A 56,123-nucleotide genomic window follows, 5' to 3' on the forward strand; every position below is an offset into this window, starting at 1 on the left:
GAAGAGCGACACGTTCTGCGCGATGGCGCCGGCCGCGATCGCCGAGAACACGTCGCGTTGTTGCGGCGGCATGTCGAGGATCGCCGAGGTCCGGACGACGTAGACGAGATCCAGCGGCGCACGGCCGACGAAATCCTGGTAACCGGTCAGGTTGCGGGCATCCACCGCGTGTTTCAGCACGAGCCGATGCGCGGGCGCGTCGTAGCGATAGACGCCGCACGGCAGCGCGACATATACGTCGATTTCGTGGAACGCATGCGCGGACGGCGCGGTGCGGCCGCCGCCGGCCGGCCGGTTGACGCCGTCCGCGGCCCATAGCATCGCGCCGAGCGTCGCGGGCGGCAGCGGTGTAGCGGCGAATTCGCGGGAACTCATTCTTGTCGCGAGTGCCATCATCAATGTCGGGCCGCCGTCGAGGTCCGGACGCGGCAGGTCGATGAGGGCCGGGGATTCGCCCTGTGGCGAGACCGGCTGTGCCGGCGGCGCCGGCGAATAGGCCAGCAGTTGCTGTTCCGTCATGTGAGTCTCCTTGGAGCGTCGCCGTGCTTGCCTGGGACATCGCGCATCGGCGATCTCACGATAAGGCGGCCGGGCCGCGCCGGCTTGACCTCCGTCAAGCGGTGCGCCGGCCGGCTGTGACGTCCATCGTGCGGCGTCCGTTGACCTGCATCAGCGATCCCTGGCCGCGCGTGTGCAAATCTGGAGATGTGCGGCGGACTGGCGCGCCGCAACTCATAGGAGTGCAGGCGATGAAGACCGACAAGCAGTTGAAGCAGGACGTTCAGGACGAACTGGAGTCCGACCCGGCGATCGACGCGACTCGTATCGGTGTCGAGGTCGTCAACCGGATCGTGACGCTCTCGGGCCACCCGCCGAGCTACGCGGAGAAACTGGCGATCGAGCGGGCGGCGAACCGCGTGGCCGGCGTCAAGGCGCTCGTCGTCGACATGACCGTGCATCTGCCGGACGACGACGTCCGCACCGACGAGGACATTGCGAACGCGGTGCGTTCGGTGCTGCACTGGACGGTCGGGCTGCACGACGACACGGTGAAGGTACAGGTCGAACACGGCTGGATCACGCTGTCCGGCAGGGTCGATTGGGCGTACCAGAGCCATATGGCCGTCCGGGCGATCTCGCAGATGCGCAGCGTGACCGGCGTGACCGATCATATCGCGGTGCAGGGGGCGGTCGGGTCGGCCGACATCGGCGGCAACATCAAGCGCGCGATCATGCGCCATGCCGAGCGCGAGGCGAAGCACATCGCGATCGAGGTGCGTGACGGCACCGTGCGGCTGACGGGCAAGGTCGGCTCGTTCTCCGAGCGCAAGGCCGTGCGCGGTGCGGCATGGTCGGCGCGCGGCGTGCGCGCCGTCGTCGACGACCTGGTCGTAGAGTAACGCCGGCAAGCGGTAACCGGATGTGCGGTCCGCGCGGAAGAGGAGGAGTCAGATGACACTGTCAGGCGAGGTACACGATGCGGACTGGTCGGTGACGATCGAGACGATCGCCACCGGAACGGGCGGTTACCGTTGCAGGATCCATGTGACATTGATGTCGCCGGAGGGCGCGTGCGAGCGCACGTTCGCGCACAGCCGGACCCACGACACCGAGCGCGAAGCCGCGATCGACGGGCTGCGCACCGGGATGACGTGGGTAGAAATGAGAAAGTCGAACACGTTCACGGTTTGAGGTCGCGGCACCCGTGCGCGTGTCGCACGGGTGCCGGCGTTTCGTTCGCCACGCGATGCAATCGATGCCGCATCGCGTGTGCATCGACATGCCTAGCCGTCGGACCGATCACGGGTGGAAAGCCGTTGCGCGGTGCGCGTGACCGGTTCGTCGTCGCGCGCATGTCTGCGTTGTCGCCCGACATGATGCGCGACGGCATCGGTCACGGTCGGAAAGAAACAGGCGGAACCGAATACGTCGAACAGCCCGTAGGCGCGCAGGCGATCCTTCACCGGGCCCTTCATTTCCGCGAAGTCGAGCCCGATTTTCTGCTCCCGGAGTTCCTCACAAAGCATCACGAGCCGGTCCGCGGCGCTGACGTCGATATCCGTGACGGGCTCGGCCGCGATGACGACGCGCGTGACCGGCGATGCCGATTTCGCGATGGCCGCGTGCAGATGCTCGCAGAAAATCTCGACATTCGCATAGAAGAGCGGTGCATCCCAGCGGAACAGCAGGAGCCCCGGTGTCAGCACGGCGTCTGGATGGCGCGCGACGTCGTGATAGCCGCGCACACCGGCCAGCCGGCCCAGCACCGCATCGTACGGATGCCACGCGCGCCACACGAACGACAGCAGCGACAGCGCGCTGGCGAGCAGGATGCCGGGCACGACACCCAGGCCGATCACGCCGGCAAAGCACAGCACCGCGATCAGGCATTCGCCGCGACGCATCCGGTACAGTCGGACGACGCTGCGGACGTCCGCGATGCCGAACGCCGCGTACATCACGACGGCGGCCAGCGCCGCGCGTGGGACGAGGGTCAGCAGCGCGGGCGCGGCAACGAGCAGGAGCGCGATGCACGCGGCCGCGACGAGATTCGTGACCTGGCTTTGCGCGCCCGCGGCAATCGCGACGGGCGTACGCGATGCGCTACTGCTGACCGCGCAGCCCTGCATCACGCCGGCCAGCAGATTGGCGGCGCCCAGTGCGACCAGTTCCTGGTTGCGGTCCGGCGTGTCGCGCGCGCGCGTGGACAGGGCGCGCGACAGCATGCTGATGTCGGCGAAGGACACCAGTGCGACGGCGATCGAGCCGGACGCAAGCGCGCTCAGGTCGGCGAAGGAGACGAGCGGTAGGTGCGGCACGGGCGCGCCTGCAGGCAGCACGCCGACCGTCGCGATGCCGTGCAGCGGCGCCACCTGGGCGACGACGGTCGCCGCCAGCACCGCGATCAATACGCCGGGCGCACACGGCACCAAGCGTTTCATCAGGAAGATCGTTGCGAGCGCACCGATGCCCAGCGCGCTTGCAGAGAGCGAGAACCGGCGTTCGGCGAGGGCTTGCACGATGCGAGGCACGCTGGAGAACACGTCGCCGCCCGCTGGCGGCATGCCCAGCAGTTCAGGCAACCGGCCGATCGCGAGCGCAATGGCGATGCCGTTCAGGTAGCCATACTGGATCGGGCGCGACAGCAAATCGGTGACGAAGCCGAGGCGGAGTGTGCCTAGCAGGACGCAGATCGTGCCGGCCGACAGCGCCAGCGCGCCGGCGAGTGCGATGGCGCGCTGCGGATCGTGGCCGGCGAGCGGGGCGATGGCGCCGGCAATCAGCGCGGCCAGCGCCGAATCGGGGCCGAGGACGAGGATCTGGCTCGGGCCGAGCAGGGCATACGCGAGCAACGCGGCGATCGACGCATAGAGCCCCGTGATGGCGGGCAGGCCGGCCGCCTGGGCATAGCTCATGCCGACGGGCACCAGCACGGCCGACAGCGCGATGCCCGCATAGAGATCGCGCGAGAGCCATGTGCGCCGGTAGTTCACGAGCAGCGCGATACCCGGGAAAAGATGGGCGACGCGCGCGGAAAGGGGCCGGTTCATCGCGGCGTCATCCCGGCGATGTCCGGGAGAAAGGGATGGCTGGCGCCGGCCAGCGCAGGGTCACCGGGACGCGGCCAACCCGGGCAGACGGACGAAACGGCTGGGCGATAGGGGCCATCGCGTCGGGCGACGTGGCCGCTGCCGCCGCACCGGATGCGGGCGGCGCGGCACGGCCATGCGCGGCTTGAAGCGGTCTCAGGCGGCCTTGAGCGCCGACAGCTGCAGCGCCTGGGCGAAGCGGGCCAGCGTGGCGACCGATCCCGTCACGCTTTCGTACCGCTCGCGCCCGATCTGGGCGTCGAGGATCACGAGCATGCCGGCGTCGCGTGCGAGCGCGACGAGCGCCTGCGTGTCGAGCGCGGGTGCGTCGGATCGGCCGGCCTGATCGCCCGGATCGGGAAGATGGGTAGCGTGTGACATGACGATTCTCCTGATGGCCTCGAATCCGGATACCGTGCAGCCGTGATCCGTGAATCCAGTATCGTCGCCGTGCCTGCGCGATTCAATCGGCGTACCCCGAAGCTGCGGTAGGAATCGTGCGGCGGGCGTCGGCGGATTCCTACATGGCACGCGGCTTCGGCGGTGCGCGACGGCGCACCGGCCGTGCCGCGCGCTGCCGCGCATACCAGCCGCCGATCGCGCGCCAGATGTCGGGGGCGGATTCGCAGTACGTGAACAGGTCGAGATCGCGGCGGTCGATCATCCCTTCGTCGGCGAGGAAGGCCAGGTCGACCGCGCGCCGCCAGTACGCTTCGCCGACGAGGATGACCGGCAGCGGCGGGATCTTGCGCGTTTGCAGCAGCGTCAGGACTTCGAACAGCTCGTCGAACGTGCCGTAGCCGCCGGGGAAAAATACCGCCGCCTTCGCGCGTTCGAGCAGGTGCAGCTTGCGGATCGCGAAATAGTGAAACCGGAAGTGGAGATCGGGGGTGATGTACGGATTCGGCGCCTGTTCGCGCGGCAGCTCGATGTTCAAGCCGATGCTCGGCGCGCCGCGCTCGTACGCGCCGCGGTTCGCGGCCTCCATGATGCCGGGGCCGCCGCCGGTGACGACGGCGAGCCGCGCGGCTCGCGTGCACCGGTCGGCGTGGCCGACGATACGCCCGAATTCGCGCGCGACGCGGTAATACACGCTGTGCTCGACGAGCCGGCTCGCCGCCGCGACGGCACGGCGTCGGCCCGCGTCGTGCGGGCGCGCCGCGAGCAGGCGATTGGCCTCGTTCAGCCGCGCGTTCGCGACGGCAGGGGCAACGATGCGCGTGCTGCCGTAGATCACGACGGCATGACCGATGTGCTCTTGCTGCAGGCGTTCCTCGGCCTTCCAGTAGTCGAGCTGCAGCCGGATGCCGCGCATGCCCGCGCGTTGCAGGATGGCGGCATCGTCGTCGTCGGGCGTGCGCCTCGCGCGTTGGACGAGACGCGACGCGCGACGCGGGATGCGCTGGACGTCGTCGCCGCGGACGATCGCATCGGGCCGCGTGCGGGCGCGTTTGCCGCGCGCATTCGCGGGCGTCGCGCCGGTCGCGGTACGACGGCGCGCGTCGCCTCGTGCGAGACCGGCGGGAATGCGTTTGACGGCGGTCGTCATGCGCTCTGGGGCGGCGGGCCGGTTACTGGCTCAGCACCCATTGCACGAGCTGATGTGCGTCGTCGGCGGACAGCGGGCCGCCGCGATCCTCGGCGGGCGGCATCGGCGTGTCGCCCCAGTGCACGCGGCCGCCGACGCGCAGCTTGCGTTCCAGTTCCGGCGCCGCCGCCGGATCGCCGCGGTAGCGCTGCGCGATCTCGTGGAACGACGGCCCGAGGAACGTCATGTCGACCGTATGGCAAAACATGCAGTGCTGCGCATTGACGAGATCGGTCGGCTCGGGCACGGCCGTCTGCGCGGCGGCCAGGTTGGCCGCCGTGACGATCGCGCAGAAGGCAGCGTAGCGCGGGAGGTTCATATTGTTTTTCCTCGTCCGGATCGGAAGGGCCGTGACGCGCCGCAGGGCGCGCTCACGAGACGACTTCGTCGAGCGGGCGGCGCGGCGAGTGCGGCGCATGCGGGCCGCGCCCGACGCGCAGCAGCAACTGCGGCTCGCCGTGCAGCCCGAGCATGTGGCGCAGGTGGGCGCGCAGCCCGGCCGTCTCGATCGGCTGGTTCAGGTACGACGCCGTATAGCCTGCGCGCGTCGCGACGAGCAGGACGCGCTCCAGCGCCTGGCCGGCGGCGAGCCACGCGTCGCGGTCGTCGCGCAGGGTCGACAGACAGACGATCAGCGGCGAGGCGCCGACGAGCTGGTGATGCAGCGCGGCCAGCCCATCGCCGAGATCGAAGGTTCGCACCGCCATCGTCACGACGGGCGCCGCGAAGTCCAGCAGCGTCGGCACGCCGGCCGCGAACGCCGGCATGCCGTCGACGTGCCGGCGCGGATCGATCCAGCTCGCCAGTTCGCGGCGAAAGCGCGGGTCCGCGAACTGCTGCTGATCGGCCTCCGCGACCAGTTCGGCCACCCGTGCGCGATGCGCGATCGAGTCGACACAGGTGACCTCCGCGCCTTCGGCGACGCCGGCCGCGATCAGCTCGTGCTGCAGCGCGTCCGGCACGGCCGTCGATTCGAACGGCGCGCGCGTCGTGACGCGCTCCGGAATCGCATCGAACAGCGCGCCGAGCGACGCGTCGGAGTAGCCGTCGTCGCAAACGCGGATCATCGCCAGCAGGTCGGGATCGATATCGGACGGAAAGGTGCTGATCGTGTGGGCGAGCCCGGCGTGATCGAGCGCGACGCGCAGGTTGAGCAGGGCCGCGCCGCAGCTGATGATCAGCTCGCGATCGAACGGATCGATGACGGGCAACGCGCGCACGCGATCCGCGCAGACCGCGATCGTGGGGCCGTCGACGATGAACCGCCACGGCTGCGAGTTGTGGCTGGACGGGGCCAGCACCGCGTAGGCCAGCAGCGACCTCAGAGCGTCCTCGGGACGGGTGCTTGCAGCCAATGGGGGAGCGGATATCATTCGAACATCTCCTGGGCGCCACACGCGGGCGTTATGCCACTTCATCGTGTCAGCAACCGTCCGAGCGTCGTTGACCCACATCAAGCGCCCGTCACCGGGCCACGCACACGCGGCGCGTGGCGACTAGCCTTGGAACGTACAGCGCGCGAACACGATCGCGCGGGGAGGCGAGCATGCTTGCGATGATGTTTGACGGCGCGACACCGCATTTGCGCGAGACGCGCGTGCCGGACCCGTTGCCGGCGGCGGGCCAGTTGCTGATCGACATACATGCGTGCGGCGTATGCCGGACGGATCTCCATGTCGTCGACGGCGAGCTCGCGCATCCGAAGCGGCCGCTGATCCCGGGGCACGAAATCGTCGGCACGGTGCGCGCGCTCGGCGCGGGCGTGACGGGCTTCGCGGTGGGCGAGCGCGTCGGTGTTCCGTGGCTCGGGTCGACGTGCGGCCATTGCGCGTATTGCGCGGCCGGCCGAGAAAATCTGTGTAACAGCCCTGGATTAACGGGCTATACGATCGACGGCGGCTACGCGGAGCGCACCGTCGCCGACCATCGGTATTGCGTGCATCTGCCGCGGCGCTATTCCGATCTCGAGGCCGCGCCGCTGCTGTGCGCCGGCCTGATCGGCTATCGCACCCTGCGCATGGCGGGCGACGCGCGGCGCATCGGCATCTACGGCTTCGGCGCGGCCGCGCATCTCGTCGCGCAGGTCGCGCATGGCGAGGGACGGAAGGTGTTCGCGCTGACGAAGCCCGGCGATTCCGTGGCGCAGCAGCTTGCACTGTCACTCGGCGCCGCATGGGCCGGCGGCAGTGACGAAACGCCGCCGGAGCCGCTTGATGCCGCGCTCATCTTCGCGCCGGTGGGGGCGCTGGTGCCGGCCGCGCTGCGTGCGCTCGACAAGGGCGGGATCGTCGTGTGCGGCGGCATCCACATGAGCGACATTCCCGGCTTTCCGTACGCGTGGCTGTGGGGCGAGCGCCGCATCGCGTCGGTAGCCAACCTGACGCGTGCGGACGCCGTCGAATTCATGCGGATCGCCGATGCGATGCCGTTGCGGGTCGAGGCCGTGCGCTACGCGCTGACCGACGCGAACCGCGCGCTCGACGACTTGCGCACGGGGCGTCTGTCCGGGGCGGCGGTGCTCGCCATGCGCGGCTGATGCGCCCGCCGCGCGTGCGGCGAGGTCAGATCCGCCCGAGGCCTTCCGAATCGACGATGCGGATCTGCTTGCCTTGCGCGGCGACGAGCCCGTTGCGCTGGAACTTCGACAGCATGCGGCTGACCGTCTCGAGCTTCATCCCGAGATATTCGCCGATCTCGTCGCGCGTCATCCGCAGCACGAATTCGGCGGACGAGTAGCCGCGCGCCTTGAAGCGTGTGGAAAGGTTCAGCAGGAACGCGGCGACGCGCTGCTCGGCGGTCATCGTGCCGAGCAGCAGCATCAGTGAGGATTCGCGGACGATTTCGCCGCTCATCATCTGGTACACGTGATGCTGCATCGGCCGCACCTCGCGGCAGATCTGCTCGAGCTGGCCGAACGGAATGATGCAGACGGTGCTGTCCTCGAGCGCGATCGCATCGCCGTTGTGGTGGCCGGTGTGCACGCCGTCGAGCCCGAGCGATTCGCCGACGATCTGGAAGCCGGTGATCTGCTCGTCGCCGTCGCGGTGCATCACGATGGTCTTGAACGACCCGGTTCTCACCGCATAGATGCTGTTGAACGCGTCGCCCGCGCGAAACAGCGTTTCGCCGCGCCTGACGTGCCGCGTCGTGCAGATCATCGCGTCGACCCGCGCGAAATCGTCAGGCGAAAGGTCAGGCGGCAGGCAGACCGTGCGCAACGAACACGTCGAACAGCGGGACGTGGCGCGTTTCGGTTGTTCCGCCCGTTCGACGGGATGCAACGGGATGAACGGGCGTAACGGCATGGCCGGCGAAACATCGGCATGGCTTTGCATGATCGGCTCCAGTACTCCAGTACATTGGGGACAGCGGCGGGCCGCCGTGGGACGCGGTCGCGCTGGTGATAACGCCGGCGGCCCTGGTGCAAGCCGCCCTCATCGGAAAAGCCGCGCCGGACGAAAAGTGAGACCTTTCCCGGCGGCGATTGCCGCCGTTGCTTCGCCAGGCGCGTGCTTGTTTTTCTTGATCTGGAGTATGGATGTTGCGCGGCGTCAAGGAAATCAGCAGGCATTGAAGATGCAGTAGGTCACGTGGAAGCGCTGTAGGCGGTTTCCTACACGGGGGCGGGATTCTGTCCGGGGCGACGCGAAGGCGCAGCGGTCGTGCGCCGGAGCCGCGTCAGAGTTCGTCCGGGTCGTCGAACAGCTTGTGGCGCATCGCATAGCGCACGAGCGCCGTGTCGTTCGGCATCTGCATCTTCTCGAGAATCCGCGTCTTGTAGGTGCTGACCGTCTTGACGCTCACGCAGAGCGCTTCCGCGATCTCGGAAATCGACTCGCCGGCGGTGACCCGCCGGAACACGTCGAATTCACGGTCGGACAGCCGCTGGTGCGGCAGGAGATCGGTCGGTTCGTTCAGGCTCTGCGCAAACTGTTCGGCCATCGTCAGGCTGACGTAAACGCCGCCGGCCGCGATCTTGGCCAGCGCCGCGACCAGCTCGGCGCTGGCGCTTTCCTTGGTCATGTAGCCGGATGCGCCGGCGCGGAACGCGCGCACCGCGTATTGCTGCTCGGCGTGCATCGTGAGCACGAGAATATGCAATGCCGGTTTCTCGTCCTTGATCTGCTTGATGAGTTCGACGCCGTTTCGGCCGGGCATCGACAGGTCGAGTACCAGCACATTCGCGGCCGTGTCGCGTACGAGCGCGATCGTGGACGCGCTGTCGCGCGCTTCGCCCGCGACTTCGAACCCGCTCGCGCTTTGCAGGATGTGCCGCAGGCCGTCTCTGACGAGGGCGTGGTCGTCGGCGATGAGTACTCGGATCATGACAGCCCATCTCCTTGCTGGATGGCGTGAAGCGGCAACGCGAGGATTTCGTCGTGGGCGGGCGTCGGGCCGGACGCGAGGCACGAAATGCGGGGCGGACCGAAGTTGCGATGTCGCCCGAAATTGTGCGCGTTTTGTCCGTATTCGCCAATCGGGACCGATGCGTACGCCCGCGGCCGTGCGGGCTTGACCGGCGTCAACCGGATCGCGCCCGCCAGGCCCAGACTGGTGTGGCATTCCAGTCAAAAACCGGACGCCACCAGGGAGGCACCATGTATGCAAGGATCTTTGCGGCGCTCGACGGCAGCCGCAGTTCGCGGCTCGCGCTCGACGAGGCGATCGCGCTCGCCCGCGATTCGGGGGGCCTGATCGTCGCCGTGTGCGTGGTATCGGACGCGCCAAGAGTGGCTGACTTCGACCGCGGCTATATCGACCAGCGCGACCCGAGGGGGCTGGATGCGGACAAGGCCGCGATCGCGGTGGCGGATGCGCAGACCGCGTTTCGCCTGTGCGGCGTCCGCGGCACCGCGCACACGATCGACGCGTGCGGCGAGGATGTGTCGGCCGTGCTGGCGCGAGCCGCCGCCGAATGCGACGCGGACCTGATCGTGATGGGGACGCACGGACGCCGCGGCGTGCGCCGTGCGGTGCTCGGCAGCGTCGCCGAATCGCTGGTGCGCAGCGCCGACCGGCCGGTGCTGGTCGTGCGGGAGGGGCAGGGCGCGTGTGCGGCCGTGTTGTGACCGGAGAGGGCAGCCGCGGGCGGCTGCCCCGTCGTCATACGTGCGGCGTCAGTGCGACAGCAGCACCGGCACCGTCATCGTCTCGAGGATGGTGCGCGTCGCCCCGCCCAGCACGCGTTCGTGCATGCGTGCATGGCTGTACAGGCCCATCACGAGCAGGTCCGCATGCAGGTCGGTCACCCGGTTCAGCAGCGTCGCGCCCACGCCGACCGACCGGTCGCGCGGCGTCGTCGAGAACGACGCGCGAACGCCGTGCCGCTCGAGATACGCGGCGACGTCGACGCCCGCCGGCGTCTGGTCGGGGTCGGGTTGACCGCGCACGACCGTCTCGACGTTGACGAAGCGCGCGCGGGCGAGCAGCGGCAGCGCATCGGCCATCGCACGGGCGGCTTCGCGCCCGCCGTCCCAGCCGATCAGCACGTTCTCGCCGATCGTTCGCACGTCGCCCGCGTAGGGCACGACGAGCGCCGGACGGCCGCTGCCCATCACGAGATCCTCGATGAAATGGCGTGCCACGTAGGTCATGCGATCGTCCGGGTCTTCCTGGCCGAGTATCAGCAGATCGGCGTGGCGCGCGTGCAGGATGGCGGTAGTCGTCGCGTCGCCGGTCGGCGCCTGCCATTCGACGCTGCGTCCCGCGCGCTCGGCCGCCGTCAGGAATCTCTCTTCGGCCTCCTTGCGCCGCTGGTCGCACAGCCGCTCGTACACGGCCAGCTTCAGTGGTTCGTCGGGCCGCCGCAACGGCTCGAAGAGATCCTGGCAGACCACGTAGAGGCCGATCAGATGCGCGTTCCAGCGTCCCGCCAGTTCGAGCGCGAGGTCGACGCGCGTCGCGCAGCGTTCGCTGTCGTCGAGGTGGACAAGCAGGGTCTTGTAGCTCATGACGGCTCCTTTTCGGTTGATGTCGCGACGGTCTCGGCGGGTTGTCCGGACGGGCAACTCGCGGGAATCATCAGCACCGGGCACGTGGCCAGGCGCAGCACGCGCTCGGCCACGCTGCCGAGGAACAGGCGCTGGGCGCCGCGCCGTCCGTGCGTGCCCATCACGATCAGGTCGGCCGCGATTTCATTGGCAAGACTGACGATCCGGTGCGGGATGTCTTCGCCCGCCGGATCGACGTTGGCGATCTGCGGCGTGCCGGCCACGTCGCGCGCCTTCATGCGGCGCGCTGCGTCGTCGGTGACGCGCAGCCCTTCTTCCCGGAACGCATCGATCAGGATCGACGGATCGTATCCGGCCATGTCGTAGGCGGGCACCAGGAAATCGACGACGTAGACGGGGGTCAGCCGCGCACCTGTTTCCGACGCGAGGCCCAGCGCGGCGTCGAGTGCACGGGACGACGTGTCGCTGCCGTCGAGCGCAACCAGAATGTTCGAGTACATGGCGTTTCCCTTGAACGGAGGCGGATGAAATCATCATCGGCGCGTGCGCGCCGATCGCGCTGATCTGGATCAAGTGTCGCGGTTGCCGCGCAGCACGCCTATCGCGGCGCGCGCGGCGATCCACGCTTCGTGGGTCGGCTCGACGACCCCCGTGACCGCGCTGGACGCGGACGACACGACCTGCGCATGGTCCGCGTTGGCGCGCGCATCGATATCGATGTCGAGCCAGCCGAACAATGCGCAGATCCGTTCACGCAACGCGGCCGGGTGCTCGCCGATGCCGGCATTGACCGCGGGCAGCCCGAGCATGCGCATCGGCCGGCTCAGTGCGACATCAGCACCGGGAGCGTCATCGACGCGAGCACCGTGCGGGTGGCGCCGCCCATCACCAGCTCGCGCCAGCGCGGATGGCCGTACGCGCCCATCACGAGCAGGTCCGAACCCGTTTCGTATGCGCGCGACAGCAGCGTGTCGCCGATCGACGCGCCGGTGCCGGTATCGATGTCGAGCACGTTCACGTCGCGCGCATGGCGCGCCAGCATCAACGCGGCATCGGCGGCCGGAATGCGCGTGGTCGCCGCTTCGGAATTGCCGTCGACCACCGCGACGACGGTCGTGCGCTTCGCATGCTCGAGGAAGGGAATCGCGTCGTGTGCGGCACGGGCGGCTTCGCGGCTGCCGTCCCACGCGACGAACACCCGTTCGCCGATCGACGGGAATTCTCCGGTGTACGGCCAGAACAGCACCGGGCGGCCGGCGGACAGGACGAGGTTCTCCGCGAACTGGTCGTCGATGTAGGTTTCAGGATCGTTCGGGTCGCTCTGGCCTGCAATCACGAGGTCGGCAAGACGGGCGGCGCGCGGCACGGCGACATTCGCGCGTTCGTCCGCACGAACCCAGGCCGCCGGCACTTTCGCGCGGGCAGCCTCCGCATGGAACAGGCGCTCCAGCGCGGCGAGCCGTTCGTCGCGCTGTTCGCGGTGTTCGCGGAAATAGTCGGCGGAGCCGGCCATCACGTAGAACGAATGCGGCTCCGGCGTGTAGACCGCGAACAGCCCGGTGAGATGCGCACCGAAGCGCCGGGCGAGACGCAACGCGAACTCGAGACGCGAATGCGCGCGGTCGCTCGTGTCGAGATGTACGACTAGGCTTTTGTAGCTCATCGGAATCGCTCCATCGACGGGTGATCCGCCAATGCAATCCAGTCTACGAAGCAGGGTTTCCGCGTGCTTGACTCAGATCAACGGGCGCCATGCGCACCGGTCGCACAGTGAAGCAGTCGCGATGCCGATGCCGGGCAGGCGGCATGACACGGATGCCAACCCATTGACCGGATCGAAGGAGGGAAGACGATGATCTCCCACGCTTTGACGACACCGAACGACGCTTGCCGCGCGGGCTGCGATCTCGCGTTGCGCATGGCCGCGCTGACCCGCGACTGGCAGCATGAATGGCTCGCGCTGGCCGGGCGGCGTATCGAGCGCGACCGCGACGCGGTGCGCGACCTGCAGCAGGCGCTCACGGCCACGAACGAATGGACGGCTTTCGGCGAAGCGGCGCGGCAGGTGACGCGCGACTACACGATCGCCACCGTCGCGATCTGGCAGGACGCCACCGAGCTGTGCATGCGCGGGCAGTTCGAGAGCGCGAGTGCCTGGCGCACGTGGCTGCGCGATTACGGCGCCGGTACGCTGGCGCGCTGCCAGACCGACTGGTGGCCCGATCTCGGGCGGCTGGCCGTGGTCAACGAGGCGAGCATGCCTTGGCGCGACTGGATGGCCGCGTTCGAGCTCGGCGTCACGGAAGCCGTCGATGTGGGCGGCGGGGCCGCGGCCGTCCGGCGTCTCGACGGCAGCCACGCCGCGCAGGAGCACGATCATGCGCGCTGAACGGGTTGCATTCGTCACCGGCGGGATGGGCGGCCTCGGCGCCGCGATCAGCCGCCGCCTGCACGAGGCCGGCATGACCGTGGCGGTGTCGCACACCGAACGCAACGACCACGTCGCGACGTGGCTCACGCAAGAACGCGAGGCGGGCCGCACGTTTCGTGCGTACGAGGTCGACGTGGCCGACTACGACTCGTGCCAGCACTGCGCCGCACGCGTGCTGGCCGAATTCGGGCGCGTCGACGTGCTCGTCAACAACGCCGGCATCACGCACGACGCCACCTTCGTGAAGATGACCAAGGGCATGTGGGATGCGGTGCTGCGCACCAATCTCGACGGCCTGTTCAACATGACGAAGCCGTTCGTACCCGGCATGATCGACGCCGGCTTCGGGCGGATCGTGAACATCGGGTCGGTGAACGGCGAGCGCGGGGCGTACGGGCAGGCGAACTACGCGGCCGCGAAAGCCGGCATCCACGGCTTCACGAAGTCGCTGGCGCTCGAACTCGCGCGGCACGGCATCACGGTCAACACGGTGGCGCCCGGCTACCTGGCCACCGCGATGCTCGAGTCGGTGCCGAAGGAAGTGCTCGACACGAAGATCCTGCCGCAGATTCCGGCCGGCCGCCTCGGCGATCCCGACGAAATCGCCGCGTTCGTCGCGTTCCTGTGTTCCGATGCGGGCGCCTTCGCAACCGGTGCGGAATTCGACGTCAACGGCGGCATGTACATGCGATGAAAGCGTCCGTCATCCGTGCGCCGCTTCCGCGCGATTCGACGCCGCCGCCGGATCGGGACGGGTTGAAGGCCGCCTCCCGCGAAGGCGCGGCAACCGACGCGACGCCCGCCGAACGATGGAACCGCGCCGCGCATGCGAACGTTGCCGCGATGACCTTCGGGCTGTCGCCGGTGTCGCTGGCGCTGGCCATGCTCGACTGGGGCGCGCATCTGGCGGTGTCGCCGGGCAAGTGCTTCGAACTCGCGACGCAGGCGTGGCTGGCGCCCGCGCCCGCGGCGGCGGACGACGCCGGCGCGGACGGCCTGGCCGTGCATGCGGGGGGCGCCGATCCGCGTTTCGCCGCGCCGGCGTGGTCGGACTGGCCGTTTCGCGGGTATCGCGACGCGTTCCTGTCGGTCCAGCGCTGGTGGTGCGACGCGACGCGCGGCGTGCCGGGTGTCGAACGGCACCATGAGGAACTGGTCGGTTTCGTCGCGCGTCAATGGCTTGACGCGTGCTCGCCCGGCAACTTCCTGGCGACCAACCCGGTCGCGCTCGACGCGACGATGCGCAGCGGCGGCGCGAACCTCGCGGCGGGCGCACGGCACTGGCTCGACGATGCGAACGCGTGGCTCGATCGCGCGGGCGGCAAGCGTGGCCGCGACGTGCGTGCGTACCTGCCGGGGCGCGACGTGGCGATTACGCCGGGCCGGGTCGTGTGGCGCAACGCATTGTGCGAGCTGCTGCAATACGACCCGACGACACCGCGCGTCGCGCGCGAGCCGATCCTGGTCGTACCGTCGTGGATCATGAAGTACTACATCCTCGACCTGCAGCCGCACGATTCGCTGATCCGTTTCCTGGTCGATGCAGGCTACACCGTGTTTGCGGTGTCGTGGCGCAACCCGGGCGCGGAAGCGCGCGATCTCGGGCTCGACGATTACCTGCGCGACGGGTGCCTCGCGGCGCTCGACGCGGTCGGCTCGATCTGCGGCGAGGCGGTCCACGCGGCCGGCTATTGCCTCGGCGGCACGCTGCTGGCGATCGGCGCGGCGGCGCTCGCGCGCGACGGGCGGCAACACGAGGCGCTGCGATCCGTCACGTTGCTCGCGGCCGAGACCGATTTCAGCGAACCCGGCGAACTCGGCCTGTTCATCGACGCGAGCGAACTGTCCGCACTCGATGCGCTGATGTGGCGGCAGGGCTACCTGGACGGCGCGCAGATGTCCGCCGCGTTCGAACTGCTGAACGCGCGCGACCTGATCTGGTCGCGGATGATGAGCGAATACCTGCTCGGCCGGCGTACGAAGCCGAACGACCTGATGTCGTGGAATGCGGACACCACGCGCATGCCGTACCGGATGCATTCGGAATACCTGACCCGGCTGTTCCTCGACAACGATCTCGCGGCAGGCCGCTATTGCGTCGACGGGCGGCCGATTGCGCTGTCGGATCTCGACGTGCCGACGTTCGTGGTCGGCACCGAGCGCGATCACGTGTCGCCGTGGCGCTCCGTCTACAAGCTCCACCTGCTGACGCACCATGCGTTGACCTTCGTGTTGACGGCGGGCGGCCACAACGCGGGCATCGTGTCGGAACCCGGTCATCCGGGCCGCCACTACCGCTGCGCGACCCGCGAACCCGGCGCGCCGTACCGCAGCCCGCGCGCGTTCGTGCGCGACACGCCCGCGGTCGACGGATCGTGGTGGACCTGCTGGCGCGACTGGCTGCGCGCGCGCTCGTCGGGCGACGTGCCGGCCCGCACGCCGGCCGCCGGGCTCGCCGCGGCGCCCGGCACCTACGTGCTCGAGACATGAACGGGCACCGGCATCCGGGTGCGTGCGGCGGCGCGTGCCTGCCCGGCCTGCTGCCGCGCACGGATGGCGCATTGCCCGGGCTGATCGCGCGCGCATGCCACGCGCCGCCGCTGGTCGTGGCCGTCGTGCATCCGTGCGACGCAACCAGCCTCGTCGCGCTGGCCGAACTCGGCGCGTCGCCGCTGGGGGCCGCGATCGAGCCGTTGATCGTCGCGCCGCGCGCCAGGGTGCTGCGGGTCGCGCACGACGCGGGCGTCGACCTTTCGCGCTGGACGATCGAGGACGTGCCGCACAGCCATGCGGCGGCGGCCCGCGCGGTCGAACTCGCGGCGGCCGGCCGCGCCGGCGCGCTGATGAAGGGCAGCCTGCATACGGACGAGCTGATGGGCGCCGTCGTCGCCGCCGAATCGGGGCTGCGCACGGACAAGCGCATGTCCCACTGTTTCCTGATCGAGACGCCGGCGTATCCGCGGCCGTTCATCCTGACCGACGCGGCGGTGAACATCGCGCCGGACCTCGCGCAGAAGGCGGCCATCACGCAGAACGCGATCGACGTCGCGCATGCGCTGGGCGTGGCGTGCCCGCGCGTGGCCGTGCTGTGCGCGGTCGAGACCGTCAATCCGGCGATGCGCTCGACGCTCGATGCGGCGGCGCTCGCGAAGATGGCCGAACGCGGCCAGCTCACGGGCGCGATCGTCGACGGCCCGCTCGCGTTCGACAACGCGATCTCGCTGCGGGCGGCGCGCGACAAGGGGATCGATTCGCCCGTCGCCGGCTGCGCCGACATCCTGGTCGTACCCGATATCGAAGCGGGCAACCTGCTCGCGAAGCAGCTCGAATACCTGGGCGGCGCCGTCAGCGCCGGCATCGTCGCCGGCGCGCGCGTGCCGATCGTGCTGACGAGCCGCGCCGACGGCGCGGCCGTCCGGGTCGCATCCTGCGCACTCGCGATGGTGCTGGCGCAGGTGCGCGATGCGCCGCAGTCCTGATGAACGAACCTGCCACCCTTTCTTTCGATGGAGGAACCGCAATGAAAGCACTTGTCTACCACGGACCCGGGCGCAAGGCGCTCGAGGAACGGCCCAGGCCGGAACTGCAGTCGCCGACCGACGCGCTCGTGCGCGTGACGCGCACGACGATCTGCGGCACCGACCTGCACATCCTCAAGGGCGACGTGCCGACCTGCGAACCCGGCCGCATTCTCGGCCACGAAGGGGTCGGGATCGTCGAACAGGTCGGCGCCGCCGTCGACGCGCTGAAGCCGGGCGACCACGTGTTGATTTCCTGCATCTCGTCGTGCGGCCGCTGCGAATATTGCCGGCGCGGCCTGTATTCGCACTGCGAGACCGGCGGCTGGATCCTCGGAAACCGGATCGACGGCACGCAGGCCGAGTACGTGCGCATTCCGCACGCGCAGACGAGCCTGTACCGGATTCCGCCGGGCGCGGACGAGGAGGCGCTCGTGATGCTGTCCGACATCCTGCCGACCGGGTTCGAATGCGGCGTGCTGAACGGCAAGGTGCAGCCCGGTTGCTCGGTCGCGATCGTCGGCGCGGGCCCGATCGGGCTGGCGGCACTGCTGACCGCGCAGTTCTACTCGCCCGCGCAGATCATCATGATCGATCCGGACAGCAACCGGCTGGAGGTCGCGCGGCGCTTCGGCGCGACCGATTGCCTGGACGGCCGCAGCGGCGACCCGGTGGCGGAAGTCATGAAGCTGACCGACGGCGTCGGCGTGGATTGCGCGATCGAGGCGGTCGGGATTCCGGCGACGTTCGAGATGTGCACGTCACTGGTGGCGCCGGGCGGCGTGGTCGCGAACGTCGGCGTGCACGGCGTCAAGGCCGATCTGCACCTGGAGAAGCTGTGGGATCGCAACATCTCGATCACGACCCGGCTCGTCGACACGGTCAGCACGCCGATGCTGCTGAAGACCGTGCGCGCCGGGCGCCTCGATCCGAAACGCCTGATCACGCACCGGTTCTCGCTCGACGACGTCGAGCGCGCGTACGACACGTTCGGCCGCGCGGCGCAGACGCAGGCGCTGAAGGTCATTATCGAAGTCGGCTGATGGCCGGGGCGCGTGGCGGGAACCGGCATGCGCTTTCGCCGGATCGTGTCGGTCCCCGGGCTCCGCGCGCGATCGGGCGACGGCGCCCCCGTGACGATCGCGGGAAGAGCGTTTGACGTTCACACGCACGCCATTGCGATCCGGCGTGTCGAAGAGGGCAACGCAGGCTCGCCGGCAAGCGGCGTCGCTAGCACACGGGTATGTCCAGACGATAGCCCCATGTGTCGGTCACGATGTGCCTGGGATGAGCCGGATCGCGCTCGAGCTTTTGTCGAAGATGTCCGACATACACGCGGAGATAATGGTGATTCGTCGTGCGTGAGGATCCCCATATCTCCGCCAGCAACTGCTCGTGTGTCAGCACCCGTCCCGGATACTGGGCCAGTAACGCAAGGAGGCGATACTCCGTTCGGCTCAGGTGAACCGGCTGGCCTTCACGCAAGACCGTGCGCTTGCCAAGGTCGACTTCCACGCCACTGAAACAAACGATGCCATGCGACGGGAGCGAACCCGTTGCCTGCCGCCGAAGGTGGGCGTGAATTCGAGCAACGAGTTCAGGGGCGCCAAACGGTTTGGTCAAATAGTCGTCCGCACCGGCATCGAGCGCGGCAACTTTGTCCGTCTCTCGATTCCTCGACGACAAGATGATCAGCAAGGCAGACGACGATCGGCGAATTTCCCGAATCAGTTCCAGACCGTCCATATCGGGCACGTCGATATCGGCGATCACGAAATCCGGGTGTCGCCGCTCGATCTCCGCGAGCCCGCTTGCACCGGCATCCGCCGGAAAAACAGATCCTCCGTCCGCTTCGAGCGCCACACGGACGAAGTGCCGGATACCGGCGTCGTTGTCGATCACGATGCCGGTTACGCGGGGTTCGTTCATGTCCGGGCATATCGACGGTTCAACGCATCGGCTTCAACTCGTCAAGCGCGAGATTCAACTGCAGCACATTGACCCGCGGCTCTCCCAGCACCGCAAGCTGGCGTCCTGACGTGTGTTCGGCGATCAACCGGTAGATCTGATCGACCGGCAGGCCGCGCGCCTTCGCGACCCGTTCCGCCTGATAAGCGGCGGCGGCCGGCGTGATGTCCGGATCGAGGCCGCTACCCGAAGACGTCACCAGATCGACCGGGAGCGGCTTCGTCGTGTCGGTTCCTGCGGCCTTGAGGGCGTCGATTCGACCTTTGACCTCGTCGGCCAGTGCGGGGTTGGTCGGCCCGAGATTCGAACCGCTCGAACCGGACGCATTATAGGGATTCGGCGTGGTCGCGGAGAGGCGCCCCCAAAAGTAGTGCGCCGCATCGAATTGCTGGCCGATGTGCGCAGAGCCGACGGTCTTGCCGTTCTTCGTCAACAGACTGCCGTTCGCCTGCCACGGAAACACGGCCTGGCCGATGGCGGTCACCACGAGTGGATAAATGCCGCCCGTCACCACGGTCAGCAGCGCGAACAACACGATTACCGGTCGAATGACTGTTTGCATGATGTATGCCTCTTCAATCCTTCAAGCCCATCCGCACGCGGTCAGGATCATGTCGATCAGCTTGATGAACGGGAACGGCAGCGCAATGCCGCCCAGCCCATAGATCAACAGGTTTCGACGCAGCAGCGATGCCGCCCCGAGTGGCCGGTATTTGACGCCCTTGAGCGCGAGCGGGATCAGCGCCACGATGATCAACGCGTTGAAAATCACCGCCGACAGAATGGCGGACGACGGCGACGTCAGCCGCATCACGTCCAGCACGCGCAGTTGCGGATAGGTGGTTGCAAATGCCGCCGGAATGATTGCGAAGTACTTGGCGACGTCGTTCGCGATCGAGAACGTCGTCAGCGAGCCACGCGTCATCAGCATCTGCTTGCCGATCTCGACCACCTCGATCAGCTTGGTCGGATTCGAATCGAGATCGACCATGTTGCCGGCTTCCTTCGCGGCCTGCGTGCCGGTGTTCATCGCGACCGCCACGTCGGCCTGCGCGAGCGCCGGCGCGTCGTTGGTGCCGTCGCCTGTCATCGCGACGAGGCGGCCAGCGGCCTGGTGTTCGCGGATCGTCGCGAGCTTGGTTTCCGGCGTCGCTTCCGCGAGGAAATCGTCGACCCCCGCTTCCGCCGCGATCGCCGCGGCCGTCAGCCGGTTGTCGCCCGTCACCATCACGGTCTTGATGCCCATCTTGCGCAGCTCCGCGAAGCGCTCCTTGATGCCGCCTTTCACGATGTCCTTCAGTTCGATCGCCCCGAGCGCACGCGCGAAGCCGTCGTGCAACTCCGCCACCACGAGCGGCGTGCTGCCGCGCCGCGCAATATCCGCGACGATCTGGTCGACGTCGGCAGGAAAACGCCCCCCGCGCCCCTCGACGTAGTGTTTGATCGCATCGGCCGCACCCTTGCGAATTTCCCGATCCGGCAGATCGACCCCGCTCATGCGGGTCTGTGCACTGAACGATAAAAAGACCGGGTGCAGAGCGGTCATGTCGCGCTGGCGAATGTTGAATCTCTGTTTCGCCAGAATGACGATGCTGCGGCCTTCCGGCGTCTCGTCGGAGAGCGACGCCAGTTGTGCTGCATCGGCCAGCGTCTCCTCGGTCACGTTCATCACCGGAAAGAAGGCAGCCGCCTGGCGATTGCCCAGCGTGATCGTGCCGGTCTTGTCGAGCAGCAGCACGTCGACGTCGCCGGCGGCTTCCACCGCACGGCCCGACGTCGCGATCACGTTCGCCTGCATCATCCGGCTCATCCCGGCCACGCCGATCGCGGACAGGAGGCCGCCGATCGTCGTCGGGATCAGGCACACGAGCAGCGCGACGAGCGCGGTAATGGTGACTGCGTGCCCGGCCTTTACCGCTGCAACAGAGAAGATCGAGAATGGCAGCAGCGTGGCAGTCGCCAGCAACAGCACGATCGTCAGCGCGACGAGCAGGATCGTCAGCGCGATCTCGTTCGGCGTCTTCTGGCGTTTCGCGCCTTCGACCATTGCGATCATCCGATCGAGGAACGCCTCGCCCGGGTTCGCCGTCACCCGGACAACGATCCAGTCGGACAGCACACGCGTGCCGCCCGTCACCGACGAGAAGTCGCCGCCGGACTCACGGATCACCGGTGCGGACTCGCCGGTGATTGCCGACTCGTCGACCGACGCGACGCCTTCGATCACCTCGCCGTCGGCAGGGATCGTGTCCCCGGTCTCGACAAGCACGACGTCGTCCCTGCGAAGATCGCTCGCCGCCATGATGCGGACCGGCGATTTGGGATGAGGTCCCTCCAGTTTCTTCGCCATCACATCATGACGTGCCGCGCGCAGCGATGCCGCCTGCGCCTTCGAGCGTCCTTCCGCGAGCGCCTCGGCAAAGTTCGCGAACAGCACCGTGAACCACAGCCAGAGTGCGACCGCGAGGATGAAGCCCGCTGGTGCCTCAGCTTCGCCTCGCAACGCGGCGATCCACAAGACGGTTGTCAGGATGCTGCCGACATACACGGAGAACATCACCGGATTGCGCAGCTGCGTGCGTGGCGCCAGCTTGCGAAATGAATCCACCAGCGCAGGCCGAACAATCGCCAGATCGAACATCGACCGCGCGGCGAGCCGCGCGTGGCCGAGGTTGTCTTTCTGATGCGTTGGCTGTTGGGTATCGATAGTCATACGGACCTCGTCATTCGAACGTCAGTGCCCCGCGATCATCATCAGATGCTCGACGACGGGCCCGAGCGCCAATGCAGGCACATACGTGAGCGCACCAACGAGTATCACCGTGCCGAGCAGCAGGATCACGAACAAGGGTCCATGAGTCGGGAGCGTGCCTGCCGTGACCGCGATGCGCTTCTTCTCCGCAAGCGAGCCCGCGATCGCCAGGACCGGAACGATCGTGCCAAGGCGGCCGAACCACATCACGACGGCGAGCGTCACGTTATAGAAAGGCGTATTGACGGACAGGCCCGCGAACGCGCTGCCGTTGTTGTTGGCCGCCGAACTGTACGCATAAAGAATCTCGGAAAAGCCATGCGGCCCGGGATTGGCGATCCCCGCCACACCCGCTGCGGACAATACGGCGATCGACGCACCGACCAGCACAAGCAACGGCGTCAGCAGCACCGCGATCGACACCATCTTCATCTCGTAGGATTCGATCTTCTTGCCGATGTATTCGGGCGTCCGCCCGATCATCAGACCGGCAACGAACACCGCGAGCAGCGCAAAGATCAGCATGCCGTACAGTCCGGAACCGACACCGCCATAGATGACTTCGCCGAGCTGGATCAACAGCAGCGGCACGAACCCGCCGAGCGGCGTCAGTGAATCGTGCATGTTGTTGACTGCGCCGCACGAAGCTGACGTCGTTGCGACAGTGAAGATCCCCGACTGTGCGATACCGAACCGCGTCTCCTTGCCTTCCATGTTGCCGCCGTCCTGAAGCGCGGAAGCCTGCTGATCGACATGCAACGTACTCAGGACGGGATTGCCCGCCTGCTCGGCGGAGATCTCGCCCCAGCACGCAATCGCGAACGCGATGGTCATCGCGGCGAGTATCGCGTAGCCTTGACGCCGATCCCCGACGGTTCGTCCGAACACGACGCAAAGTGAGGCCGGGATGACCAGCATCGCAATCATTTGCACGAAGTTGGCGAACGGAGTCGGGTTTTCGTAGGGATGCGCCGAGTTCGCGTTGAAGAACCCGCCGCCGTTCGTACCCAGCATCTTGATCGCTTCCTGCGACGCAACCGGCCCCATCGCAAGCGTCTGCTTGTCGGCCGTGAAGTCGGCCATTACCGGGTTGCCCTTCGCGTCCTTGATCGGGTTGCCTTGCGCATCCGTCTTCGGAGCCTGGTAGTGCGTGACCTGAAGCGTCGGAACGTCGGTATAGGCCGAGAAATTCTGGATCGCCCCCTGACTCACGAGCAACAACGCGACGATGAACGCACATGGCGTCAGAACATACAGCGTGATGCGCGTGAGGTCGACCCAGAAATTGCCGACAGTCTTCGAGGTGTGCCGGGCAAACCCGCGAATCAAGGCGAACACGACCGCAATGCCCGTCGCCGCGGAGAAAAAGTTCTGCACAGTCAGCGCGGCCATCTGAGTCAGATAGCTGACCGTCTGCTCAGGCGTGTAGTCCTGCCAGTTCGTATTTGTGACGAAGCTGACCGCCGTATTGAATGCGCCGTCGGGCGTCATCGGGCCGAACGATTGCGGATTGCCCGGCAGCCACTGCTGGATGCGAAGCACGCCATAGACGACCGCCACGCCAAGCGCGTTGAAGGCAAGCACCGCGATCGCGTAATGCTTCCACGACATCTCCGCACTGGGGTCGACGCCGGCCAACCGATACAGCGAGGTTTCGATCGGATGCCCGATACGCCGCACGACAACGGACGAACCGTCCAGAACGTTCGCGATATGCCGGCCAAGTGGAATCGCGAGTGCGATCAATACGACGATATACAGGCCGGTCTGGAGCAAGTTGTTCACGTTCATTCGAGTTGCTCCGCGCGCAGCAGCGCATAGAGGAGGTAAGCGAACAGAATGACCGTCGCCGCTCCCGCGAGCCACATCATCCAGGCAATCATGGGCGGCCTCCCGATGTGCGGCGCAGCTTGTCGCATCCCACGGCGAGCGCCGCGATCAAGCCGGCAAACACGACAATGGCGATCAGGTAGACGAGATCCATAACGACTCCTCCAAGCGCAATCCTGCTCGTTTCAGCGTATTCAACGCGTCGTAAATTTCCCGATAAACCGGTGTGAGGCTGTGTAAACGCCGCGTAAAAGCGGGGGGCTTTCTCGCGCCCCCGTATTATTTGAAATAATACTTTTGCGTCGGATGGCTAACTATTTCTGCACCCAGTCCGGTCTATCCCGGTTAGGTTCGGCGAAGTCAAGGAAGCCCCGTCAGGACGAAAGCGCGGCCGGCTCGCGCGTGTCGCCGGATTCGACCGCATCGAGATCGACGCGCTGCGCGTACACCGGCACCTCGCACGGCCAGTGGAGCCGCTCCGTGATGCGCCGCCGCATCGCATCGGCCGCGGCCGGCTCGCCGTGCGTGACGAAGGTGCGCACGGGCGCACGCTGCATCGTGCCGAGCCAGCGGAGAATCTCCTCGTAGTCGGCATGCGCGGAGAGCGCCGTGATCGACTCGACCTGCGCGCGCACGCGCACGTACTCGCCGTGAATCTTCAGGGTCGGCTCGTGCGCGGCCAGCGCCGCGCCGCGCGTGCCGGCCGCCTGGTAGCCGACCAGCGCGATCGTGTTGCGCGCATCGGGCGCGTAGCGGCTCAGGTGGTGCAGCACGCGGCCGCCTGTCGCCATCCCGCTGCCGGCGATGATGACCATCGGGCCCTGATGGTCGGCGATCGCCTTCGACTGCTCGACCGAGCGGATCATCGTGGCCGCGTGGCCGAGCGCATTCGCCTCGGATGGCGTCAGCCGGTGTTCGAGAATATGGTGGCGATAGATCTCGGTCACGTCGGTGGCCATCGGGCTGTCGACGAACACCGGGACGCGCGCCATCCGGCCCGACGCCTTCAGGCGCGCGATGTAGTGCAGGATCTCCTGCGCGCGGCCGACGGTGAAGCAGGGCATCACCACGACGCCGCCACGCGCGAAGGTCTTGTCGAACAGCGCGGCGAGTTCGTTCTCGGGGTCCGATTCCGGATGCAGCCGGTCGCCGTACGTCGATTCGACGACCAGGTAGTCCGCATGCGCGGGCGCCAGCGGCGGCTGCATGATCGGGTCGTGATAGCGGCCGAGATCGCCCGAGAAGGCCAGCACCTTGTGATCCCAGTGCATCACGACGCTCGCCGCGCCGAGAATGTGCCCGGCCGGCAGCAGGCGGAACGCCAGCCCGCCGCCGAGCGGCGTGCATTCGTCGAACGCGACGGGCTTCAGCAGGTGCAGCGCGCGCTGCGCATCGTCCAGCGTGTAGAGCGGCTGCGCCGGATGATGCTTCGAGTAGCCGTGGCGGTTCGCGAACTCGGCTTCTTCCTCCTGCAGCCGCGCGCTGTCGCGCAGCATGATGTCGCAGAGTTCGGCCGTGGCCGCCGTGCAGTACACCGGCCCGCGAAACCCTTCGCGCGCCAGCACCGGAAGATAGCCGGTATGGTCGATATGCGCGTGCGTGAGCACGACCGCGTCGAGCGTGTCGGGCGCGACCGGCAACGGGTTCCAGTTGCGCAGCCGCAGGTTCTTGGTGCCCTGGAACAGGCCGCAATCGACCAGCACGCGCCGGTTGCCGTGCTCGATCAGGTACTTCGATCCGGTCACGGTTTCGGTCGCGCCGAGAAAAGTCAGTTTCATGGATCGCCTCACGGGAGTGGACGGAGCAGTGAGTCGATTACAGCGCGGATGCGCGTGACGCGATTGATGGAAATCAGGGATTGTCGTATCGGTGCCGCGGTCGGGCGAGGTTTGCGCTCCGGCCGTTGCCGTGCCGGCTTGACGTCGGTCAACGCCCGGGCCGGCCGGTGGCATGATAGTGAACGTGTACGCGAATGCGATGTCGTGCCCCCGCTTTTCCGCGCACGTCGCGTACGCAATGCGCAGCGGGATCACGACGCTTTCGGGACGAATTCATCATGACGCTGATCGCCAATCTGGACGGCGCGCGGACCGGCTACCGGCTGTGCTTCGTCCGCGCACCCTGGGCGTGGTTCACCTGCCTGCCGCTCGACCTGCAATGCGGCCAAAGCTGGGCCGACGTGCCCTACCAGGACGTCGCGCAACCGCCTTACAGCGATTCGCGCGCGCAGCTGCTGCGCGTGGCGTTCGACGCGCCGCGGCTGCTGCCGCCCGAATCCGGCCGGCATGGGCGCGATTGGAGCGTCGAGCAGATCAATGACGGCGCGGTGCCGTGGCTGCGCAGCGAGGAATTCGTCGACGCGATGAAGCTGGCCGTGCCGGCGGGGGCGACCCTCGCCGAATTCGTCGAGACGATCGAGGCTGCCGGCGGCACCGTCTACGGTCCGCTCGGCTGGGCCGAGCTGCCGCCGTGGCAGCGGCCCGATGTCGTGACGCACACGCAAACGGGCTGACTTCGGACGCCCGTACCCGCACCGCCGCGTATCAGCCCGCGTCACCCCAGCCGCCGCCGAGCGCGACGTAGAACGCGACCGTGTCCTGCAGCCGCTGCGCGACCGCCTGCAGCCACGCCAGGCGTGCCTGATGGTATTGCACGTCGGCGACCAGCAACTGCACATAGCCGGTAATCCCTGCGTCGTAGCCGGCCTGCGTAAGCGTCAGCGCATCGCGGGCCGCGGCCATCGCGCGGGCCTGTGCATCGAGCGCCGCGGCGTCGTTCGCGAGCGCGCGCAACGTATCGGCGACCTGCGAGAACGCTGACAGCACCACTTGCCGGTAGGTCGCGTCGGCTTCGTCATACGCATCCTGCGCCGCGCGCCGCTCGTTCACCAGCGTGCCGCCGTGAAAGAGCGGCGCGGTGAGCCCGGCGCCGACGCTCCATGCGCGACCGGCCGGCGCGAACAACCGGCCGGCGACGATGCTGTCGAAACTGCCCGACGCGGACAGCGTGAGATTCGGATAAAGCGCGGCCGTCGCGACGCCGACCTGCGCGCTGGCCACGTGCAGCTGCGCTTCCGCCTGCAGGATGTCCGGCCGGCGGCGCACCAGCGACGACGGCGCCGTATCCGGCAGGCTTGCCGGCAGCGCGATGCGCTCGAGCGACAGGTCGGGCGTCTGCCAGTCGACGGGGTAGCGGCCCGCGAGCAGCGCGAGCAGGTCGTCGGCCTGTGCGCGCTTCTGATCGAGCGCGGGCAGCGTCGCCTCGAGCGACGCCCGCTGCGATTCCAGCGTGAGCACGGCGACGTAGGGCGCCGCGCCTGCCGTCACCTGCGCGCGCGTCAGGCGGATCTGCTCGTCGAGCAGGCCGATCATTTCGCGCGTGGCCGCGGCTTCGTCCCGATACGCGGCGCGCGCGATCATCGTGTTGACGACGTTGGCGGTCAGCATCAGGTACGCGCCCGCGAGCGCCTGGCGCTGCGCGTCGACACCGGCCGCCAGCGCCTCGACCTGGCGCCGCTCGCCGCCCCACAGGTCGAGCGTGTAGCTGACCGTCGCCGACAGCGTGTACAGGTTGAAGATCGATGCCGGCAGGGCCTGCCCGGTGCGCAGCGGCACGTCACGCTGGCGCGACGCGCCGGCCTGCGCATCGGCCTGCGGAAAGAAGATGCCCTCGCCTGCCCGCAGCGCGTGTTCGCTGCGCCGCAGCGTCGCCTCGGCGAGATCGAGCGTCGGGCTGTCGGTCAGCGCCTCGCCGACGGTCGAATCGATCGCACGGCTGCCGAAGCGCGTCCACCAGTCGCGCGTGAGCGGCTCGCTCGCCGACAGCGCCTGTGTCTGTCCGCCGCCCGTCCATGCGCCGGCCGTGGCATCCGCCGCGACGAAGCGCGATACATGCGGGGTGGGCGGACGCGTGAAGTCGGGCCCGACCATGCATCCGGCCAGCGACGCGACGGCCGCGAGCGCGGCCGCCGCGCGCGGCATCCGGCGGGCGCGGCGATTACTTGCCGGCCACGTACACATCGACGATCTGCCCGGGAAACAGCCGGACAGCCTTGTTCGGGACGATACGGAAAATGACCGGCAGCACGCGCACGTCGACGCGCTCGGTGCGCTGGTCGGACAATTCGATCTTCGGCGTCACGTACGGCTGCACGCGGACGAACTGGAGGTCGGCCTCGACCGACGTGCCGCGCACGAACATGTGCGCCTTCAGCGCGTGCAGGTCGGGTAGCTGGTGGATCAGGATTTCGTCGATGTAGCAGCGCACCTGCAGGCGGTCGACCGGCGTGCCGAGCACCGCGACGGGCGCGTTGCCCTGCGTGTAGGTGTCGTAGAGCCCCTGCGAAGTCAGGTAGGAGCCGACGGCCGCGTTCATCGCGAGCACGATGCCGTCGGCCGGCGCGCGCAGCGTGTAGCGGGCGAGCAGCGCGGCGGCCGCGTCGGCCGCACGCCGCAGCGCGATGGCCTGTGCTTCCTGGTTGCGTACGTCGTAACTCCACGCGCCGGCTTTCGTCAGGCGATATTGCCGCGTCACGACATCGAGGTTGGCCGCCGCGACACGTACCGAGTTCGCGGCCGTATCGAGCACATCGCGGCTCACGGCCTTCGGGTCGATGTCGTACGCGTGCTGCTGCTTGTCGTACTGATCCTGCGCGAGCTTCAGGCTGGCCTGCGCGGCCGTCGCCTGCGCACTCGCCACGTCGAGCACCTCGCGGCGCGGCTGCGCCTTCAGCTCGTCGAGCAGCGCGGCGGCGGCGTCGGCCTGCGCCGCGAGCTGTGCGGCGGTGGCGCGCTGCACCGAGTCGTCGATCGTCAGCAGCGCATCGCCGGCCTTCACCGGATCGCCGTCGTGCACGAGGATGCGCGTCACCGCGCCCGTCACGTCCGGGTAGACGTTCACGTTCGCGCCGGCCGGCTGCTCGCTTTCGACGATGCCGTTCGCATAGACGCCGCGTGCATACGGATTGGCGGCCGGCTTGAACACCGGCGGCTGCGGCGGCACCTGGCGGCTGTAGAGCCAGGCGGCGACGAGGCTGGCGAGCAGGCCGAGCACGGCCGCCGCGAACACGAACCTGTGTTTCATCGCGCACCTCCGCGCTCGATGCCGTTCAGCCTGCCGTCTTCCATCCGCAGGATGCGGTCCGCGTATTCGAAGATGCGCGCGTCGTGCGTGACGATCACGATGCAGCGCGTGTCGTTCAGCACCTTGTGCTTGACGAAGTCGATGATCATGCGGCCCGTGTCGCCGTCGAGCGACGCGGTCGGCTCGTCGAGGATCAGCAGGTCGGGCTGGCTGACGATCGCGCGCGCGATCGCCACGCGCTGCTGCTCGCCGCCGGACAGCTTGACGGGCGGCAGGTGCGCGCGGTTCGCGAGCCCGACGACCTCGAGATAGCCGAGCGCCTCCTTGATCGCGTCGTCCCACGGGCGGCGCTTCAGGATCAGCGGGATCGCGACATTCTCGGCCGTCGTGAGCCGCGGAAACAGGTGGTAATCCTGAAAGACGAAGCCGATCCGGTTCAGCCGGAAATCCGCGATCGCGTCGTTCGGCTGCGCCCACAGGTCGACGCCGTCGATCGATACCGAGCCGGATTCCGGCCGCAGGATGCCCGAGATTACGCTGAGCAGCGTCGTCTTGCCGCTGCCGGACGGCCCGACGATCAGCAGCATCTCGCCGAAGTTCGCCTGCATCGACACGTCGCGCAGCGCCTGCGTGCGCGCGTCGCCTTCGCCGAACCATTTGCTGACGCCGTGTGCGTCGATCGCGACCTTCGCCATCGTCAGCCCCGGAAGATGTCGAACGGCTCGATGCGCAGCACGCGCCGCACGCCGAGATAGCTCGAGATCGCCGCGATCACGACCACCATCCCGAACGCGAGCGCCAGGTTGCCGAACGTGACGAGCGCGGCGTAATCCGGAATCTGCAGCTTCGCGAGGCTGATCAGGAGCACGCACAGGCCAACGCCGAGCCCGTAGCCGGTCAGCGCGGTAAACGTCGCCTGGAACAGGATCATCGCGACGAGCTCACGGCTTTTCGCGCCGATCGCCTTCAGCGCGCCGAATTTGTCCAGGTTCTCGAGGATGAACGCATAGAAGGTCTGGCCGGAAATCGACAGGCCGATGATGAAGCTGATGATCGTCATCAGCAGGATGTTGGTGCCGAGGCCGGTCTGATACTTGTAGAAATGCGCGATCTGCGCGATGAATTCGTCGCGTGTGTACGCGCGATAGCCGAGCGATGTCACGACGGCCTTGATGTGCGCGATGTCCGCATCCGACTTCGGCTCGACGAGGATGTACGACGTGGTGAAGCGCGGCGACGGAATGTACTGGATCGCACGGGCATAGGTGGTATAGAGCGTCGGCGTGCCGAACAGGCCGCTGGCCGCGACCTTCGCGATGCCGACGATCACGCCGCGGTGGTCGTTCAATTCGAAATCGGTGCCGACCGACGGATTCTCGAGCTTCGGAAACTCCGGATCCTGGATCGCGATGAAGCCGTTCTCCGCGTAGATGTCCTCGATCCGGCCCTGCAGCATCGTCGGGCGGCCGAGCAGGCTTGCGTCGTCGAGGCCGACGACCGTCACGGCCTGGTAGGTGCCGGAGCGCAGCTTCACGAGCGCGGCGCCGGAGTAGAGCGGCACCGCATACTTGACGCCGTCGATGCTGCGCACCGCATCGAGCACGTAGTCGGGCATGCCGATGCTGTTCGCGATCGTCTGCACGGCCGGGTCCATCACCCACACTTTCGCGCCGATGTTGATCACGGACGCCGACGACTTGTTCAGGATGCCGGCGAACAGCGACGTCATCTCGATCATCAGCAGCACCGAGAACGTGATGCCGACGGTGAGCGCGGTGAACTTCGCGCTGTCGTTCACGAGCAGCTTGAATGCGAGGCGGAGGATGCCGTTCATGATGGGGAAGGCATCGGGTGCGAGCGCATCATGAACGCTCGCAGGCGGCGGGATCCGGCTGCGTGACGAAGGCGAGGAGGCCCGACACCAGCGCGACGATCGCGTACGGAAGCACATGCATGCCGACCAGCATCGCGTGCACGACGCCCAGCAGCGACGCGAGTGCGACGAACACGCCGAGCGTGGCCAGAACGATCCGGTAGGGCAGGTGCGTCATGACGTTCTCCGGGGAGGCGGCCGCCGGCCGCCCGTGAGCGCGATGCCGCGTGGCCGCGATCGTGGCCGCAACGGTTTGCGCAAGTCGTGGCGTCATGATCGCGTGCGGGGTTCCGGCACGGTTGATCTGTATCAACGGACGAATCCGGGCGCCGCGAGGGCATCCGGCCGCCTGCCGGGCCGGTTACGCCATCCGGGCAATCGTCTTGCGAAAGCGCATCAGCGACAGCAGGAACAGCGCGCAACCGATCGCGAACAGCACCGCGAACTGGATCCAGACCGCATCGAGGCCGGCGCCCCGGTACAGGATGCGTTGCGCGAGTTCGACGAAATGCGTGGTCGGCGCGGCCAGCATGATGTCCTGCACGGCGACCGGCATGCTCTCGCGCGGCGTCAGCCCGCCCGACAGCAACTGCAGCGGCAGCAGCACGAGCACCAGCAGCATCCCGAACTGCGGCATGCTGCGCACGAGCGTCGCGAGAAAGATGCCCATCGACGTCGTCGCGAACAGGTGCAGCGCCATCCCGGCCACGAACAGCGGGATGGAGCCCGGAATCGGCACGTGCAGCGCCCCGCCCACGACGAGCGTCAGCGATGCGACGGCCGCCACCGTGACGACGAGCCCCATCGACCAGACCTTCGCGAGCATGATCTCCGCCGCCGTCACCGGCATCACGAGCAGATGCTCGATCGTGCCGTGCTCGCGCTCGCGGATCAGCGCGGCCCCGGTGAGGATCATCGACAGCATCGTCACGTTGTTGATCAGTTCCATCAGCGCGCCGAACCACACTTCGTCGAGATTCGGGTTGAAACGCATCCGCATCGCGAGATCGACGGGCGGCAACGGCGCGCCGCGATAGCGCCGCACGAACGCATCGATCTCGCCCGACACGATCTGCTGCACGTAGCCGCCGCCGGTAAACGCCTGCGTCATGCGGGTCGCGTCGACGTTGAGCTGGATCGCCGCAGGGCGGCCGGCGAGCACGTCGCGCTGGAAATCCGGCGGAATGTCGAGCGAGAACGTGTAGTCGCCGTCGTCGAGGCCGCGGTCGGCCGCGGCCGCGCCGACGATCGGGGGCGGCGCGAACTGCGGCGGGAAGAACGCCGCGGCGATGCGCGCGGATAGCGGCGACGCGTCTTCGTCGACGATCGCGATCGGCACCTTGTGCAGCGTTTCGGGGCGCGCGGTGGCGGCGACGTAGATCGACGCGCTGAACGTGTAGACGATCAGCGCGAGCAGGATCGGGTCGCGGGCGAGGCTCCAGAGCTCCTTGACCCCGAGCCGGAAAATGACGAGCAGGCGCGACATGGTCAGCGCTCCTGTTTGCGCAGCAGCACGGCGGTCACGACCAGGATGGCCGGCGCCGCCGCGAGCAGCGGCCAGAACTGCGACGACAGGTCGGCCAGGCCGAGTGCCTTGTTGAACACGCCGCGGCTGATCGCGAGCATGTAGGTGGCCGGGTAGACCGTGCCGATCCACTTGCCGGCGCCTTCCAGCGACGACAGCGGCGTGAGCAGCCCCGAGAACTGCACGACGGGAATCAGCGTGCCGACGATCGTCATGAAGATCGCGGCGATCTGGCTGCGGGTGAACGTCGACGCGAACAGCCCGATGCCCGTGGCCACCACGTTGAAGACCAGCACCGCGGCCGCGAGCGTGAAGAAACTGCCCTTGATCCGCACGCCGAACGCGACGTCGGCCAGCACGACCATCAGCAGGAAGTTCAGCATGGCCAGCATCACGTAGGGCGCCTGCTTGCCGAGCAGGAATTCGACCCGTGTGACGGGCGTCACGTACAGGTTGACGATCGATCCGAGCTCCCGTTCGCGGACGACGGCCAGCGCCGTCAGCATCGCGGGCAGCATCAGCAGCAGCATCGGCATGATGGCCGGAATCATCGCCGGCAGGCTCCTGACGTCCGGGTTGTAGCGATAGCGGACGGCGATCTCGACCGGCGGCGCGAGCGACGCGCCGAGCCTGCGCTTTGCCTGGTCGCGCAGCCAGTTCTCGTGCATGCCGGCGACATAGCCGCGGATCGTCTCCGCGCGCATCGGCATCGCGCCGTCGATCCACGCGCCGATCTCGACGCGCCGGCCGTGCGCGACGTCGCGGGCGAAGCCGGGCGGAATCTCGATCGCGAGCGACAACTGGCCGTTGCGCATGCGCCGGTCGATGTCGCGATCGTCCACGAGCGCGGCGCGCGGCACGAAGTAGCGGGAGCCGGCGAGGTTCTGCGCGTAGTCCTGGCTCAGGATCGACTGGTCGCGGTCGAGCACCGCGAACGTCAGGTTGTCGACGTCGAGGCTGATGCCGATGCTGATCACGCACATCAGTACGAGCGATCCGAACAGCGCCAGCGTCGCCCGCAGCGGGTCGCGCCGCAGCTCCAGCACTTCGCGCCAGAGATAACTGCCGGCGCGTGCGGGGCTGAACCATGCGGCCGCGCGGCCGGCGCCGGCACAGGCGTCGGCGTCGGCGTCGGCCGGTGTGCTCAGCCAGCCCGCGTCGGATGCCTCGTCGACCGGCGTGCTGTCCGCTTGCTGCGCATCGGTCAGGTACGCGATGAACGCCTCCTCGAGCGAGCCGGCGCCGCGCGTGCGCACGAGCTCCCCGGGGGCGGCGCTGGCGAGCACCCGGCCCGCGTGCATCAGCGAGACGCGATCGCAGCGCTCGGCTTCGTTCATGAAGTGCGTCGAGATGAAGATCGTGACGCGATCGTGCCGTGCCAGCTCGATCATCAGCCGCCAGAAATCGTCCCGCGCGACCGGGTCCACGCCGGACGTCGGCTCGTCGAGGATCAGCAGCTCGGGCTTGTGCACCATCGCCACCGCGAGGGACAGCCGCTGCCGCACGCCGAGCGGCAGGCGTTCGGGCAGTGCGTCGAGCGCGCCGGCCAGCCCGAAGCGCTCGACCATTTCGGCGACCCGCCCCGGCACGTTCGCCTCCGGCACGCCGAACAGGCGCGCATGCAGCACGAGGTTCTGCCGCACGGTCAGCTCGCCGTACAGCGAAAAGCCTTGCGACATGTAGCCGACCCGCCGGCGCGTGTCGATGTCGTCGGCGGCGACCGGCTGGCCGAACAGCGTCGCCGTGCCTTCGGACGCGGGGAGCAGCCCGGTGAGCATCTTCATCGTCGTCGACTTGCCGCAGCCGTTGGAGCCGAGGAAGCCGAAGATCTCGCCGCGACGGATCTGCAGGCTGACGTGATCGACCGCGACGAAATCGCCGAAGCGCATCGTCAGCCCGTCGGCCTCGATCGCATAGCCGGCGGCGGCATCGGGCTGGAACGGCGCGATCCGGATCGGCTGGTGCCCGCGCCGCTGCGCGTCGGGGAGCAACGCGACGAACGCGTCCTCGAGCGTGCCGCAGCCGGTGCGGGCCAGCAGCGCGTCCGGGCTGCCGGTCGCCAGCACGCGCCCGGCGTCCATCGCGATCAGCTGGTCGAACCGCCGGGCCTCGTCCATGTACGCGGTGGCCACCAGCACGCTCATCGCCGGACGGGCGGCGCGAATGCGTGCGATCAGCTCCCAGAACTGGGCGCGCGACAGCGGATCGACGCCGGTCGTCGGTTCGTCGAGGATCAGCAGGTCCGGATCGTGGATCAGCGCGCAGCACAGGCCGAGCTTCTGCTTCATGCCGCCGGACAGTTTGCCGGCGGGCCGATCCAGGAACGGGTGCAGGCCGGTGCTGTGCGTGAGCGCGTCGATGCGGCGCCGCCGCTCCGCCGCGTCATGGCCGAACAGCCGCGCGAAGAACTGCAGGTTTTCCTCGACTGACAGCGTCGCGTACAGGTTCCGGCCCAGGCCCTGCGGCATGTAGGCGATGCGCCGGCAGACGCGCGCGCGATGACGGCGTGACGACAGGTCGCCGTCGAGCGTCCACACGCGCCCCTGCTGGATCGCGCGTGCGCCGGACACGAGCGCGAGCAGGCTCGATTTGCCGACGCCGTCCGGCCCGATCAGCCCGATCATGCGGCCGGCCGGGATGTCGAGCGTCACGTCGTCGAGCGCGGCCTTGTCGCCGTAGCGCAGCGAGACGCCGGTCAGCCGCGCGACCGGCGCGGGAACCGGCGGCCCTTCGGTCGCGCCTGCGGCGGTATCGGCCGGGAGCGTCGACTTCATTGGGGGACCTTGATCGCGAGGCGCGCGGGCCACGCGGCATTCGGATCGGCCTTCAGCCACGCGACACCGGGCAGCCCGGTCTTGACGAGCTTCAGATGGCGCTGCAGCAGGTCGCGGTCGATGCGTGCTTTCACCCGGAACATCAGCTTCTGCCGTTCGGTGGCCGTCTCGACCGTTTTCGGCGTGAACTGCGCGGTGCTCGACACGTACGACACGCGGGCCGGAATCACGTACTCCGGCGCTGCGTCGAGCACGATCCGCACGTCGGCGCCGAGCGGCACCCGGCCGACGACCGTCTCGGGCAGGAAGAAGGTCATGTAGACGTCCGACAGGTCGACCACGTTGAGCACCTTGCCGCCGGCCGGCAGCACCTCGCCCGATTCGGCCACGCGATACTGCACGCGCCCGTCGCGCGGCGATGTCAGGTCGCTATCCGAGATGTCGGCCTGCACGCGCGCGACCGTCGCCTGCGCGGCCGTCACGGCGGAGTGCGCGGCGACGAGCTGGGCGCGGGTCGCGTCGATCGCGGCCTGCGCGGCCTGCACCTGCGCGCGCGCCGCATTCACGGTCGCCCGCAGGCTGCCGGCGCGGGCGCGGTCGTCGTCGAGTTCCTGCATCGACGATGCGCCGTCGCGCGACAGCGTCTCGGAGCGCGCGAGCCGCCGCGTCGCCGCATCCAGTTCGCTTTCCCGCTGGACGACGACGGCCTCGGCCGCCGCCTTGTCGCTGCGCCGCTGCGCGACCTGCGCGTCGATGCTCGCCGCCGTGTTCACCGCCTGCTCCTCGCGGGCGCGCGCTTCGTCGAGCTGCGCCTGCAGCACGACGACGTCCATGCGCGCGAGCGGCTGGCCGGCTTTCACGAAGTCGCCTTCGTCGACGAGCATCGCGGTGACCCGCCCCGGCAGCTTGGTCGCGACGTCGATCTCGGTCGCTTCGATGCGGCCGTTGCCGCTCACGAGGCCGGCATCGGCCTGTCCGTCATGCCAGCGCGTCCATCCGTAAAACGTGATGCCGATCGCGAGCACGGCGACGCCTGCCCCGATCAGAACAGGGCGCTTGAGGGTTTTCATCGTAGGGAGTCCGGATTCGTCGATTCGTTGGTCGGGGGCGCGGCGGCGGCATCGCTGTCGCGCGTGGCGCCGCCGAGCGCGCCATAGAGCGCGACGCGGCTCGACAGCAGCGCCCGGCGCGTCATCACCCATTGCTGTTCCGCGTTCATCAGGTCGCGCTGCGCGTCGAGCACCTCGAGGAACCGGGTCGCGCCGCTGTCGTAGCGCAGCTTCGCGAGGCGGGCCCGTTCGGCCTGCGAATCCAGCGTGGCGCGCTCGATGCGCACCTCGTCGGCCAGCCAGTAACGGGACGCGAGCGCATCGGACACGTCGCGGAACGCACCCTGGATCGTCCGCTCGTACCGCGCGAGCGCTTCGTCGCGCTGCGCATGCGCCAGCGCGAGATTCGAGCGGTTGCGGCCGCCGTCGATCAGCGGCAGCGTCACGTTCGGGATCACCGACCAGACGCCGGTGCTGGATGTCAGGAGGTCGTGCAGCGCGCTGCTGCCCGAGCCGATCGAACTCGTCAGCGCGATGCGCGGAAAGAACGCGGCGCGTGCCGCGCCGATATTCGCGCGGGTCGCCTGCAGTTCGTGCTCGGCCGCGATCACGTCCGGCCGCCGCGCGAGCAGCGACGACGGCAGGCCGGGCGCGAGCGACGGCGCGACGGCGCCGTCGTCGAGCGCGAGCGGCGTGCCGGCCAGATCCGGCGGCGCGCCGACCAGCAGGGCCAGTGCATCGGCTGCCGACGCGCGTGCCTGCTGCAGCTGGGCACCGAGCGACTCCGCCTGCTGCAGCAGGATCTCGGCTTGCGTCAGGTCGAGGCGGGAAATCGCGCCGGCCGCATGGCGAAGCCGGAAAATCCGCAGCGACTCGCGGCGCGTGTCGATCGTCGCGCGGGTCAGCGCGATGCGCTCGTCGTATTCGCACAGGGTCAGATACGCGTTGGCGACCGACGTGATCACGCTCAGCGTGGCGGCACGCCGGGACGCGTCGCTCGCGAGATAGCGCTGCAGCGCCGCGTCCTTCAGGTTGCGCACACGGCCCCAGAAATCGAGTTCCCATTGCGTCTCGGCCAGCTGGACATCGTAGACCTGGCCGATGAACGGCGCCGGTGTCAGGAAGCCGCCCGGTGCGCGAAACCGCGCATAGGCCGCACCGGCGCCGATCGTCGGCCACTGGTCCGCGCGGCGGATGCCGTAGACGGCGCGCGCCTGTTCGACGCGGGCAACGGCCGCACGCAGGTCGCGATTGTTGGCCAGCGCCTGTGCGATCAGCGTGCGCAGGCGCGCATCGACGAAGTAGTCACGCCACGCAGGCACCGGTGCTGCCGCAGGCGCGTGGTCGGCTGCCGGATCCGGAAAGGCGGCGGGAATCGGCGCGGCCGGAGGTTCGTCACGCGGTGCGAGCGACAGACATCCGGAAAGCAGGCCGATACCCGTTGCGAGCGCAACTAAACGCACGTACCGGAAAGCTGCGATACGGAGGACGGAGGGAAGCGCGATGGCGCGCATGGAATGCCTCGGCGAATACGGAAACGCGGGGTGGCGCCGCCTCGTGGCGTCGCCGCTTCGGGTTCACTTATATCCGACGAATGACGCTCCTACCCTTGATCTGCATCACTTGCGCGGGAATGCGTTTCGAGCGCCGCTTCGGTTGACAGGCTCGCCGGAACGCGCCCGGTCCCGCGGATTGCGCCGGGCGCCGGGAGCGGGCAAGCCGCGCGGCAACGGTGAGCGGGAGGCCGGATCGGCAAGCGTCCGGCCTTCATGAAAGCCGGACAATTCTCCCGATATCCGGAAGACTCCCCCGGCCCGCTTCTTGCGTGCGCGATCGCCGTCACGTATATAGTGTCAAGCGACAAATCGATGATGCTGGCCGACCCGAGCCCGGAGGGTTCCAACAGGAAGGAGCATGGCGCGTGGAAACGATCGCTCAGTTCTTTGCGGCTTCAGGCTTTGTTCCCCATGGCTATTGTCTGCAGTGGTCGCCGGGGCTGATCTGGTCATACGTGGTTGCCGACGCCATCATCGCGCTGTCCTACTATTCGATACCCGTCGCGCTGGGGATATTCGCGCGCCGTCGCAAGGATCTGCCTTTCAGCTGGCTGTTCCTGATGTTCGCCGTATTCATCCTCGCCTGCGGCACTACCCATCTGATCTCGATTATCGACATCTGGCAGCCGGTGTACTGGCTGGACGCGAGCGTCAAGACCCTGACCGCAGCGGCATCGCTCGCCACGGCCATCGTGATATGGCCCTTGATGCCGAAAGCGCTCGCGCTGCCGAGCCCGATGCAGCTGGACCAGGCGAACCGGGACCTCGTCCGCGAGATCGCGGCACGCCAGGAAGCCGAGAATCAGTTGCGTGCGCTCACCCACGAGCTTGAGCACCGGGTCGCGACGCGCACGGCCGAATTCGAAAGCGTCAACGATGCGCTGCGTCGCAAGATCGCCGAGCACGAACGCGCGGAGCTGGCGATACGGGACAGCCAGCAGCAGCTTCAGTCCATCGTGGACAATGCCGCCACGGTGATCAGCGTCAAGCAGGCGGATCGGCGCTATGCACTCGTGAACCGGCGCTTCGAGGACGTATTCCATGTCCGCCGTCAGGAGGCATTCGGCAAGACGGACGAACAGATCTTCCCGGCGGAGCGGGCGGCTGCCTATCGGCAGGCGGATGACCGGGTGCTGGCCGGCGAAGTGGTCGAGACCGAGGAAACCGTGCTCCTCGCGGAGCAGCCTCGAACGTTTCTGTCAGTCCGTTTTCCGATCCGGGATTCGGGCGGACGGATCGTGTCGATCGGCGGCATTTCCACCGACATCAGCGAACGCAAGCGCGCGGAAGAACGCCTGCGGCTGGTCGTCGAGGCGTCGCCGAATGCGATGGTCATGGTGAACCGCGGCGGCCAGATCGTCCTGGTGAATTCGCAGACCGAGCGCGTCTTCGGCTACCCGCGCGACGAGCTGATCGGCCGAAGCATCGAGACGCTGGTGCCGGCCCGGTTCCGGGCCCAGCATCCGGACCATCGCGCGGCGTTCCTCGCCGCGCCAACGAGCCGCCCCATGGGCGCGGGCCGGCATCTTTCCGGGTTGCGCAGCGACGGGACCGAATTGCCGGTCGAAATCGGGTTGAATCCGATCGAAACGGATGAAGGGATGTTCGTCCTGGCGGCCATCGTCGACATTACGGAGCGCAAGCGTGCGGAGGAAGCGCTGCGCGAGCGTACCGACGAGCTGGCCCGCTCCAATCGCGACCTGGAGCAGTTCGCGTACGTCGCGTCGCATGACCTGCAGGAACCCCTTCGAGCCGTCGCCGGGCCGTTGCAGTTGCTGCAGCGCCGCTACCAGGGGCAACTGGATGCGCGCGCGGACGAATACATCGGCCACGCCGTCGAAGGCGCCACCCGCATGCAGGCGTTGATCGAGGATCTTCTGACGTATTCGCGCGTGGGCCGGTCGGACAATCCGTTCCAGCCGATGGCGTGCGCGGCCGCGCTCGACAGTGCGCTGAACAATCTTGCCGTGGCACTGGAAGAGGCCGGCGCCGACGTGCACCGGGGTTTCCTGCCGGCGGTGCAGGCCATTCCGTCGCAGCTCGCGCTGCTGTTTCAGAACCTGGTGGGCAATGCCGTCAAGTTCCGCCGCAAGGAGGCGCCGCTGCAGATCCGGATCGGTGCGGAGCCTTGTGCCGATGGATGGCTGTTCCGCGTCGAAGACAACGGAATCGGGATCGATGCCCAGTACTTCGAGCGCATCTTCCTGATCTTCCAGCGCCTGCATACGCGCCGCGATTATCCCGGCACGGGGATCGGGCTCGCGTTGTGCAAGCGGATCGTGGAGCGTCACGGCGGCAGGATCTGGGTCGAATCCGAACCGGGGCGGGGAACGATCTTTTTCTTCACGTTACCGCGCGCGGCAGCGACCGATCCGGACGCCGAAGTCGTTTAAGGAGAGAGCCAATGCCAGTCGAACTGCTTGATGGTCTCGTCGATATCCTGCTCGTCGAAGACAGCCCCACCGACGTGATGATGACCCGCGAGGGGCTCGAATATTACAAGGTGCTCAACCCGCTCAAGGTCGTGGAAGACGGCGTGGCGGCGATGGCGTATCTCCGCAGGGAAGGGCAGTATCGCGACGCGCGCCGGCCGGGACTCATCATCCTGGACCTGAATCTCCCGAGGAAGAGCGGACGTGAAGTCCTTCAGGAACTGAAGGACGACCCCGACCTGCGGAATATCCCCGTCGTCATCCTGACCACCTCGAAATCGGAAGAGGACGTGGTGAAGTCCTACGGCCTTCACGCCAATTGCTACATCGCGAAGCCGGTCGATTTCGCGAAGTTTGCCGACGTCGTGCGCCGAATCAGCGATTTCTGGTTCGGTGTCGTCACGCTGCCGCCTGCCGGGCGATGAATACGCCGCTCAAGGAGGTCCGGATCCTGCTCGTCGAGGATAGCCCGACCGACACGTTCCTGATCCGCGAAGCGCTCGCCGAGGTGCAGGATTTCGTGTCCGTGCTGCTCCATGTCGAGCGCCTGTCGGAGGGCATGGATCACTTTCAGGCAGAACACGTCGACGTGGCGCTGCTCGACCTTGGTCTTCCGGATTCCCAGGGACTCGACACGTTCAGCAGGCTGCATGCGGCCAAGCCGGAGGTGCCGATCATCGTGCTGACCGGCCTGGACGATCTGTCGGCGGGCTTGCTGGCGATCCAGGAAGGCGCACAGGACTATCTGCTCAAGCGGGACATTCAACCGGCGTTGCTGGGCCGGGCGATTCGTTATGCGATCGAGCGGCATCACGTGTCGGTGGCCCTGGCGGCCAGCGAGGAACGGTTTCAGCTGGCGGTGAGCGGTGCCGCAGCCGGCCTGTGGGACTGGAACCTGCTCACCGGCGCGATGTATCTGTCGGCGCACTTCCACGAGATCATGGGATACGACGATCGCGAACTGCCGAATGACGCGCGCGCGCATCTCGACGCGATTCATCCCGACGACGCCGACCGTGTGGCGTCGATCCTCGACCGGCATCTGGCGCATGAACGGTCCTACGACGTGGAATACCGGGTCCGCACCAAATCCGGCGAGTTCCGCTGGATCCAGTCCAGGGGCCAGGCGTTGTGGGACGGCACGGGTGCGCCCTACCGGATGGTCGGCTGGATCATGGACATTTCGGATCGCAGGCGCGCGGAGGAGCAGCTGCGCGACTCGCGCGAGGAGCTGAAGCGCCTGTCGGCCAGCATCCTGCGCGCGCGGGAAGAGGAGAAGGCGCGAATCGCCCGCGAACTGCACGACGACCTGGGGCAGCAGCTGACCGCGCTCAAAATGGTGACCGCGGTGCTCGAAAACACACTCAAGGGCGCGGAGGCGGGGTCGCCCGAGGCGATGGTCGGCAACCTGTATTCGATGATCGACCAGATCGTCGTGTCGGTGCGGCGCATCGCCGCGGATTTGCGGCCGAGGATGCTCGACGATCTCGGACTGGTCCCGGCCGTCGACTGGCTGATCGCGGATTTCTCGTCGCGGTACGGCATGCGTGTCCTCAGGCGCATCGATGCGAACCAGATCGCTTTCAACCGCGAGAGCGCAACGGCCGTGTTCCGGATGGTGCAGGAGGCGCTGACGAACAGTGCGCGGCATTCGGGGGCGACCGAGGTCACGATCGGCATCCGGCGGGACGAGCCGCACTGCATCGTGACGATCGAGGACAACGGCCTCGGCGCCGACAGCGACGTGCGTCCCGGGTTGAAGTCGTTTGGCTTGCTCGGCATGAGAGAGCGCGCCGAACGCCTGGGCGGTGAACTGCGGATCGAGACGGCGCCCGGCCATGGCTTCGCGGTGACGATCGTGATGCCGCTGGCCACGGTCGAGGCCGACGAACCCGACTGAGCGCAATTGCCGGCCCGCCCGATTCGACCTGGATGACGTCTGCGCGCTCCCCGGCCCCATCCGGGTTGCGGTGATTCTTCTGCGCCTCACCCGTCTGCATGCTTCCCCGGCCCCCCGACCCGCACCGTTGACCTGAATCAAGCAGGGTACGGTGGTTCGGCATCTACCATGGTCAAGGTCGGTCAGGCGCCGGAACGCACGGCCTCGCCGACGCGCTTCATCGCCGGTTCCGGCTTTCTTCGCGAATCGACGAACCTCAAATAGACAGTCATCCGAATTTTATATTTCACCAACCAGAGACCGGCTCATGGTTGCCGTCTGTCATGCGGCCCGTCGCATGAGCGGGAGAAGTCAACGTGTGTGGAGAACTGACATGAGTCAACCTGTCGTGGAGAGACCTTCAGCCGAGGGCGACCGGACGTCGTCCGTGCCGAAGGCGGCCGGCGGCCCCGATACACGCAAGCTCGGTTTGCTGCTGCTGAGCGGCATCGTCGTCGGCTCGATGATCGGCGGCGGGGCGTTCAACCTTCCGCAGAACATGGCCGCGGGCGCCGGCCTCGGCGCCATCGCGATCGCATGGATCATCACGCTCGTCGGCATGTTCTTTCTGGCAAACGCGTTCCGCACGCTGGCGGACCAGCGCCCCGAACTCACCGCGGGCATCTACTCGTATGCACGAGAAGGCTTCGGCAAGTTCGCGGGTTTCGAGATGGCCTGGGGATACTGGCTCAGCTCCGCGTTCGGCAACGTCGCGTTCGCGGTGCTGATCATGCAGACGCTCGGCTATTTTTTCCCCGCGTTCGACGGCAGGAACTGGCAGTCGATCGCGGGCGGATCGGTGCTGATCTGGGCCTTGCACTTCATGGTGCTTTCCGGCGTGAAGCGCGCGGCGATCCTCAACACGATCACGAGCGTGGTCAATGTCGTGACGCTGTCCGTCGCCATTGTCGTCATGGCGCTGTTTTTCCAGAAGGGACATTTCTCGTTCGATGTGTGGGGACAGCAGCAGCATCTCGGGGGCACGCTGGCACAGGTCAAGAGCACGATGCTGGTCACGCTCTGGGTGTTCATCGGCATCGAGGGCGCCGTCGTCGTGTCCGACCGGGCGCGCGATCAGCACGCGGTGGGCACCGCGACGTTCATCGGGCTCGCGGTCTGCACGACGCTCTATTTCCTGCTTTCCGCGCTGCCGTTCGGCGTGATGTCCCAGCATCAGCTGGCAGGCCTGCAGAATCCGTCCACGGCCTATGTCATCGAGCAGCTCGTCGGGCACTGGGGGGCGGTCTTCGTCGTCGTCGCGCTGCTGTTCTCGGTGCTGAGCTGCTGGCTGGCGTGGACGGTCCTCGTTGCCGAGTTGCCGTATGCGGCCGCCAAGGACAACATTTTTCCGCGCTTCCTGTCGCACGAGAATCGCCATCATGCGGCTGCGCCGTCGCTGTGGATTTCGAGTGCCGTGATGCAGGTCATGATGTTCGTCGTGCTGTTTGCGCACGACGCGTGGATGTGGCTCATCAGCGTGGCCGGCGTGATGATCCTGCCGCCGTATCTCGCGAGCACCGGCTTCCTGTGGAAATGCGCGACGCAGCGGAGCTTCCAGGAGCATGCGGGCGAGGGCAAGCGCGCGTCGATATGGACCGGCGTTCTGGGCACCGCCTACGCGGCATGGCTGCTCTACGCGGCCGGTCCTACCTACCTGCTGATGTCGACGATCTTCTTCGTGATCGGCATCCCCGTGTTCTGGTATGCGCAGCGCGAGAAGAATCCGGACTCACCCGCTTTTACCGGACTCGAGCGCACGGCCGCTGTCGTCTTGCTCGCCGTCGCGGTGACTGCATGCGTGCTGTTTGCGAAGGGTGTCGTGTCGATCGGTTGACGGGTATCGAATACGCAATCGACAGGGCCGATGACGAACAGGCCACGCCATCGCGGTGGCGTGTCCGCACAAAACTGCTACGGAACTTCGGGAAACCGATCATGACTCTTGGCGTTCATTCCGAGGCCGGCAAACTGCGAACCGTGATGGTTTGCGCGCCTGGCCTCGCCCATCGCCGGCTGACGCCGGCCAACTGCGGAACCTTGCTCTTCGACGACGTGATCTGGGTCGACAAGGCCATCGAGGATCATCAGGCGTTCGTGCGCGTGCTGCGCGAACGGGACGTGGAGGTGCTGGAGTTTCAGCATCTGCTGGCTGAAGTCTGCCTCGATACCGGCGCGCGCGACTGGATACTCGATCGCCGCATCACGGAGGAGGAAGTCGGTACGGGCATGCTTCGCGAACTGCGGCTATGGCTCGAATCGATGCCGGCGCAGCGGCTCGCCGAGGTGCTGATCGGCGGCGTCGCGAAATCGGAACTGCCGTTCGATGCACGCGGTTTGTTCGGCGGATATCTGGAGCGATCGGACTTCGTGATTCCGCCGCTCGTGAACCTGATTTTTCAACGCGACCCGAGTGCATGGATCTACGGCGGGGTGACGTTGCATCCGATGTTCTGGCCCGCGCGCCGGAAAGAAACACTGCTGCTCGCGGCTGTCTACGCGTTTCATCCTCGCTTCGCGGGCAAGGTCAGAACGTGGTGGGGCGACCCCGACGTCGATCACGGCGCGCAGACGCTCGAAGGCGGCGACGTGATGGCCATCGGCAACGGCGTCGTGCTGATCGGCATGGGCGAGCGATCGAGCCCGCAAGCCGTCACGCAGGTCGCCCGCGCACTGTTCGCCGGCAACGGTGCGAAGCGCGTGATTGCATGCCAGTTTCCGAAGTCGCGCGCGTCGATGCATCTCGACACGGTCTTTTCGTTCCTCGACGTCGATTTCGTCAGCATTTATCCGGACGTGGCCGACGAGATCCGCTGCACGAGCCTGTATGCCGGAGACGTGCTCGGGCAGATTCGCTACGAGCGTCATGACGAGAAGTTCCTGCAGGTCGTGGCGAGTGCGCTCGGTGTCGGCTCGCTGCGCGTGCTGACGACGGGCGGGGACCGCTACGAAAGCGAGCGCGAGCAATGGGACGACGGCAACAACGTGCTCGCGCTCGACCGCCGCGTCGTGCTCGCGTACGACCGCAACACCCACACGAACCGCAAGATGCGCCAGGCCGGTGTCGAGGTGATCGAGCTGCCGGGCGGCGAGCTCGGCCGCGGCCGCGGCGGCAGTCATTGCCTGAGCTGCCCGGTCGCGCGCGATCCGGTCGCGCTCTGAACCGCGCCAATCCATGCTGACCTCGAGAGAAGAAAACTCATCATGTTCAACGTACGCAACCGCAGCTATCTGACGCTGATGGACTACACGCCGCGCCAGATTCGTTACCTGCTCGACCTGTCGCGCGACCTCAAGCGCGCGAAATACGCGGGCACCGAGGTGCCGCGCCTGACCGGCAGGAACATCGCCCTGATCTTCGAGAAGACCTCGACCCGCACGCGATGCGCGTTCGAGGTTGCCGCCCATGACCAGGGCGCGCACGTCACCTACATCGATCCGACGGGGTCGCAGATCGGTCATAAGGAATCGATGAAGGACACGGCCCGCGTGCTCGGCCGGATGTACGACGCGATCGAGTATCGCGGTTTCGGCCAGGAGATCGTCGAGGAACTCGCGCAGTACGCCGGCGTACCCGTGTACAACGGGCTGACCGACGAATTCCATCCGACCCAGATGCTGGCCGACGTGCTGACCATGCACGAACACAGCGACAAGCCGCTGCACGAAATCGCGTTTTGCTACATCGGCGACGCGCACAACAATACGGGCAACTCGCTGATGATCGTCGGTGCGAAGCTCGGCATGGACGTTCGCCTGTGCGCACCGCGGCATCTCTGGCCACACGACGAACTGATCGCGCAATGCCGGGACATCGCCGCGAAGACGGGCGCGCGGCTCATGCTGACCGAACAGCCCGGCGAAGCGGTGAAGGGCGTGGATTTCATCTACACGGACGTGTGGGTCTCGATGGGAGAACCGGAGGCGCGATGGGGCGAGCGCATCGGTACGTTGCTGCCCTATCAGGTGAACGCGAAACTGCTGTCGGAAACCGGCAACCCGCGCGTGAAATTCATGCATTGCCTGCCGGCATTTCACGACGCGCATACGGTGGTGGGCAAGCAGATTGCCGATCACTACGGGCTGACCGATGGCGTCGAGGTCACCGACGAGGTATTCGAGTCCGACGCGTCCGTCGTTTTCGAGCAGGCCGAGAACCGGCTGCATACGATCAAGGCGGTGCTGGTTGCCACGCTGGCCGGCTAGGGGAGGACAGGCGATGCGTATCGTGGTCGCACTTGGCGGCAATGCACTGCTGCGGCGCGGGGAGGCGATGAGCGCCGTCGCGCAGCTGCAGAACGTGAGACTGGCCGCGGCACAGCTGGCGGGCATCGCGCACGGGAACGAACTGGTGATCGTGCACGGCAACGGCCCGCAGGTCGGGTTGCTCGCGACACTTTCACGGCAGGCGCCGCCTGCCGAACGCTTTCCGCTCGATGTGCTCGACGCCGAGACCGAAGGCATGATCGGCTACCTGATCGAACTGGAACTGCGCAACCGGCTGCCGGCGTCGCGCCCTTGCGCGACGCTCCTGACGATGGTCGAGGTGAGCGCCGCGGATCCTGCGCTCCGGCATCCCGACAAACCAGTCGGTCCGGTCCTCACGCGGGCAGCGGCGACCGAGATGGTCCGCACCAACGGCTGGGAGATCGTCGCGGACGGCGACGGGTACCGGCGCGTCGTGCCGAGCCCGCGGCCGCTGCGGTTTCTGGAAATCGAGCCGGTACGGGCGCTGCTCGCCAGTCGCGCGATCGTGATTTGCGCGGGAGGAGGCGGCATTCCCGTGGTCGAAGCGGAGGGCGGCCGGCACCATGGGATCGAGGCGGTGGTCGACAAGGATCGCAGCGCGGCGCTCCTCGCCCGTGAACTCGATGCGGACCTGTTCGTGATCGCCACCGACGTGGCAGGTGTGTACCTCGACTGGGGCACTGCCGACGCACGGCTGGTTCGCCGCACGTCGCCGGAGGCGCTCGCCGGGCAGGCTTTCGCAGCGGGCTCCATGGGACCGAAAGTCGAGGCCGCCGGTGACTTCGCTCGAACGTCGGGCCGGCGCGCGACCATCGGTTCGCTCGCGGATATCGCACGCCTCGTCGACGACACTGCCGGCACCTCGGTGCTGGTCGGGCAGGATTGCGCGTTCGACGGGACGACGGATCCGGCACGGTGACGGCGCGCCGTCGCCGGCGTACGGCATGAACGGCGGCTGCACGCGGCCGCTCGTTACGTCAGGTTCGAAGGCAACGGCGCCGCACGCGTTACGGGCGATCGCCCGGGGCGAGATTCAGCAGGACGACGAACGAGAGGATGCTCATGATCAGCGTGAGGATCGAGTACCTGAACACGCGTTCGTCGAACAGCAGCCCGTGAATGATGCCGGCCAGCGACGCGAGCGCGATGAACACGCTGAGCGTCGCGAGCGCGATTCGATACTGCTTTCGGTTCATGACGATCTCCCGGGAAGCGGCTGGCGCCGGCTGCCATACGGATGCGAAGCGCCGGGTCGTGGCGGATTTCGCAGGGGCTGGCGTCATGATCGCGTCCCGCTCCGTCGCACGGTTGATCTGCATCAACGGAAAAAACGGCCTGAACGTGCCCGTCGGCGGCTGCCCCAGGCACGCCGTTGCTTGATCCTCGTCAAGCCGCCGGCGCCGCCTTGCGCGATGCTGGATCCGGTGCGGCCCGTCACCGATCGCAAGTGTCGCGATCGACACGCGGGCCGACGGGAGACCGACATGAAGTCCGATGCAGCACTCAAGCAGGATGTCGAGCAGGCGCTGTTCTGGAATCCGGCGATCGATGCGCGCCGGATCGACGTCGACGTACGCGACCGGATCGTGACGCTGCGCGGCACGGTCGATAGCTGGGCGCAGAAACTCGAGGCGCAGAAAACGGCGCTGCATGTCGCGGATGCGCGCGCGCTGGTGCTCGAAGTGAACGTCACGCCACCGGAGAACGCGTGCGCGGATCAGGAGCTGGCGATCGCGATCACGTTCGCGCTCGGCTGGCAGGAGGCGCTGCGCGATCACAAGATTCGCGTCGAGGTCGACCATGGCTGCGTGACGCTCGACGGCGAAGTGGATCACGCGTTCCAGAGCCGTGCGGCGGAAGCAATGGTGAGCCGGATGATCGGCGTCGTCGGCGTCGCGAATCGCATCCGCGTGCGCGCCGACCATACGGTGCCGGACGTCGGTACCCGGATCGCCGAAGCGCTCGCGCGGCGCGCGCAGCGCGAATCCGCGGGGATCTCGATCGCCGCCGACGACGGCATCGTCACGTTGACGGGCACGGTCGCGTCGCTCGCCGAACGGCGTGCCGCTTGCGGCGCGGCCGCATCGGTCAGGGGCGTGCGCGAGGTCGTCGACCGGCTGACCGTTGCCTGACGTTGCATGAGCGGGCCCGCGCCCGCCGTGCCGGATCGACGCCATGAAAAAATCATTCGATTACTCCGGTCTGCTGATTCCGTTCGTGTTTGCCGTGCTGGTGGCGTATCAGCTGCTGATGGCCCAGCCGGCAACGACGTCGATTTCGTACAGCGACTTTCACCGGCTGGTCGACGCGCGGCTCGTCGACGATCTCGACGTCGGCCAGTCGTCGATCTCGGGCACGCTGCGCATGCCGGAAGCCGGCGCGGCGCTGCCGGCCTCCGACGCGGCCGCCGTGAAGAAGGCGGGGCCGCCGTGGCGCTTCACGACCAACCGGGTGGCCGACGATCGTCTCGTCAGCGACCTCACGGCCGCCGGCATCCGCTATCGCGGCGCGCCGGATTCGGGCTGGCTCGAAACGCTTGCCGGGTGGCTATTGCCGGTGATCGTCCTCGTGATGCTGTGGAGCTTCATGATGCGCAGGCCGGGCGGGGTCCGGGACTTGAGCGGCATGGGCAAAAGCCGGGCGCGCGTGTACGTGCAGCAGGAAACCGGCATCACGTTCGACGATATCGCGGGCATCGACGAAGCGAAGGCCGAGCTGCAGCAGATCGTCGCGTTCCTGCGCAACCCCGAGCGCTACCAGCGGCTCGGCGGCAAGATCCCGAAAGGCGTGCTGATCGTCGGCGCGCCCGGCACCGGCAAGACGCTGCTCGCGCGCGCGGTGGCCGGCGAGGCGGCCGTGCCGTTCTTCACGATCAGCGGCTCGGCGTTCGTCGAGATGTTCGTCGGCGTCGGCGCGGCCCGCGTGCGCGACCTGTTCGAGCAGGCGCAGCAGAAGGCGCCGTGCATCGTGTTCATCGACGAGCTCGATGCGCTCGGCAAGGCGCGCGGCGTCGGTGTGATGTCCGGCAACGACGAGCGCGAGCAGACGCTCAACCAGCTGCTCGTCGAGATGGACGGCTTCCAGGCCAATTCGGGCGTGATCATCATGGCTGCGACCAACCGGCCCGAGATCCTCGATCCCGCGCTGCTGCGGCCCGGGCGCTTCGACCGCCACATCGCGATCGACCGGCCCGACGTGAATGGCCGGCGGCAGATCCTCGGCGTGCACGTCAAGCACGTGAAGCTCGCGGCCGACGTCGATCTCGGCGAACTCGCGCAGCGCACGCCGGGCTTCGTCGGCGCGGATCTCGCGAACGTCGTCAACGAGGCCGCGCTGCATGCGGCCGAACTCGGCAAGCCGGCGATCGGCATGGCCGACTTCGACGAGGCGATCGATCGCGCGATGACGGGCATGGAGCGCAAGAGCCGCGTGATGAACGACGAGGAAAAGCGGACCATCGCGTACCACGAAGCGGGGCACGCGCTCGTCGCGCAAAGCCGCGTGCATTGCGATCCGGTGAAGAAGGTGTCGATCATCCCGCGCGGCATCGCGGCGCTCGGCTATACGCAGCAGGTGCCGACCGAGGATCGCTACGTGCTGCGCAAGAGCGAGCTGCTCGAGCGGCTCGACGTGCTGCTCGGCGGCCGGGTGGCCGAGGAAATCGCGTTCGGCGACGTGTCGACCGGCGCACAGAACGATCTGGAACGGGCGACCGCGCTGGCGCGTCACATGGTCATGCAGTACGGGATGAGCGCGAAGCTCGGCCTGGCGACGCTCGACGACGCGACGGCGCAGGGCGGTTCGCCCGGCGTGTGGACGCCGGGCGACGGCCGGTGCAGCGAACACACCGCACGGTTGATCGACGAGGAAGTGCGCGCGTTGCTCGAAGCGGCGCACGAGCGGGTCGCGGCGACGCTCGGCGCGCATCGCGACGCGCTTGAGCGGATCGCGCTGTGCCTGCTGCAGCACGAGTCGATCGATCACGACACGCTGGTGGCGCTCATCGCGCCGCCGGACGATGGCGGCGATAAGCGCGGGCCTGCGCGCGCCGATGCGGAGCCGGCGACGGCCACGGACGCGCCGGCCTGACCGGCTGCCGTCGATCGGGCCGCTCAACAGCCGATGCAGACCGCGCGGTCGCGCAATTGCGCGGTGTCGTCGGTGACGACCGACGCGAGCCGCGGATCGGGCCGAAACACCGTGATGCCCTTGAGCCGTTCGCGCCATGCCGCGAAGAACAACGCATCGACCTGAGCCAGCGAACACTGGCTGTCCGTCGTCACGGTCTTCGAGATGCCGGCATCGACGCAGGGCTGGAGCACCGCGAGCATCGCGATGTGATCGATCGGCGCGATCTCGGCCGCGGTGGCGAAATAGTCCGGCAGCGCGACGCCGTCGCCGTGCAGCGCGCGAAAGAGCCGGTAAGCGTGGTTCTGCACCCGGAATGCGTGCACCTGTCCGTCGACCGTGCGGACCATCCGGCGCTGCGTCCAGCCGACGGCCGGCTCGATGCCGTTCGAGCAGTTGTCGCAGAACGCGAGGCTCACGCTGCCGGCCGGCGCGAACGACAGCAGATGGCTGTTGCGCAGCCCGTGCCGCGCGATCGCGTGATGCACCTTCAGCGGCAGTCGCGTGCGGTATGCGGGGCCGGTCAGGTAAGCGGCCGGATCATAGGCGGGAAACGCGCCGCGCTCGGCGGCCAGCGCGGCCGATGCGGCAAACGCGTGCTCGCGCATCGTCAGTGCGATGCTGCGCGCACATGCGCGCGCGTCGACGCTGTCGTAGCGCAGCCGCAGCATCGTCAGCGCGTCGCCCAGGCCCGTCACGCCGACACCGATGCGCCGCGTCCGATGCGCTTCACGTGCGTGCGCGGCGAGCGGCCACGCGGTGAGGTCGAGCACGTCGTCGAGCAGGCGGACCTGGACGCGCACCGCGTCGGCAAGCGTCGCGAAATCGAAGCATGGCATGCCGTCGATACCGAACGGATGGCGCACGAACCGCGACAGGTCGATCGGCCCGAGCACGCAGCTGCCGTAGGGCGGCAGCGGCTGTTCGCCGCACGGGTTCGTCGCGTCGATCCGCTCGTGCTCGCGCATTGGATTCGCGTCGCGGATCGTGTCGAGGAACAGCAGCCCGGGTTCGGCGCTGTCGCGTGCGGCGTTGACGATCGCTTGCCACATCTTGCGAGCGGGAACCGTCGCATGAAGGTAGCGCCCGTCCGGCCGCCGGGGCGACGCAACGGCGGCTGCATGGCGCGGCGCGTGGTGGACGAGCGCCCATGGCAGGTCGTGCGTGACCGCTTCCATGAACGCGTCCGTGATGCCGACCGACAGGTTGAAGGTCGGCCAGCGTGATCGCCCGCGCTTGGCCGTGACGAACGCAAGCAGGTCCGGATGGTCGCAGCGCAGGACGCCCATCTGCGCGCCGCGGCGCGGGCCGGTGAACGGTAGTGCGCGGCACATCGCATCGAATCGGTCGATCGCCGCACATACGCCGCGTTCGGGCGACAGGCGGCGTTCGTATGCGTCGGCGGGCGGCACCGGCGAGAAGTCGTAGCCGATTCCTCCGCCCATCAGCAGCGTGAGCCGGGCGTCGTCGAGCGCCTGCGCGAGCGCCGCATCGACACCCTGCAGCGGCAGGTCCAACGGAACCGCGAGCGGGTGGACGAAGCAGTTGATCATCGTCCCGCCGGCCTTCGAGCCGGCATTCGCCATGATGCGACCGGCGCCGATCGCGCCGCGCTGCAGGTTCAGGAAGAACATGCGCTCGGCCCGCGCGCGCAGCGCGGGCGGCTCGGCGAGCGACAGTGCATGGGCGACACGCCGGAAGACGGCCGCGCGCGACGTTTCGCCGGGCTGCGCATAGCGCTCGGCGAGCACGGTGGTGCAAAGTGGCTGCTCGTCCATGGCGGGGCTCGGCGACGACGGATGACTCACTGTAAGAGCCTCCCCGTCCGCTTCGTTGATCGAGCGCAACCCGGCGCTGTTGCGGCATGGCTTGACGGTCGTCAATGTCGCGCGAAGGGGCGCACGTAAGGTGGTGCCAGAGCCGGCCCGCGAATCGCGCCTTTTACCGGCTACGCGCCATGACCGAGATCGTTACCGTCACGTTGAATCCGGCCGTCGATGTCTCGACGTCGGTCGAACACATCGTCGATACGCACAAGCTGCGCTGCGCGCGGCCACGGCGGGATCCGGGCGGCGGCGGGATCAACGTCGCGCGGACCGTTCATCGGCTCGGCGGCGACTGCGTCGCGCTGTACCTGGCGGGCGGGCCGACCGGCGATGTGCTGACGCGGCTGCTCGAAGCCGAGCAGGTGCCGGCCGTGCGCCTGCGGATCGCCGGCGAGACGCGCGAGAACGTCTGCGTGACCGAAACCGCGACGGGGCGCGAATACCGGTTCCTGATGCCGGGGCCGTCGGTCACGGCAGCCGAGTGGCGCGACTGCGCGACACGCATCGCGGCCCTGCGACCCGCGCCGCGCTATCTGGTGCTGAGCGGCAGCCTGCCGCCCGGCGCACCCGATGACCTGTACGCCACGCTCGCGCGGACGGCCGCCGCAAACGGCAGCCGGGTGGTGGTCGATGCGGCGGGCCCGGCGCTGCGCGCGGCGCTCGACGCCGGGGTTCATCTCGTGAAGCCCAGCCTCGACGAACTGAGCGCGCTGGCCGGCGCAGCGCTCGACGAGGCGTCGGCATGCGACAAGGCCAGCGAACTCGTCGCGCAGGGGCGAGCGGACATCGTTGCAGTGACACTCGGCGCGCGCGGCGCATGGGTCGTCACGCGCGAGCGTGCGCTGCGCCTGCCCGGCAGGCTCGCGACGGTGTGCAGCACGGTGGGCGCCGGAGACAGCTTCGTCGGCGGGATGGTCTGGGCGCTGGCGCGCGGCGTGCCGTTCGACGATGCGTGCCGCTATGCGCTGGCGGCATCGGCCGCGTCGGTCGAGCATCCCGGCACGGCGCTGTGCACGCGCGCCGACGTCGAGCGGATTCATGCGGAACTGGTTGCTCAGGCAGGCGGCACGGCCATTGCTCGAGGTGCGGCATGAGGGTCCGCTCGATCGTCTGCTTGATGCTGCTGTCGTGCTTGCCGCAGGTATCGCCCGCCGGCGCGGGGACGGGCGAGCCGGTGCCGCAACGCGTGCTGATCCTCGTCTATCACAGGTTTGCGGCGCAACGCCTGGATTCGATGACGGTGCGCCCCGGGACGTTCCTCGATCAACTGCATGCGATCGACGCGAGCGGCTACCGCATCGTGCCGCTCGCCGACATCGTGCGCTGGCACGCGGGCCAGACGGACGCGATACCGCCGCGGGCGGTCGCGATCACGGTGGACGACGGCCACCGTTCCGTCTACGACGTGCTGCGCCCGCTGCTGGCCGCGCATCCGGTACCGGTCACGCTGTTCATCTATCCGTCGGCGATTTCCAACGCGAGCTACGCGATGACATGGGACCAGCTGCGCGTGCTCGGGCAATCCGGCGGATACGATATCGAGTCGCATACCTACTGGCATCCGAATTTCCGCACCGAACGCGCGCGGCGCACTGCGGAGGATTACGAACGATTCGTGTCGATCCAGTTGAGCCGCTCCCGCGAACGGCTCGAATCCGAAACCGGCCGGCCGGTCCGGCTGCTGGCCTGGCCGTTCGGTATCCATGACACGCAGACGGATCGACTGGCCGCTCGGGAAGGCTATGTCGCGGCGTTCACGATCGAGGCTCGCCCCGTTCGGCTCACGGATTCCCCGATGGCGCTGCCGCGCTACCTGATGACGGATGCGTGCGATACGCGATGCATGGACGGATTGCTGCAAACCACCGGGGAGAAACAGTGACTGATCGCCGGATCGCGGGTTTGCCGCCACCGTTCGCGGATGCCGTTTCCGTTCGGGTCCACGCCCGGCGGGATCCCGTGGCGCCGGTACACGCGCCGCGGCGCTGCCGCGTGCCTCGTTGACCGGCACATCGGGATGCACACCGGTACGAGAGGAACCGACCATGCCGTGGGATGACGAACGCTATCCGCCGTCTATGCGGAACCTGTCGCCGCCGGTGCGCGGCAAGGCGATCGAGATCGCCAACGCGCTGCTGCGCCAAGGGCGTGCCGAGGGCAGTGCGATCCGTATCGCGATCGCGCAGGCGAAGCGCTGGGGGCGGGGGCATGCCGATTTACGCCGGCTCGGGTGAGAGGCGGGTGCGTCATGCCGATTCGGGCGGCGTTAGGCCCCGCAGCGAGCCGGGCAGGCGTGCGCGTCCGGCGTGCGTTCGACGGATGCCGCATGCAGCCGCCCGGCCAGCACGCAAGCCAGCAGCATGACGACGACCGCGACGCCGTGTACAGGGTTGCGCAGGCACGACGCGACCTGATCGCTCCTTGCAACGCCGAACAGGCACCACAGGCAGAAGTGCTCGCAGTTGTTGGTGAGCAGCCGGTAACGGCATTCGCCGAGGCGCGACGCGGCGCGCCTCGCCGCTTCCGTGCCGTCGTACAGGGTCCGCGCGTGCCGGACGATCGCGAGTTCGAAACCGGCGCAGAAGCCGTCGACGGAGACGATTTCGACGGGGCCGCCGCTCAGCCGGTGCGCCAGGCCCGCGTAGTGGATCACGTTGCCGTTGCCGATGTAGATCCCGTGATGCACGTAGCCGGGGCGCCGGGTCACGAGGTGCGCGCCGACCGGAAGGTCGCGATCCGGCGTGGCGTCGTCGGCTTGTGCTGCGCTCGGGTGAGTCATGGCCAGCTCCTGGATCCTGCGGCGGCCGTGCGGAAAACCTGCTCGCCAGCCGCGGAATGCGTTGCGTCCTGTCACGTCTCCAGTATTGGCGGCGGACCCGGGCCGGACAATCAGCGTGGTCTGAGCTTGCTGTCCGATGTCGGGCCGCCGTGTCGGAAATTTCCGACGCGCGATGCAATATCGGCTGACAGCCGGAACGGACAACGGCGCCGGCCGTCGCCGCCGTGCCGTGAGGGCACGCCGCACCGCCCGGTCGGGTGCGCTTGACCTGCGTCAACGGGAAATCGGCGTTTCGCGCGACGCTGGCTTCGTCAACGATGCGAATGCGTCACGTCGCGGCACGCCGGCCGTGACGCGGCCGGACGAACGAGCCGCATCGCCACCCACGTGCATGAACCGGGAGAATGACATGCGGACTGGAATCGCCGGGTCGCTGCTGCTGTCGACCTGTTTGCTGGCCACTGCCTCGAGCGTGCTGGCTCAAGCGCTGCCCGAGCCGATCGAGCAGAACGGCGCCGCGTACATCACGGGCGGCATCGGTGCGGAGGAGGTCGCCGCGTTTCACGCCGCCGCGCCGCATTACAACCTGCGGATCATGTTCGCGACGAAGGCCGGCCATTACCTGTCCGACGTCGATGTCACGCTGACGTCCGGCAAGTCGACGATCCTCGACGCGCACACGGCCGGCCCGTTCCTGTTCGCGCGCGTGCCGCCGGGGCGATATACGGTGTCGGCGCACGACCGGGCCGTCCAGGAGGTCCGGCACGTCGTCGTGCCGGCGCGCGGCGGCGTCGACGTGCGGTTTTACTGGCAGAACCCCGAGCGGCGCGGCGTGATACGGCTTTGCGGTGGGTGTCCGGGCGCCGGGCCGTAGACGCACGCTTCGATCGAGCGCTTCGGGTGGTGCGCGATGCGCGCCGTTGATCTGCCTCACGGGCCGTTCCGCTGGCTTCGTAACAATGTCCACACGAATTCGCGTCGCGAGGTGTGCATTGAAGAATCTTCGGGCAATCGTCTGCGTGCCGTGTGCCGTGCGGCACCGGCATGAACCGCTGCGGCGCGGGGGGCAGCGCGCAGCGATGCTCGGCCGCATGCTCGCAGGCATGCTGCTGGCGATGACTTGGGTCGCAGCCTTCGCCGGAACCGTCTCGGTGACGGTCGTCGATGCCGGCAGCGGCCGGCCGGTGGCGGGTGCGGTTGGGTATGCGTCGGGCAGCAACCTGATCGCGTCGGCCGCCGGTGAGTTTGCCGCGCCGTCGGCCGACACGACGCTCAGCGTGACCGCGC

General features: G+C 67.9%; 54 protein-coding genes and 1 pseudogene (2 of these 55 running past the window's edge). 25 read left to right on the forward strand and 30 right to left on the reverse strand.

What is annotated here, in order from left to right; all coding sequences use genetic code 11:
- Positions 1-519: the 5' portion of a nitroreductase family protein gene (locus HWX39_RS24155; RefSeq protein WP_175970311.1), read on the reverse strand. It extends 147 nt beyond the left edge of the window; only the first 519 of its 666 coding nucleotides appear in the window; its start codon is at positions 517-519; the stop codon falls past the left edge of the window.
- A 230-nt stretch (positions 520-749) separates the two neighbouring features.
- Here HWX39_RS24155 and HWX39_RS24160 point away from each other — a divergent pair, with 230 nt between their 5' ends.
- Both HWX39_RS24160 and HWX39_RS24165 read left to right on the forward strand, forming a co-directional pair.
- The gene (locus tag HWX39_RS24160) at positions 750-1,400 is read left to right on the forward strand and encodes a BON domain-containing protein (protein WP_175970312.1); all 651 of its coding nucleotides are present in this window, start codon (positions 750-752) and stop codon (positions 1,398-1,400) included.
- Positions 1,401-1,452: 52 nt separating this feature from the next.
- Entirely contained in the window at positions 1,453-1,692 is a 240-nt protein-coding gene (locus HWX39_RS24165) for a hypothetical protein (RefSeq protein WP_175970313.1), read from the forward strand.
- Positions 1,693-1,784: 92 nt separating this feature from the next.
- Here the strand turns inward: HWX39_RS24165 and HWX39_RS24170 are convergent, their stop codons facing one another.
- From HWX39_RS24170 to HWX39_RS24190, 5 genes are all read right to left on the reverse strand, one after another.
- Entirely contained in the window at positions 1,785-3,551 is a 1,767-nt protein-coding gene (locus HWX39_RS24170) for a SulP family inorganic anion transporter (protein WP_175970314.1), read from the reverse strand.
- Between the two features lie 195 nt (positions 3,552-3,746).
- Positions 3,747-3,971 carry a hypothetical protein gene (locus HWX39_RS24175; protein ID WP_175951894.1) on the reverse strand — a complete coding sequence of 75 codons (225 nt, stop codon included), beginning with the start codon at positions 3,969-3,971 and terminating at the stop codon, positions 3,747-3,749.
- Positions 3,972-4,110: 139 nt separating this feature from the next.
- On the reverse strand, positions 4,111-5,139 hold the full coding sequence (locus tag HWX39_RS24180) for a TIGR00730 family Rossman fold protein (protein ID WP_175970315.1): 1,029 nt from the start codon (positions 5,137-5,139) through the stop codon (positions 4,111-4,113).
- Between the two features lie 22 nt (positions 5,140-5,161).
- Positions 5,162-5,497 carry a c-type cytochrome gene (locus HWX39_RS24185; protein WP_175970316.1) on the reverse strand — a complete coding sequence of 112 codons (336 nt, stop codon included), beginning with the start codon at positions 5,495-5,497 and terminating at the stop codon, positions 5,162-5,164.
- Positions 5,498-5,549: 52 nt separating this feature from the next.
- Positions 5,550-6,551, reverse strand: a complete 1,002-nt coding sequence (locus tag HWX39_RS24190; protein ID WP_175970317.1) for a nitroreductase family protein — start codon at positions 6,549-6,551, stop codon at positions 5,550-5,552.
- A 173-nt stretch (positions 6,552-6,724) separates the two neighbouring features.
- Between HWX39_RS24190 and HWX39_RS24195 the strand changes: the two genes are divergently transcribed.
- Entirely contained in the window at positions 6,725-7,714 is a 990-nt protein-coding gene (locus tag HWX39_RS24195; protein ID WP_175970318.1) for a zinc-dependent alcohol dehydrogenase family protein, read from the forward strand.
- A gap of 25 nt (positions 7,715-7,739) precedes the next feature.
- On the opposite strand, the gene fnr is transcribed toward HWX39_RS24195, so the two are convergent.
- Positions 7,740-8,513, reverse strand: a complete 774-nt coding sequence (fnr, locus tag HWX39_RS24200; RefSeq protein WP_175970319.1) for a fumarate/nitrate reduction transcriptional regulator Fnr — start codon at positions 8,511-8,513, stop codon at positions 7,740-7,742.
- 343 nt (positions 8,514-8,856) lie between these two features.
- Positions 8,857-9,504 carry a response regulator transcription factor gene (locus HWX39_RS24205; RefSeq protein WP_175970320.1) on the reverse strand — a complete coding sequence of 216 codons (648 nt, stop codon included), beginning with the start codon at positions 9,502-9,504 and terminating at the stop codon, positions 8,857-8,859.
- 272 nt (positions 9,505-9,776) lie between these two features.
- Here HWX39_RS24205 and HWX39_RS24210 point away from each other — a divergent pair, with 272 nt between their 5' ends.
- Positions 9,777-10,247: a universal stress protein gene (locus tag HWX39_RS24210; RefSeq protein ID WP_175970321.1), complete on the forward strand. Its 471-nt coding sequence runs from the start codon at positions 9,777-9,779 to the stop codon at positions 10,245-10,247.
- A 48-nt stretch (positions 10,248-10,295) separates the two neighbouring features.
- Here the strand turns inward: HWX39_RS24210 and HWX39_RS24215 are convergent, their stop codons facing one another.
- From HWX39_RS24215 to HWX39_RS24230, 4 genes and pseudogenes are all read right to left on the reverse strand, one after another.
- Positions 10,296-11,129 carry a universal stress protein gene (locus tag HWX39_RS24215; RefSeq protein ID WP_175970322.1) on the reverse strand — a complete coding sequence of 278 codons (834 nt, stop codon included), beginning with the start codon at positions 11,127-11,129 and terminating at the stop codon, positions 10,296-10,298.
- The gene (locus HWX39_RS24220; protein WP_175970323.1) at positions 11,126-11,629 is read right to left on the reverse strand and encodes a universal stress protein; all 504 of its coding nucleotides are present in this window, start codon (positions 11,627-11,629) and stop codon (positions 11,126-11,128) included. The genes HWX39_RS24215 and HWX39_RS24220 overlap by 4 nt, the downstream gene beginning before the upstream one ends.
- A gap of 69 nt (positions 11,630-11,698) precedes the next feature.
- Positions 11,699-11,914: pseudogene (locus HWX39_RS24225) on the reverse strand (acetate kinase); the annotation flags it as partial.
- Between the two features lie 38 nt (positions 11,915-11,952).
- Positions 11,953-12,792: a universal stress protein gene (locus HWX39_RS24230; RefSeq protein WP_175970324.1), complete on the reverse strand. Its 840-nt coding sequence runs from the start codon at positions 12,790-12,792 to the stop codon at positions 11,953-11,955.
- Between the two features lie 189 nt (positions 12,793-12,981).
- Between HWX39_RS24230 and HWX39_RS24235 the strand changes: the two genes are divergently transcribed.
- Genes HWX39_RS24235 through HWX39_RS24255 form a run of 5 tightly spaced genes read left to right on the forward strand, consistent with a single transcriptional unit; the run spans position 12,982 to position 18,121 of the window.
- Positions 12,982-13,518 (forward strand): hypothetical protein, encoded by a 537-nt coding sequence (locus HWX39_RS24235; protein ID WP_175970325.1) that lies wholly within the window; start codon positions 12,982-12,984, stop codon positions 13,516-13,518.
- Positions 13,508-14,254 (forward strand): beta-ketoacyl-ACP reductase, encoded by a 747-nt coding sequence (locus tag HWX39_RS24240; RefSeq protein WP_175970326.1) that lies wholly within the window; start codon positions 13,508-13,510, stop codon positions 14,252-14,254. The genes HWX39_RS24235 and HWX39_RS24240 overlap by 11 nt, the downstream gene beginning before the upstream one ends.
- Positions 14,251-16,050, forward strand: coding sequence for an alpha/beta fold hydrolase (locus HWX39_RS24245; RefSeq protein ID WP_175970327.1), 1,800 nt, complete (start codon positions 14,251-14,253; stop codon positions 16,048-16,050). Before HWX39_RS24240 ends, HWX39_RS24245 begins: the two co-directional genes overlap by 4 nt.
- Complete coding sequence (locus tag HWX39_RS24250) at positions 16,047-17,039, forward strand: bifunctional enoyl-CoA hydratase/phosphate acetyltransferase (RefSeq protein WP_175970328.1); 993 nt, start codon at positions 16,047-16,049, stop codon at positions 17,037-17,039. Before HWX39_RS24245 ends, HWX39_RS24250 begins: the two co-directional genes overlap by 4 nt.
- A 41-nt stretch (positions 17,040-17,080) precedes the next feature.
- Positions 17,081-18,121 carry a zinc-dependent alcohol dehydrogenase family protein gene (locus HWX39_RS24255; protein ID WP_175970329.1) on the forward strand — a complete coding sequence of 347 codons (1,041 nt, stop codon included), beginning with the start codon at positions 17,081-17,083 and terminating at the stop codon, positions 18,119-18,121.
- A gap of 187 nt (positions 18,122-18,308) precedes the next feature.
- Here the strand turns inward: HWX39_RS24255 and HWX39_RS24260 are convergent, their stop codons facing one another.
- The 6 genes from HWX39_RS24260 to HWX39_RS24285 form a co-directional block, all read right to left on the reverse strand.
- A complete protein-coding gene (locus HWX39_RS24260; RefSeq protein ID WP_175970330.1) occupies positions 18,309-19,007 on the reverse strand; it encodes a response regulator in 699 nt (232 codons plus the stop codon).
- Positions 19,008-19,026: 19 nt separating this feature from the next.
- A complete protein-coding gene (gene kdpC / locus HWX39_RS24265) occupies positions 19,027-19,608 on the reverse strand; it encodes a potassium-transporting ATPase subunit KdpC (protein ID WP_175970331.1) in 582 nt (193 codons plus the stop codon).
- Positions 19,609-19,629: 21 nt separating this feature from the next.
- Positions 19,630-21,687: a potassium-transporting ATPase subunit KdpB gene (gene kdpB, locus HWX39_RS24270; RefSeq protein WP_175970413.1), complete on the reverse strand. Its 2,058-nt coding sequence runs from the start codon at positions 21,685-21,687 to the stop codon at positions 19,630-19,632.
- Positions 21,688-21,780: 93 nt separating this feature from the next.
- Positions 21,781-23,589, reverse strand: coding sequence for a potassium-transporting ATPase subunit KdpA (kdpA, locus tag HWX39_RS24275; RefSeq protein WP_175970414.1), 1,809 nt, complete (start codon positions 23,587-23,589; stop codon positions 21,781-21,783).
- Entirely contained in the window at positions 23,586-23,717 is a 132-nt protein-coding gene (gene kdpF, locus HWX39_RS36855) for a K(+)-transporting ATPase subunit F (protein ID WP_347879598.1), read from the reverse strand. The genes kdpA and kdpF overlap by 4 nt, the downstream gene beginning before the upstream one ends.
- Positions 23,718-24,002: 285 nt before the next feature.
- Positions 24,003-25,406 carry an MBL fold metallo-hydrolase gene (locus HWX39_RS24285; RefSeq protein ID WP_175970332.1) on the reverse strand — a complete coding sequence of 468 codons (1,404 nt, stop codon included), beginning with the start codon at positions 25,404-25,406 and terminating at the stop codon, positions 24,003-24,005.
- A 278-nt stretch (positions 25,407-25,684) separates the two neighbouring features.
- Here HWX39_RS24285 and HWX39_RS24290 point away from each other — a divergent pair, with 278 nt between their 5' ends.
- Positions 25,685-26,140 (forward strand): hypothetical protein, encoded by a 456-nt coding sequence (locus tag HWX39_RS24290; RefSeq protein ID WP_175970333.1) that lies wholly within the window; start codon positions 25,685-25,687, stop codon positions 26,138-26,140.
- A gap of 31 nt (positions 26,141-26,171) precedes the next feature.
- Here HWX39_RS24290 and HWX39_RS24295 read toward each other — a convergent pair whose 3' ends face one another.
- The 9 genes from HWX39_RS24295 to HWX39_RS24335 form a co-directional block, all read right to left on the reverse strand.
- A complete protein-coding gene (locus HWX39_RS24295; protein ID WP_175970334.1) occupies positions 26,172-27,647 on the reverse strand; it encodes an efflux transporter outer membrane subunit in 1,476 nt (491 codons plus the stop codon).
- Positions 27,625-28,710 (reverse strand): biotin/lipoyl-binding protein, encoded by a 1,086-nt coding sequence (locus HWX39_RS24300; protein WP_175970335.1) that lies wholly within the window; start codon positions 28,708-28,710, stop codon positions 27,625-27,627. Before HWX39_RS24300 ends, HWX39_RS24295 begins: the two co-directional genes overlap by 23 nt.
- Positions 28,707-29,411 (reverse strand): ABC transporter ATP-binding protein, encoded by a 705-nt coding sequence (locus tag HWX39_RS24305; RefSeq protein ID WP_175970415.1) that lies wholly within the window; start codon positions 29,409-29,411, stop codon positions 28,707-28,709. The genes HWX39_RS24300 and HWX39_RS24305 overlap by 4 nt, the downstream gene beginning before the upstream one ends.
- The gene (locus HWX39_RS24310; protein WP_175970336.1) at positions 29,408-30,544 is read right to left on the reverse strand and encodes an ABC transporter permease; all 1,137 of its coding nucleotides are present in this window, start codon (positions 30,542-30,544) and stop codon (positions 29,408-29,410) included. The genes HWX39_RS24305 and HWX39_RS24310 overlap by 4 nt, the downstream gene beginning before the upstream one ends.
- A gap of 28 nt (positions 30,545-30,572) precedes the next feature.
- A complete protein-coding gene (locus tag HWX39_RS24315) occupies positions 30,573-30,761 on the reverse strand; it encodes a DUF2964 family protein (RefSeq protein ID WP_175970337.1) in 189 nt (62 codons plus the stop codon).
- A gap of 183 nt (positions 30,762-30,944) precedes the next feature.
- Positions 30,945-32,069 (reverse strand): ABC transporter permease, encoded by a 1,125-nt coding sequence (locus HWX39_RS24320; RefSeq protein ID WP_175970338.1) that lies wholly within the window; start codon positions 32,067-32,069, stop codon positions 30,945-30,947.
- 2 nt (positions 32,070-32,071) lie between these two features.
- The gene (gene rbbA / locus HWX39_RS24325; RefSeq protein WP_175970339.1) at positions 32,072-34,882 is read right to left on the reverse strand and encodes a ribosome-associated ATPase/putative transporter RbbA; all 2,811 of its coding nucleotides are present in this window, start codon (positions 34,880-34,882) and stop codon (positions 32,072-32,074) included.
- Positions 34,879-35,952 (reverse strand): efflux RND transporter periplasmic adaptor subunit, encoded by a 1,074-nt coding sequence (locus HWX39_RS24330; RefSeq protein WP_175970340.1) that lies wholly within the window; start codon positions 35,950-35,952, stop codon positions 34,879-34,881. The genes rbbA and HWX39_RS24330 overlap by 4 nt, the downstream gene beginning before the upstream one ends.
- Positions 35,949-37,445 carry an efflux transporter outer membrane subunit gene (locus tag HWX39_RS24335; RefSeq protein ID WP_175970341.1) on the reverse strand — a complete coding sequence of 499 codons (1,497 nt, stop codon included), beginning with the start codon at positions 37,443-37,445 and terminating at the stop codon, positions 35,949-35,951. Before HWX39_RS24335 ends, HWX39_RS24330 begins: the two co-directional genes overlap by 4 nt.
- A gap of 407 nt (positions 37,446-37,852) precedes the next feature.
- Here HWX39_RS24335 and HWX39_RS24340 point away from each other — a divergent pair, with 407 nt between their 5' ends.
- The 7 genes from HWX39_RS24340 (at position 37,853) to HWX39_RS24370 (ending at position 47,022) form a co-directional block, all read left to right on the forward strand.
- On the forward strand, positions 37,853-39,880 hold the full coding sequence (locus HWX39_RS24340) for a PAS domain S-box protein (RefSeq protein WP_244135085.1): 2,028 nt from the start codon (positions 37,853-37,855) through the stop codon (positions 39,878-39,880).
- An 11-nt stretch (positions 39,881-39,891) separates the two neighbouring features.
- Positions 39,892-40,344, forward strand: coding sequence for a response regulator (locus HWX39_RS24345; protein ID WP_175970342.1), 453 nt, complete (start codon positions 39,892-39,894; stop codon positions 40,342-40,344).
- A complete protein-coding gene (locus HWX39_RS24350) occupies positions 40,341-41,819 on the forward strand; it encodes a PAS domain-containing protein (protein ID WP_175970343.1) in 1,479 nt (492 codons plus the stop codon). The genes HWX39_RS24345 and HWX39_RS24350 overlap by 4 nt, the downstream gene beginning before the upstream one ends.
- Before the next feature lie 373 nt (positions 41,820-42,192).
- Positions 42,193-43,692, forward strand: coding sequence for a basic amino acid/polyamine antiporter (locus HWX39_RS24355; protein WP_175970344.1), 1,500 nt, complete (start codon positions 42,193-42,195; stop codon positions 43,690-43,692).
- A 101-nt stretch (positions 43,693-43,793) separates the two neighbouring features.
- Positions 43,794-45,017: an arginine deiminase gene (locus HWX39_RS24360; RefSeq protein WP_175970345.1), complete on the forward strand. Its 1,224-nt coding sequence runs from the start codon at positions 43,794-43,796 to the stop codon at positions 45,015-45,017.
- Between the two features lie 39 nt (positions 45,018-45,056).
- A complete protein-coding gene (locus HWX39_RS24365; protein ID WP_175970417.1) occupies positions 45,057-46,061 on the forward strand; it encodes an ornithine carbamoyltransferase in 1,005 nt (334 codons plus the stop codon).
- 13 nt (positions 46,062-46,074) lie between these two features.
- Positions 46,075-47,022, forward strand: coding sequence for a carbamate kinase (locus HWX39_RS24370; RefSeq protein ID WP_175970346.1), 948 nt, complete (start codon positions 46,075-46,077; stop codon positions 47,020-47,022).
- A gap of 88 nt (positions 47,023-47,110) precedes the next feature.
- On the opposite strand, the gene HWX39_RS24375 is transcribed toward HWX39_RS24370, so the two are convergent.
- Complete coding sequence (locus HWX39_RS24375) at positions 47,111-47,299, reverse strand: DUF2964 family protein (RefSeq protein ID WP_175970347.1); 189 nt, start codon at positions 47,297-47,299, stop codon at positions 47,111-47,113.
- Here HWX39_RS24375 and HWX39_RS35945 point away from each other — a divergent pair.
- The 3 genes from HWX39_RS35945 to ftsH all read left to right on the forward strand — a co-directional run bounded on the left by HWX39_RS35945 (position 47,298) and on the right by ftsH (position 50,192).
- Positions 47,298-47,483 carry a hypothetical protein gene (locus HWX39_RS35945; RefSeq protein WP_208458852.1) on the forward strand — a complete coding sequence of 62 codons (186 nt, stop codon included), beginning with the start codon at positions 47,298-47,300 and terminating at the stop codon, positions 47,481-47,483. The genes HWX39_RS24375 and HWX39_RS35945 overlap by 2 nt on opposite strands.
- A gap of 104 nt (positions 47,484-47,587) precedes the next feature.
- A complete protein-coding gene (locus HWX39_RS24380) occupies positions 47,588-48,235 on the forward strand; it encodes a BON domain-containing protein (protein WP_175970348.1) in 648 nt (215 codons plus the stop codon).
- 43 nt (positions 48,236-48,278) lie between these two features.
- Positions 48,279-50,192: an ATP-dependent zinc metalloprotease FtsH gene (gene ftsH / locus HWX39_RS24385; RefSeq protein ID WP_175970349.1), complete on the forward strand. Its 1,914-nt coding sequence runs from the start codon at positions 48,279-48,281 to the stop codon at positions 50,190-50,192.
- Between the two features lie 23 nt (positions 50,193-50,215).
- Here ftsH and HWX39_RS24390 read toward each other — a convergent pair whose 3' ends face one another.
- Complete coding sequence (locus tag HWX39_RS24390) at positions 50,216-52,009, reverse strand: adenosylcobalamin-dependent ribonucleoside-diphosphate reductase (protein ID WP_175970350.1); 1,794 nt, start codon at positions 52,007-52,009, stop codon at positions 50,216-50,218.
- A 179-nt stretch (positions 52,010-52,188) separates the two neighbouring features.
- Here HWX39_RS24390 and HWX39_RS24395 point away from each other — a divergent pair, with 179 nt between their 5' ends.
- From HWX39_RS24395 to HWX39_RS24405, 3 genes are all read left to right on the forward strand, one after another.
- A complete protein-coding gene (locus HWX39_RS24395; protein ID WP_175970351.1) occupies positions 52,189-53,151 on the forward strand; it encodes a 1-phosphofructokinase family hexose kinase in 963 nt (320 codons plus the stop codon).
- Positions 53,148-53,939 (forward strand): polysaccharide deacetylase family protein, encoded by a 792-nt coding sequence (locus HWX39_RS24400; protein ID WP_175970352.1) that lies wholly within the window; start codon positions 53,148-53,150, stop codon positions 53,937-53,939. Before HWX39_RS24395 ends, HWX39_RS24400 begins: the two co-directional genes overlap by 4 nt.
- A 163-nt stretch (positions 53,940-54,102) precedes the next feature.
- On the forward strand, positions 54,103-54,291 hold the full coding sequence (locus HWX39_RS24405) for a hypothetical protein (protein WP_175970353.1): 189 nt from the start codon (positions 54,103-54,105) through the stop codon (positions 54,289-54,291).
- A gap of 32 nt (positions 54,292-54,323) precedes the next feature.
- On the opposite strand, the gene HWX39_RS24410 is transcribed toward HWX39_RS24405, so the two are convergent.
- Positions 54,324-54,836 carry a lecithin retinol acyltransferase family protein gene (locus HWX39_RS24410; RefSeq protein ID WP_175970354.1) on the reverse strand — a complete coding sequence of 171 codons (513 nt, stop codon included), beginning with the start codon at positions 54,834-54,836 and terminating at the stop codon, positions 54,324-54,326.
- Positions 54,837-55,245: 409 nt separating this feature from the next.
- On the opposite strand from HWX39_RS24410, the gene HWX39_RS24415 reads away from it, so the two are divergent.
- Complete coding sequence (locus tag HWX39_RS24415) at positions 55,246-55,710, forward strand: carboxypeptidase regulatory-like domain-containing protein (RefSeq protein WP_175970355.1); 465 nt, start codon at positions 55,246-55,248, stop codon at positions 55,708-55,710.
- A gap of 205 nt (positions 55,711-55,915) precedes the next feature.
- Positions 55,916-56,123, forward strand: the 5' portion of a protein-coding gene (locus tag HWX39_RS24420) for a putative glycoside hydrolase (RefSeq protein WP_175970418.1). It continues 1,034 nt past the right edge of the window; only the first 208 of its 1,242 coding nucleotides appear in the window; it begins with the start codon at positions 55,916-55,918; its stop codon lies beyond the right edge, outside the window.

This window comes from Burkholderia sp. BCC0322, assembly GCF_902833045.1.
Classification (GTDB): domain Bacteria; phylum Pseudomonadota; class Gammaproteobacteria; order Burkholderiales; family Burkholderiaceae; genus Burkholderia.

Bases quoted from the DNA above. Each gene is read 5' to 3' on its own strand.
- HWX39_RS24160 (WP_175970312.1), top strand. From the start codon at position 750: ATGAAGACCGACAAGCAGTTGAAGCAGGACGTTCAGGACGAACTGGAG.
- HWX39_RS24165 (WP_175970313.1), top strand. From the start codon at position 1,453: ATGACACTGTCAGGCGAGGTACACGATGCGGACTGGTCGGTGACGATC.
- HWX39_RS24170 (WP_175970314.1), bottom strand. From the start codon at position 3,551: ATGAACCGGCCCCTTTCCGCGCGCGTCGCCCATCTTTTCCCGGGTATC.
- HWX39_RS24175 (WP_175951894.1), bottom strand. From the start codon at position 3,971: ATGTCACACGCTACCCATCTTCCCGATCCGGGCGATCAGGCCGGCCGA.
- HWX39_RS24180 (WP_175970315.1), bottom strand. From the start codon at position 5,139: ATGACGACCGCCGTCAAACGCATTCCCGCCGGTCTCGCACGAGGCGAC.
- HWX39_RS24185 (WP_175970316.1), bottom strand. From the start codon at position 5,497: ATGAACCTCCCGCGCTACGCTGCCTTCTGCGCGATCGTCACGGCGGCC.
- HWX39_RS24190 (WP_175970317.1), bottom strand. From the start codon at position 6,551: ATGATATCCGCTCCCCCATTGGCTGCAAGCACCCGTCCCGAGGACGCT.
- HWX39_RS24195 (WP_175970318.1), top strand. From the start codon at position 6,725: ATGCTTGCGATGATGTTTGACGGCGCGACACCGCATTTGCGCGAGACG.
- fnr (WP_175970319.1), bottom strand. From the start codon at position 8,513: ATGCAAAGCCATGCCGATGTTTCGCCGGCCATGCCGTTACGCCCGTTC.
- HWX39_RS24205 (WP_175970320.1), bottom strand. From the start codon at position 9,504: ATGATCCGAGTACTCATCGCCGACGACCACGCCCTCGTCAGAGACGGC.
- HWX39_RS24210 (WP_175970321.1), top strand. From the start codon at position 9,777: ATGTATGCAAGGATCTTTGCGGCGCTCGACGGCAGCCGCAGTTCGCGG.
- HWX39_RS24215 (WP_175970322.1), bottom strand. From the start codon at position 11,129: ATGAGCTACAAGACCCTGCTTGTCCACCTCGACGACAGCGAACGCTGC.
- HWX39_RS24220 (WP_175970323.1), bottom strand. From the start codon at position 11,629: ATGTACTCGAACATTCTGGTTGCGCTCGACGGCAGCGACACGTCGTCC.
- HWX39_RS24230 (WP_175970324.1), bottom strand. From the start codon at position 12,792: ATGAGCTACAAAAGCCTAGTCGTACATCTCGACACGAGCGACCGCGCG.
- HWX39_RS24235 (WP_175970325.1), top strand. From the start codon at position 12,982: ATGATCTCCCACGCTTTGACGACACCGAACGACGCTTGCCGCGCGGGC.
- HWX39_RS24240 (WP_175970326.1), top strand. From the start codon at position 13,508: ATGCGCGCTGAACGGGTTGCATTCGTCACCGGCGGGATGGGCGGCCTC.
- HWX39_RS24245 (WP_175970327.1), top strand. From the start codon at position 14,251: ATGAAAGCGTCCGTCATCCGTGCGCCGCTTCCGCGCGATTCGACGCCG.
- HWX39_RS24250 (WP_175970328.1), top strand. From the start codon at position 16,047: ATGAACGGGCACCGGCATCCGGGTGCGTGCGGCGGCGCGTGCCTGCCC.
- HWX39_RS24255 (WP_175970329.1), top strand. From the start codon at position 17,081: ATGAAAGCACTTGTCTACCACGGACCCGGGCGCAAGGCGCTCGAGGAA.
- HWX39_RS24260 (WP_175970330.1), bottom strand. From the start codon at position 19,007: ATGAACGAACCCCGCGTAACCGGCATCGTGATCGACAACGACGCCGGT.
- kdpC (WP_175970331.1), bottom strand. From the start codon at position 19,608: ATGCAAACAGTCATTCGACCGGTAATCGTGTTGTTCGCGCTGCTGACC.
- kdpB (WP_175970413.1), bottom strand. From the start codon at position 21,687: ATGTTCGATCTGGCGATTGTTCGGCCTGCGCTGGTGGATTCATTTCGC.
- kdpA (WP_175970414.1), bottom strand. From the start codon at position 23,589: ATGAACGTGAACAACTTGCTCCAGACCGGCCTGTATATCGTCGTATTG.
- kdpF (WP_347879598.1), bottom strand. From the start codon at position 23,717: ATGCGACAAGCTGCGCCGCACATCGGGAGGCCGCCCATGATTGCCTGG.
- HWX39_RS24285 (WP_175970332.1), bottom strand. From the start codon at position 25,406: ATGAAACTGACTTTTCTCGGCGCGACCGAAACCGTGACCGGATCGAAG.
- HWX39_RS24290 (WP_175970333.1), top strand. From the start codon at position 25,685: ATGACGCTGATCGCCAATCTGGACGGCGCGCGGACCGGCTACCGGCTG.
- HWX39_RS24295 (WP_175970334.1), bottom strand. From the start codon at position 27,647: ATGTGTACGTGGCCGGCAAGTAATCGCCGCGCCCGCCGGATGCCGCGC.
- HWX39_RS24300 (WP_175970335.1), bottom strand. From the start codon at position 28,710: ATGAAACACAGGTTCGTGTTCGCGGCGGCCGTGCTCGGCCTGCTCGCC.
- HWX39_RS24310 (WP_175970336.1), bottom strand. From the start codon at position 30,544: ATGAACGGCATCCTCCGCCTCGCATTCAAGCTGCTCGTGAACGACAGC.
- HWX39_RS24315 (WP_175970337.1), bottom strand. From the start codon at position 30,761: ATGACGCACCTGCCCTACCGGATCGTTCTGGCCACGCTCGGCGTGTTC.
- HWX39_RS24320 (WP_175970338.1), bottom strand. From the start codon at position 32,069: ATGTCGCGCCTGCTCGTCATTTTCCGGCTCGGGGTCAAGGAGCTCTGG.
- rbbA (WP_175970339.1), bottom strand. From the start codon at position 34,882: ATGAAGTCGACGCTCCCGGCCGATACCGCCGCAGGCGCGACCGAAGGG.
- HWX39_RS24330 (WP_175970340.1), bottom strand. From the start codon at position 35,952: ATGAAAACCCTCAAGCGCCCTGTTCTGATCGGGGCAGGCGTCGCCGTG.
- HWX39_RS24335 (WP_175970341.1), bottom strand. From the start codon at position 37,445: ATGCGCGCCATCGCGCTTCCCTCCGTCCTCCGTATCGCAGCTTTCCGG.
- HWX39_RS24345 (WP_175970342.1), top strand. From the start codon at position 39,892: ATGCCAGTCGAACTGCTTGATGGTCTCGTCGATATCCTGCTCGTCGAA.
- HWX39_RS24350 (WP_175970343.1), top strand. From the start codon at position 40,341: ATGAATACGCCGCTCAAGGAGGTCCGGATCCTGCTCGTCGAGGATAGC.
- HWX39_RS24355 (WP_175970344.1), top strand. From the start codon at position 42,193: ATGAGTCAACCTGTCGTGGAGAGACCTTCAGCCGAGGGCGACCGGACG.
- HWX39_RS24360 (WP_175970345.1), top strand. From the start codon at position 43,794: ATGACTCTTGGCGTTCATTCCGAGGCCGGCAAACTGCGAACCGTGATG.
- HWX39_RS24370 (WP_175970346.1), top strand. From the start codon at position 46,075: ATGCGTATCGTGGTCGCACTTGGCGGCAATGCACTGCTGCGGCGCGGG.
- HWX39_RS35945 (WP_208458852.1), top strand. From the start codon at position 47,298: ATGACGATCTCCCGGGAAGCGGCTGGCGCCGGCTGCCATACGGATGCG.
- HWX39_RS24375 (WP_175970347.1), bottom strand. From the start codon at position 47,299: ATGAACCGAAAGCAGTATCGAATCGCGCTCGCGACGCTCAGCGTGTTC.
- HWX39_RS24380 (WP_175970348.1), top strand. From the start codon at position 47,588: ATGAAGTCCGATGCAGCACTCAAGCAGGATGTCGAGCAGGCGCTGTTC.
- ftsH (WP_175970349.1), top strand. From the start codon at position 48,279: ATGAAAAAATCATTCGATTACTCCGGTCTGCTGATTCCGTTCGTGTTT.
- HWX39_RS24390 (WP_175970350.1), bottom strand. From the start codon at position 52,009: ATGGACGAGCAGCCACTTTGCACCACCGTGCTCGCCGAGCGCTATGCG.
- HWX39_RS24395 (WP_175970351.1), top strand. From the start codon at position 52,189: ATGACCGAGATCGTTACCGTCACGTTGAATCCGGCCGTCGATGTCTCG.
- HWX39_RS24400 (WP_175970352.1), top strand. From the start codon at position 53,148: ATGAGGGTCCGCTCGATCGTCTGCTTGATGCTGCTGTCGTGCTTGCCG.
- HWX39_RS24405 (WP_175970353.1), top strand. From the start codon at position 54,103: ATGCCGTGGGATGACGAACGCTATCCGCCGTCTATGCGGAACCTGTCG.
- HWX39_RS24410 (WP_175970354.1), bottom strand. From the start codon at position 54,836: ATGACTCACCCGAGCGCAGCACAAGCCGACGACGCCACGCCGGATCGC.
- HWX39_RS24415 (WP_175970355.1), top strand. From the start codon at position 55,246: ATGCGGACTGGAATCGCCGGGTCGCTGCTGCTGTCGACCTGTTTGCTG.